The sequence below is a fragment of the Micromonospora sp. NBC_00858 genome, from assembly GCF_045207365.1.
Taxonomy (GTDB): Bacteria; Actinomycetota; Actinomycetes; order Mycobacteriales; family Micromonosporaceae; genus Micromonospora.
On record NZ_CP108828.1, the window covers coordinates 510668 to 567442 of the forward strand.

General features: G+C 73.1%; 56 protein-coding genes and 1 pseudogene (2 of these 57 only partly in view). 43 read left to right on the top strand and 14 right to left on the bottom strand.

Annotation, left to right across the window (positions count from 1 at the left end; all coding sequences use genetic code 11):
- The 11 genes from OG990_RS02415 to OG990_RS02465 all read left to right on the top strand — a co-directional run.
- Nucleotides 1-124, top strand: partial view of a YggT family protein gene (locus OG990_RS02415; RefSeq protein ID WP_030334503.1) — the end only. 182 nt of this gene lie to the left of the window's left edge; 124 of the gene's 306 nt are visible here — the last part of the coding sequence; its start codon lies off the left edge, out of view; the stop codon is at nt 122-124.
- Between the two features lie 44 nt (nt 125-168).
- Nucleotides 169-975: a DivIVA domain-containing protein gene (locus OG990_RS02420; protein ID WP_328426792.1), complete on the top strand. Its 807-nt coding sequence runs from the start codon at nt 169-171 to the stop codon at nt 973-975.
- A 79-nt stretch (nt 976-1054) separates the two neighbouring features.
- On the top strand, nt 1055-1807 hold the full coding sequence (locus OG990_RS02425; RefSeq protein ID WP_406078863.1) for a hypothetical protein: 753 nt from the start codon (nt 1055-1057) through the stop codon (nt 1805-1807).
- A gap of 11 nt (nt 1808-1818) precedes the next feature.
- Nucleotides 1819-2124, top strand: a complete 306-nt coding sequence (locus tag OG990_RS02430; protein WP_328418873.1) for a DUF167 domain-containing protein — start codon at nt 1819-1821, stop codon at nt 2122-2124.
- Between the two features lie 22 nt (nt 2125-2146).
- A complete protein-coding gene (locus OG990_RS02435) occupies nt 2147-3646 on the top strand; it encodes a potassium/proton antiporter (protein ID WP_328418872.1) in 1500 nt (499 codons plus the stop codon).
- 226 nt (nt 3647-3872) lie between these two features.
- On the top strand, nt 3873-4292 hold the full coding sequence (locus OG990_RS02440) for a TraR/DksA C4-type zinc finger protein (protein ID WP_328418871.1): 420 nt from the start codon (nt 3873-3875) through the stop codon (nt 4290-4292).
- A gap of 64 nt (nt 4293-4356) precedes the next feature.
- A complete protein-coding gene (lspA, locus tag OG990_RS02445) occupies nt 4357-4974 on the top strand; it encodes a signal peptidase II (protein WP_328418870.1) in 618 nt (205 codons plus the stop codon).
- Nucleotides 4971-5915 (top strand): RluA family pseudouridine synthase, encoded by a 945-nt coding sequence (locus OG990_RS02450; RefSeq protein ID WP_328418869.1) that lies wholly within the window; start codon nt 4971-4973, stop codon nt 5913-5915. The genes lspA and OG990_RS02450 overlap by 4 nt, the downstream gene beginning before the upstream one ends.
- A gap of 42 nt (nt 5916-5957) precedes the next feature.
- Nucleotides 5958-6977 carry a hypothetical protein gene (locus OG990_RS02455; RefSeq protein WP_386984029.1) on the top strand — a complete coding sequence of 340 codons (1020 nt, stop codon included), beginning with the start codon at nt 5958-5960 and terminating at the stop codon, nt 6975-6977.
- Between the two features lie 74 nt (nt 6978-7051).
- A complete protein-coding gene (locus OG990_RS02460; RefSeq protein ID WP_406078864.1) occupies nt 7052-8620 on the top strand; it encodes an AAA family ATPase in 1569 nt (522 codons plus the stop codon).
- Nucleotides 8621-8676: 56 nt separating this feature from the next.
- A complete protein-coding gene (locus tag OG990_RS02465) occupies nt 8677-9534 on the top strand; it encodes a DUF2567 domain-containing protein (protein WP_406078865.1) in 858 nt (285 codons plus the stop codon).
- Here OG990_RS02465 and OG990_RS02470 read toward each other — a convergent pair.
- Nucleotides 9449-10153: an LON peptidase substrate-binding domain-containing protein gene (locus tag OG990_RS02470; protein ID WP_328418865.1), complete on the bottom strand. Its 705-nt coding sequence runs from the start codon at nt 10151-10153 to the stop codon at nt 9449-9451. The two genes, OG990_RS02465 and OG990_RS02470, sit on opposite strands and share 86 nt — an antisense overlap.
- A 105-nt stretch (nt 10154-10258) precedes the next feature.
- On the opposite strand from OG990_RS02470, the gene hisD reads away from it, so the two are divergent.
- The 12 genes from hisD to hisF all read left to right on the top strand — a co-directional run bounded on the left by hisD (nt 10259) and on the right by hisF (nt 18606).
- Nucleotides 10259-11581, top strand: a complete 1323-nt coding sequence (gene hisD / locus OG990_RS02475) for a histidinol dehydrogenase (protein WP_406078866.1) — start codon at nt 10259-10261, stop codon at nt 11579-11581.
- Nucleotides 11578-12666, top strand: a complete 1089-nt coding sequence (locus OG990_RS02480) for a histidinol-phosphate transaminase (RefSeq protein ID WP_328418863.1) — start codon at nt 11578-11580, stop codon at nt 12664-12666. Before hisD ends, OG990_RS02480 begins: the two co-directional genes overlap by 4 nt.
- A 37-nt stretch (nt 12667-12703) precedes the next feature.
- Nucleotides 12704-13315: an imidazoleglycerol-phosphate dehydratase HisB gene (hisB, locus tag OG990_RS02485; protein ID WP_406078867.1), complete on the top strand. Its 612-nt coding sequence runs from the start codon at nt 12704-12706 to the stop codon at nt 13313-13315.
- A gap of 58 nt (nt 13316-13373) precedes the next feature.
- On the top strand, nt 13374-13544 hold the full coding sequence (locus tag OG990_RS02490; RefSeq protein ID WP_406078868.1) for a hypothetical protein: 171 nt from the start codon (nt 13374-13376) through the stop codon (nt 13542-13544).
- A 79-nt stretch (nt 13545-13623) separates the two neighbouring features.
- Nucleotides 13624-14256, top strand: coding sequence for an imidazole glycerol phosphate synthase subunit HisH (hisH, locus tag OG990_RS02495; RefSeq protein ID WP_406078869.1), 633 nt, complete (start codon nt 13624-13626; stop codon nt 14254-14256).
- Nucleotides 14257-14292: 36 nt separating this feature from the next.
- The gene (locus tag OG990_RS02500) at nt 14293-14616 is read left to right on the top strand and encodes a hypothetical protein (RefSeq protein ID WP_406078870.1); all 324 of its coding nucleotides are present in this window, start codon (nt 14293-14295) and stop codon (nt 14614-14616) included.
- Between the two features lie 14 nt (nt 14617-14630).
- Nucleotides 14631-15356, top strand: a complete 726-nt coding sequence (priA, locus tag OG990_RS02505) for a bifunctional 1-(5-phosphoribosyl)-5-((5-phosphoribosylamino)methylideneamino)imidazole-4-carboxamide isomerase/phosphoribosylanthranilate isomerase PriA (RefSeq protein WP_328418859.1) — start codon at nt 14631-14633, stop codon at nt 15354-15356.
- Nucleotides 15353-15742, top strand: coding sequence for a RidA family protein (locus OG990_RS02510; protein ID WP_355605071.1), 390 nt, complete (start codon nt 15353-15355; stop codon nt 15740-15742). Before priA ends, OG990_RS02510 begins: the two co-directional genes overlap by 4 nt.
- A gap of 92 nt (nt 15743-15834) precedes the next feature.
- The gene (locus OG990_RS02515) at nt 15835-16281 is read left to right on the top strand and encodes a MarR family winged helix-turn-helix transcriptional regulator (RefSeq protein WP_406078871.1); all 447 of its coding nucleotides are present in this window, start codon (nt 15835-15837) and stop codon (nt 16279-16281) included.
- A gap of 5 nt (nt 16282-16286) precedes the next feature.
- Nucleotides 16287-16718: an organic hydroperoxide resistance protein gene (locus tag OG990_RS02520; protein WP_355605148.1), complete on the top strand. Its 432-nt coding sequence runs from the start codon at nt 16287-16289 to the stop codon at nt 16716-16718.
- Between the two features lie 47 nt (nt 16719-16765).
- Nucleotides 16766-17764, top strand: a complete 999-nt coding sequence (locus OG990_RS02525) for an NADP-dependent oxidoreductase (RefSeq protein WP_355605076.1) — start codon at nt 16766-16768, stop codon at nt 17762-17764.
- A 74-nt stretch (nt 17765-17838) separates the two neighbouring features.
- The gene (gene hisF / locus OG990_RS02530; RefSeq protein ID WP_406078872.1) at nt 17839-18606 is read left to right on the top strand and encodes an imidazole glycerol phosphate synthase subunit HisF; all 768 of its coding nucleotides are present in this window, start codon (nt 17839-17841) and stop codon (nt 18604-18606) included.
- A 6-nt stretch (nt 18607-18612) separates the two neighbouring features.
- Here hisF and OG990_RS02535 read toward each other — a convergent pair whose 3' ends face one another.
- Nucleotides 18613-19074: a hypothetical protein gene (locus tag OG990_RS02535; protein WP_328418854.1), complete on the bottom strand. Its 462-nt coding sequence runs from the start codon at nt 19072-19074 to the stop codon at nt 18613-18615.
- Nucleotides 19075-19175: 101 nt separating this feature from the next.
- Nucleotides 19176-19838 (bottom strand): YitT family protein, encoded by a 663-nt coding sequence (locus tag OG990_RS02540; protein WP_386984013.1) that lies wholly within the window; start codon nt 19836-19838, stop codon nt 19176-19178.
- A 59-nt stretch (nt 19839-19897) separates the two neighbouring features.
- On the opposite strand from OG990_RS02540, the gene OG990_RS02545 reads away from it, so the two are divergent.
- Together OG990_RS02545 and OG990_RS02550 are read left to right on the top strand one after the other, a co-directional pair.
- Nucleotides 19898-21355 carry a PLP-dependent aminotransferase family protein gene (locus OG990_RS02545; protein WP_355605085.1) on the top strand — a complete coding sequence of 486 codons (1458 nt, stop codon included), beginning with the start codon at nt 19898-19900 and terminating at the stop codon, nt 21353-21355.
- Between the two features lie 126 nt (nt 21356-21481).
- Entirely contained in the window at nt 21482-22795 is a 1314-nt protein-coding gene (locus tag OG990_RS02550; protein WP_406078873.1) for a low temperature requirement protein A, read from the top strand.
- A 49-nt stretch (nt 22796-22844) separates the two neighbouring features.
- On the opposite strand, the gene OG990_RS02555 is transcribed toward OG990_RS02550, so the two are convergent.
- From OG990_RS02555 to OG990_RS02565, 3 genes are all read right to left on the bottom strand, one after another.
- Nucleotides 22845-24671, bottom strand: coding sequence for a long-chain fatty acid--CoA ligase (locus OG990_RS02555; RefSeq protein ID WP_328418851.1), 1827 nt, complete (start codon nt 24669-24671; stop codon nt 22845-22847).
- Between the two features lie 138 nt (nt 24672-24809).
- Complete coding sequence (locus OG990_RS02560; protein ID WP_406078874.1) at nt 24810-25757, bottom strand: terpene synthase; 948 nt, start codon at nt 25755-25757, stop codon at nt 24810-24812.
- A 127-nt stretch (nt 25758-25884) separates the two neighbouring features.
- Nucleotides 25885-26514 (bottom strand): TIGR03085 family metal-binding protein, encoded by a 630-nt coding sequence (locus tag OG990_RS02565; RefSeq protein WP_355605093.1) that lies wholly within the window; start codon nt 26512-26514, stop codon nt 25885-25887.
- Nucleotides 26515-26688: 174 nt separating this feature from the next.
- Here OG990_RS02565 and OG990_RS02570 point away from each other — a divergent pair, with 174 nt between their 5' ends.
- The 6 genes from OG990_RS02570 (at nt 26689) to OG990_RS02595 (ending at nt 34419) form a co-directional block, all read left to right on the top strand.
- Complete coding sequence (locus OG990_RS02570) at nt 26689-28575, top strand: ABC transporter ATP-binding protein (RefSeq protein WP_406078875.1); 1887 nt, start codon at nt 26689-26691, stop codon at nt 28573-28575.
- Nucleotides 28576-28630: 55 nt separating this feature from the next.
- A complete protein-coding gene (locus OG990_RS02575; protein ID WP_355605099.1) occupies nt 28631-30412 on the top strand; it encodes an ABC transporter ATP-binding protein in 1782 nt (593 codons plus the stop codon).
- Nucleotides 30413-30509: 97 nt separating this feature from the next.
- A complete protein-coding gene (locus OG990_RS02580; RefSeq protein ID WP_355605102.1) occupies nt 30510-31259 on the top strand; it encodes a DUF2470 domain-containing protein in 750 nt (249 codons plus the stop codon).
- Nucleotides 31260-31485: 226 nt separating this feature from the next.
- Nucleotides 31486-32148: a GNAT family N-acetyltransferase gene (locus tag OG990_RS02585; protein ID WP_328418845.1), complete on the top strand. Its 663-nt coding sequence runs from the start codon at nt 31486-31488 to the stop codon at nt 32146-32148.
- Nucleotides 32149-32181: 33 nt separating this feature from the next.
- Nucleotides 32182-33126: an RNA polymerase sigma factor SigJ gene (gene sigJ, locus OG990_RS02590; protein WP_406078876.1), complete on the top strand. Its 945-nt coding sequence runs from the start codon at nt 32182-32184 to the stop codon at nt 33124-33126.
- A gap of 96 nt (nt 33127-33222) precedes the next feature.
- The gene (locus tag OG990_RS02595) at nt 33223-34419 is read left to right on the top strand and encodes an NAD(P)/FAD-dependent oxidoreductase (protein WP_406078877.1); all 1197 of its coding nucleotides are present in this window, start codon (nt 33223-33225) and stop codon (nt 34417-34419) included.
- Here OG990_RS02595 and OG990_RS02600 read toward each other — a convergent pair.
- From OG990_RS02600 to OG990_RS02620, 5 genes are all read right to left on the bottom strand, one after another.
- The gene (locus tag OG990_RS02600) at nt 34416-35408 is read right to left on the bottom strand and encodes an IS481 family transposase (RefSeq protein ID WP_406078878.1); all 993 of its coding nucleotides are present in this window, start codon (nt 35406-35408) and stop codon (nt 34416-34418) included. The genes OG990_RS02595 and OG990_RS02600 overlap by 4 nt on opposite strands.
- Nucleotides 35409-35529: 121 nt before the next feature.
- Nucleotides 35530-36621 (bottom strand): IS630 family transposase, encoded by a 1092-nt coding sequence (locus OG990_RS02605; RefSeq protein ID WP_406078879.1) that lies wholly within the window; start codon nt 36619-36621, stop codon nt 35530-35532.
- 93 nt (nt 36622-36714) lie between these two features.
- Nucleotides 36715-37311 (bottom strand): TetR family transcriptional regulator, encoded by a 597-nt coding sequence (locus OG990_RS02610; protein ID WP_328418841.1) that lies wholly within the window; start codon nt 37309-37311, stop codon nt 36715-36717.
- Between the two features lie 70 nt (nt 37312-37381).
- On the bottom strand, nt 37382-38137 hold the full coding sequence (locus OG990_RS02615; protein WP_328418840.1) for an ABC transporter permease: 756 nt from the start codon (nt 38135-38137) through the stop codon (nt 37382-37384).
- Complete coding sequence (locus OG990_RS02620) at nt 38134-38880, bottom strand: ABC transporter ATP-binding protein (protein ID WP_328418839.1); 747 nt, start codon at nt 38878-38880, stop codon at nt 38134-38136. Before OG990_RS02620 ends, OG990_RS02615 begins: the two co-directional genes overlap by 4 nt.
- A 109-nt stretch (nt 38881-38989) precedes the next feature.
- On the opposite strand from OG990_RS02620, the gene OG990_RS02625 reads away from it, so the two are divergent.
- From OG990_RS02625 to OG990_RS02645, 5 genes and pseudogenes are all read left to right on the top strand, one after another.
- On the top strand, nt 38990-39382 hold the full coding sequence (locus OG990_RS02625) for a MerR family transcriptional regulator (protein WP_355605117.1): 393 nt from the start codon (nt 38990-38992) through the stop codon (nt 39380-39382).
- Nucleotides 39383-39814: 432 nt separating this feature from the next.
- Nucleotides 39815-40138 (top strand): annotated as a pseudogene (locus OG990_RS02630) (phosphoribosyl-AMP cyclohydrolase); the annotation flags it as partial.
- Between the two features lie 180 nt (nt 40139-40318).
- The gene (hisI, locus tag OG990_RS02635; protein ID WP_406081625.1) at nt 40319-40753 is read left to right on the top strand and encodes a phosphoribosyl-AMP cyclohydrolase; all 435 of its coding nucleotides are present in this window, start codon (nt 40319-40321) and stop codon (nt 40751-40753) included.
- Nucleotides 40750-42303 carry an anthranilate synthase component I gene (locus OG990_RS02640; protein WP_406078880.1) on the top strand — a complete coding sequence of 518 codons (1554 nt, stop codon included), beginning with the start codon at nt 40750-40752 and terminating at the stop codon, nt 42301-42303. The genes hisI and OG990_RS02640 overlap by 4 nt, the downstream gene beginning before the upstream one ends.
- Nucleotides 42300-42911, top strand: a complete 612-nt coding sequence (locus OG990_RS02645; protein ID WP_406078881.1) for a Trp biosynthesis-associated membrane protein — start codon at nt 42300-42302, stop codon at nt 42909-42911. The genes OG990_RS02640 and OG990_RS02645 overlap by 4 nt, the downstream gene beginning before the upstream one ends.
- Nucleotides 42912-42983: 72 nt before the next feature.
- Here OG990_RS02645 and OG990_RS02650 read toward each other — a convergent pair whose 3' ends face one another.
- Nucleotides 42984-43253: a hypothetical protein gene (locus OG990_RS02650; RefSeq protein ID WP_355605125.1), complete on the bottom strand. Its 270-nt coding sequence runs from the start codon at nt 43251-43253 to the stop codon at nt 42984-42986.
- Nucleotides 43254-43738: 485 nt separating this feature from the next.
- Between OG990_RS02650 and trpC the strand changes: the two genes are divergently transcribed.
- The 3 genes from trpC to trpA are packed head-to-tail and all read left to right on the top strand — an operon-like array spanning nt 43739 to nt 46622.
- Complete coding sequence (gene trpC / locus OG990_RS02655; protein WP_386984669.1) at nt 43739-44542, top strand: indole-3-glycerol phosphate synthase TrpC; 804 nt, start codon at nt 43739-43741, stop codon at nt 44540-44542.
- 36 nt (nt 44543-44578) lie between these two features.
- The gene (gene trpB / locus OG990_RS02660) at nt 44579-45817 is read left to right on the top strand and encodes a tryptophan synthase subunit beta (RefSeq protein ID WP_328418834.1); all 1239 of its coding nucleotides are present in this window, start codon (nt 44579-44581) and stop codon (nt 45815-45817) included.
- A gap of 1 nt (nt 45818) precedes the next feature.
- Entirely contained in the window at nt 45819-46622 is an 804-nt protein-coding gene (gene trpA, locus OG990_RS02665) for a tryptophan synthase subunit alpha (RefSeq protein ID WP_328418833.1), read from the top strand.
- A 240-nt stretch (nt 46623-46862) separates the two neighbouring features.
- Here the strand turns inward: trpA and OG990_RS02670 are convergent, their stop codons facing one another.
- Nucleotides 46863-47453: an NUDIX hydrolase gene (locus tag OG990_RS02670; protein ID WP_406078882.1), complete on the bottom strand. Its 591-nt coding sequence runs from the start codon at nt 47451-47453 to the stop codon at nt 46863-46865.
- 101 nt (nt 47454-47554) lie between these two features.
- On the opposite strand from OG990_RS02670, the gene lgt reads away from it, so the two are divergent.
- Together lgt and OG990_RS02680 are read left to right on the top strand one after the other, a co-directional pair.
- Nucleotides 47555-48736 (top strand): prolipoprotein diacylglyceryl transferase, encoded by a 1182-nt coding sequence (gene lgt / locus OG990_RS02675; protein WP_406078883.1) that lies wholly within the window; start codon nt 47555-47557, stop codon nt 48734-48736.
- 15 nt (nt 48737-48751) lie between these two features.
- Entirely contained in the window at nt 48752-49939 is a 1188-nt protein-coding gene (locus OG990_RS02680; RefSeq protein ID WP_328418830.1) for an NAD(P)/FAD-dependent oxidoreductase, read from the top strand.
- Nucleotides 49940-49984: 45 nt separating this feature from the next.
- Here the strand turns inward: OG990_RS02680 and OG990_RS02685 are convergent, their stop codons facing one another.
- Nucleotides 49985-50821 carry a GNAT family N-acetyltransferase gene (locus tag OG990_RS02685; protein ID WP_406081627.1) on the bottom strand — a complete coding sequence of 279 codons (837 nt, stop codon included), beginning with the start codon at nt 50819-50821 and terminating at the stop codon, nt 49985-49987.
- A gap of 153 nt (nt 50822-50974) precedes the next feature.
- On the opposite strand from OG990_RS02685, the gene gltB reads away from it, so the two are divergent.
- Nucleotides 50975-55660 carry a glutamate synthase large subunit gene (gene gltB / locus OG990_RS02690; RefSeq protein ID WP_406078884.1) on the top strand — a complete coding sequence of 1562 codons (4686 nt, stop codon included), beginning with the start codon at nt 50975-50977 and terminating at the stop codon, nt 55658-55660.
- Nucleotides 55653-56775, top strand: the 5' portion of a protein-coding gene (locus OG990_RS02695; RefSeq protein ID WP_406078885.1) for a glutamate synthase subunit beta. The gene runs 413 nt beyond the window's last position; only the first 1123 of its 1536 coding nucleotides appear in the window; it begins with the start codon at nt 55653-55655; the stop codon falls past the right edge of the window. Before gltB ends, OG990_RS02695 begins: the two co-directional genes overlap by 8 nt.

Consider the following 56775-nt stretch of genomic DNA (forward strand, 5'->3'; position numbering starts at 1 on the left):
GCGTGTGATCCCTCCGCTGCGAATTGGTACCGTGAGCATCGACCTGGCCTCCCTTGTGCTCCTGGTTATCCTGTTCGTGCTGATGGAGTTCGTGTTAGGGCCGTCGATCAGGGCATCTGCCTGATGACCGACGCGCTTTCGCGGCCGCAACTGACCCGAGGAGTTTCGATGCCGCTGACCCCGGCCGACGTCCACAACGTCGCCTTCAAAAAGCCGCCGATCGGCAAGCGGGGCTATGACGAGGAGGAGGTCGACGCCTTCCTGGACGAGGTTGAGCGCGAGCTCGCCCGTCTCATCGAGGAGAACAACGAGCTGCGCGCCCAGGTGGAGCGCGGCGGCCGTGGCGGTGCCCCCGCCGGCCCCGGCGGCGACGCCCGACTGGCGGCGGAGCTCAACGACGTCAAGGCCCAGCTGGACCGGGTGCAGCGCGACAAGGCGTCCGCCGAGCAGGCCGCCCGCGCCATGCAGGCCGAGCTGGAGCAGGTTCGCGCGACCGGCGGCCCGGCGGTCACCGGTGACGGTGAGCAGCAGGCCCTGCGCGTGCTGATGATGGCCCAGCGCACCGCCGACGACCACGTGTCCGACGCGCGCCGCGAGGCCGACCAGCTGCTGTCCGAGGCCCGCGGCAAGGCCGAGGAGGTGACCCGCGAGGCTCGCGCGAAGGCCGACGCCCTCGAGCGGGACGCCCGCCAGCGGCACCAGGAGGCCATGGGCGGCCTGGACGCCAAGCGCACGGCGCTGCAGAAGCACATCGAAGAGCTCAAGCAGTTCGAGCGCGAGTACCGCACCCGCCTCAAGGCCTACCTGGAGAGCCAGCTGCGTGACCTCGACGGTCGCGGCCAGGGCCTCGAGGCTGAGATGACCCGCTCCGAGGCAGGCCGGGTCGCCGGTGGTGGCAACGGGCTGGCCGCGGCGGGCCTCGCCGGTTCGTACGGCGGCGGCGGGCGCTCCGGCGCCCTCGAAGCCGGACGCTGAGCACCGGCCGGCGATCGCGTCCGCCGATGGTGACGGTCGCCGGCCCCGCCTGGACGGTACGACGCGGCGGGGGTGAGCCGTGATAGTCGCAAGTCTGCTGCTCATCCTCGTCGCGGTGGTGCTGCTGGTGCTCGGCCTGGCCGGTGGCTCCAGCTTTATGTTGATCATCTCCATCGCGGCCAGTCTGCTGGCCGCCGTGGCGTTGGTGGTGGGCGCCCGCCAGGCAGCCGCCAACCGCGCGACGGCGGAGCCCGGCCGGCCCGGCTGGCGGCACCCCGGAGCGCCCCGCACGGCCAACCAGGCCGGACCGGGTGTCGCGTACGGGCCACCGTTGGTCGAGCCGGAAGTCCCGGTCCAGCACGTGCCCACGACGTTCGGTACCGGCGGCACCGGGTGGCGGCAACCACCCGAGCCGCCGGCCGACCACGCGTCGCCCTTCGACGCGCCGGTGGAGCAGGGGCCGCCCTTCGCGACCCCGGCCGACCAGGCGCCCACCCCGGCCGATCAGGCGTCCACCTCCGGCGGCCAGGTGTCTCCCTTCGCGGCCCCGGTCGACGAGGCGGCACGCCTCGATGCCCCGGCGGCCGAGGCGGCAGACGACGAGCCGACCGAGCAACCGATCACCCCGGCCGAGGCGGCCCGGGTCGCCCGGTTGCCCGACCCCGTCGAGGTGGTGGACGGTCGGCCCCGGTACCACCTCGCCACCTGCTCGCACCTGGCCGACCGGGTGCCCGAGACGCTGCCGGTCGCCGAGGCCGTCGAGCTCGGCTTCACCCCGTGCGCGCACTGCGCGCCGGCCACCGCCCTGCTGGCCGACGCCCGGCCGATCTGAAACGGCGTCCGGTGACCGCCCAGGACACGCTCACCGTGGCGGTACGGGTGAAGCCCAACGCATCCCGGGACCGGGTCGGCGGCCGGTTCGACGGCCCGCACGGCCCCGCCCTGGTGATCGCGGTGCACGCCCCCGCGGTCGACGGTCGGGCCACCGAGGCCGCCCGCCGGGCGTTGGCCGGCGCGTTGGGCGTCCGGCCGGCGGCGGTGTCGCTGCGTACCGGCGCGGCCAGCCGGGACAAGCTCTTCCTCGTCGACCGTCCCGGCCCGGGGCTGTCCGAGGTGCTGTGCCGCCTGCGCGACGGATCCGCCGGGTGAGGAACGCCCGGGCCAGGCAACCGTGACGCCCGGGCTGGATATCGCGCTGCTCCTCGGCGCGGCCGTGCTGCTGGTGGCGGTCGGCGCGGTCCGGCTCTCCACCCGGCTCGGGGTGCCCAGCCTCCTGGTCTACCTGGCGCTGGGCGTGGCGATCGGCGAGTCCGGGCTGGGCATCCGCTTCGACGACGTCGACCTGACGCGGACCCTCGGCTTCTGCGCCCTGATCGTGATCATCGCGGAGGGTGGCCTGACCGCCCGGTGGAGCACCCTGCGTCCGGTGCTCGGGCTGGCCGCCGCGCTCTCCACGGTCGGCGTGGTGGTCAGCATCGGGGTGGTCGGCGTCGTACTGCACCTGCTGCTCGGGCTGGACTGGCGGCTGGCGCTGCTCTACGGCGCGGTGCTCTCCTCGACCGACGCGGCCGCTGTCTTCGCCACCCTGCGCCGGCTGCGCCTGCCACCCCGGCCGGTGGCCACGTTGGAGGCCGAGTCGGGCATGAACGACGCCCCGGTGGTGCTGCTGGTGGTGCTCCTGTCCCACGAGGGCTGGTCGCACCCGTGGTGGTACGAGGCCGGCCTGGTCGCCTACGAGTTGGGCGTCGGCGCCGCGGTGGGCGTGGGCGTCGGCCTGGGCGGCGCCTGGGCGCTGCGCCGGGCGGCACTGCCCTCCTCCGGGCTGTACCCGATCGCCGCGGTGGGGATCACCGTGCTGGCGTACGCCGCGGGGGCGGTGCTGCACGCCTCGGGGTTCCTTGCCGTCTACGTGGCCGGGGTGCTGCTGGGCAATGCCCGACTGCCGCACCGGCAGGCGATTCTCGGCTTCGCCGACGGGCTGGCCTGGCTCGCCCAGATCGGCCTGTTCGTGCTGCTCGGGCTGCTGGTCTCGCCGGTCCGGCTGGACGCGGCGGTGCTGCCGGCGGTGGTCGCCGGGCTGGCGCTGGTGCTGCTGGCCCGGCCGCTGTCGGTGTTCGTGTCGGCGCTGCCGTTCCAGGTCGGCCTGCGCGAGCAGGCGTTCCTGTCCTGGGCCGGGCTGCGGGGGGCGGTGCCGATCGTGCTGGCCACCATTCCGCTCTCCGAACGGGTGCCCGGCGCGGAACGGCTCTTCGACGCCGTCTTCGTGCTGGTGGTGATCTTCACGCTGGTGCAGACCGGGACGCTCGGGCCGTTCGCCCGCCGGCTGGGGGTGACCGCGCCGGCCGAAGCCACCGAGATCCACGTGGAGACCGCCCCGCTGGAGCGGATGCGGGCCGACCTGCTCCAGCTGGAGGTACCACCGGGGTCGCGGCTGGCCGGCGTGCACGTCGACGAGCTGCGGCTGCCGCTGGGCGCCTCGGTCACCCTGGTGCTGCGCGACGGCGTGGGCTTCGTGCCCGGCCCGGACACTCGACTGAAGACCGGCGACAGCTTGTTGATCGTGGCCACCGCCGGGGTGCGTGACGCCGCCGAGCGGCGGCTGCGGGCGGTCAGCCGGCGGGGTCGGCTGGCCCGGTGGTTTGGTGAGTACGGGGATGAGGCGCCCGGTTGATCTGCTAACGTTCCCTTTGCCCCAGTTAGGCAAGGCTCGGGGCTGTGGAGCGGTGCGACGGTGCGGCACGTTGTCGGACGCCTGTACGTTCCGTATTCTTGCCAACCTCCGGAGTGTGCGGCCTTCGTTGCCGTGCGCCCCTTTTCGTACATAGGGGACGCCCTGGTCGGCGCCCCCTGACCAGGCATCGCGGGCCACCCCGGTGCCGCGGCCGAGGGAGCGACCCATGGCGAAGCCAGCCGACACCAAGACCGCCGGCCGAAAGCCGGTGGCCAAGGCCACCCGCAGCGCGGCGGAGACCGAGAAGATCCGGGCGGCGCTGGCGGCGCGGCGGGACGAGCTTCGCGCCGAGTACGATCAGACGCTGAGTGAGATCACCGAGCTGCAGCGCGATCGGCTGACCGACTCGGCCGGGGACGACCAGGCCGACACGGGCACCAAGACGCTCGAGCGGGAGCAGGAGATCTCTCTCGCCAACAGCATCCTGGAACGGATCACGCAGGTCGAGCGCGCCCTGGAGCGCCTCGACGAGGGTGGATACGGCTGGTGCGAGCGGTGCGGCAACCCGATCCCGGTCGAGCGCCTCGCCGCCTTCCCATCCGCCACCCTGTGTGTGACGTGCAAGCAGCTGGAGGAGCGGCGCTGAGGTCCGCTCCCCGGCGGCGATGAGACGGTGAGCGATCACCGCCGAGACTGTCGATGGGGAGCGCATGACCGCAGCACCGTCCGCCGAACCCGGCCGCACCGACCCGGGCGGGGGTAAACGCCGGCCCCGGGCCATCGCGATCCTCGCCGGAGTCGCCCTGGTGGCCCTGCTGGCCGACCTGGTCACCAAGCACCTCGCGCTGGCCGCGCTGACCGACCGGGAGCCGGTCCGGTTGCTCGGCGGACTGGTCTACCTGAGCCTGACCCGCAACAGCGGTGCGGCGTGGAGCATCGGCTCGGACCACACCTGGGTCTTCCCGCTGATCACCATCGGTGTGGTCGGCTGGATCGTCTGGATGGCACTGCGGCTGCGCTCGCTGCCCTGGGCGATCTCACTCGGCCTGGTGCTCGGCGGCGCGCTGGGCAACCTCATCGACCGGATCTTCCGGGCACCCTCCCCCTTCCACGGGCACGTGGTCGACATGATCAGCCTCTTCGACCCGTACGGCCAGGTCTGGCCGGTGTTCAACCTGGCCGACAGTTCGCTGGTGTGCGGCGTGCTGCTGGCCGTGCTGCTGGAGCTGACGGGCCGTCAGCGTGACGGCCGGCGGGTCGGTCGCGACGGCAAGCCAACCGACGCGAGCGAAGCCACCCACGGCGCCGACCAGCGGGAGCGGGCGTGACCTCCGCGTTCGCCGCTGGCGGCGACCACCGTTCACTGCCCGTGCCCGACGGCCTCGAGGGGATGCGACTGGACCAGGCGGTGTCCCGGCTGTTCGGGCTCTCCCGCACCGCCGCCGCGGCCCTGGTCGATGCCGGGGACGCGCTGGTCGACGGCACGGCCCGGCCCAACTCGCACAAGGTCAAGGCCGGCTCGTGGCTGGATGTCACGCTGCCGGCGCCGGTCGCACCACCGACCATGGTGCCGCAGGCGGTGCCCGGCCTGCGGGTGGTGTACGCCGATGACGACATCGTGGTGGTGGACAAGCCGGTGGGCGTGGCCGCGCACCCGAGCCCGGGCTGGACCGGCCCGACGGTGATCGGCGCGCTGGCGGCGATCGGGCACCGCATCTCCACCAGCGGCGCGGCCGAGCGGCAGGGTGTGGTGCACCGGCTCGACGTGGGCACCACCGGGATCATGGTGGTGGCCAAGAGCGAGCAGGCGTACACCGCGTTGAAGCGGGCCTTCAAGTACCGCGAGGTGGACAAGGGCTACCACGCGGTGGTGCAGGGGCACCTGGACCCGCTGCGCGGCACCGTCGACGCGCCGATCGACCGGCACCCCACCCACGACTACCGTTGGGCCGTGGTCTCCGGCGGCAAGCCGAGCATCACCCACTACGACACGCTGGAGGCGTTCCCGGCGGCCAGCCTGGTCGACGTCCGACTGGAGACTGGCCGAACCCACCAGATCCGGGTGCACTTCTCCACTCTGCGGCACCCCTGTGTGGGCGACCTCACCTACGGTGCCGACCCCACCCTCTCGGCCCGGCTCGGGCTGGCCCGACAGTGGCTGCACGCTCGCGAATTGAGCTTCCTGCACCCCCGAACGGGGGACGAGGTCCGGTTCGTCAGCGACTACCCTGACGACCTGGAACGCGCGCTTCAGGTCCTGCGTGACTGAGCGGCGGCCACCCGACACCGATCCGACGAGGGGATCCCGCCCGTGCGCGCCGGCGACCTGCTGCGGCAGTTGGACCAACGGCTGCTGCCGCCGCTGACCCGGGCCGTGGGCCGGCTGAATGACCGGTCGGCGCGGTTCGGGGTGCTCACCTGGGCCGCTCTGCTCTCCACGGCGGCGGTGCTGGGCACCGCGGTCTGGGCCGCCGACGACACTCCGGTCGGCGACCGGACGGTGGGCGAGGTGACCCGGGTCGGAGTCGTCGACGGCGACTCCGTCCCCGGCTACCTGCGGTCCGCCGCCGCCGACCTGGCCGCGCTGCCGACGGCGGCCCCGGCCACCGGGGACGGGACCTACGCCCTGGTCACGCTTGGCGCGTACCTGCCGCCGCAGCGACTGGCGGCGGTGCTCGGCGACGTGCCGGTCTCGACGGTCTTCGGGCGGGTGCCGCTGCCTGGCCGGCAGACCGAGATCGTGAAGATTCCCGCGCTGCGGGTGCCGGACGACGTGGTCGCCGGGATGGAGCAGGTGGCCGTCCGTAAGGACACCGAGGCCGCCGACTACCGGGCCAGGGCCGCCGCGGTGAGCGGCGACGGTGCCGCCGAGCGGGAGTTGCGCGAGCGGTACGCCAGCGGCGCGGGCGTGGCGACGGCCGAGGCGGCGGCGTACCGCACGGGCTGCGCCTGCGTCTACGCGGCGGTGGTGCGGGCGACGCCGGGGGTCCTGCGCGGGGTGGCTGCCCGGCCGGACGTGCGGGCGGTCGACCCCGCCCCCGAGGTGTACCGGCTGGACCGCACCGTCTTCACGCCGCCGTTGCCCGAGCAGCACGACGTGGTCCGTCCGCCCGCCGACAGCGGGCCGACTCCGGACCCGACCTCGGACGGGCGCGGGGAGCCGGCGCCGGTGTCCCCGGCGCCGATGGGCGAATCGTCGGAACCCGCACCGGTCGTGACGATCCCGTCACCCGAGCCGTCGTCTGTGGAGCCCACCGAGCCTGCCCCGCCGACCGTCGCCACCTCCCCGGACGCCACCGGTTCCGCGCCGTTGGCACCCAGCCCGTCGTGATCCGCGCCGGGTGATGTGCACGCCGTGGTGTGGTCCGAATAGGGTTTCCTTCGTAGCCTGTCAGACGGAGATCGATGGCGCTGGGAGGGCGGGCCGTGGAGGGCAGTGAGACCGGCTGGGGCCGGCCGGCCGAACCAGCGCCGAGGTGGCGGGCATTGCTGGACCGCGCCCGGCACGGCAGCCGCGCCGCTGAGCAGGCCGAGCCCGAGCGGCCGGCCGAGGAGCCACCGCCGGCTCCCCTGCCGCGGCGCGCGAACCCCAACGGCTACTCCGGTCGGGCATCGGCCATCGGGCACCCGGCCGAGCTGTCGTACGGCGCGGAGCCCGGTTACCGGGCCGAGGCGACCTACCGGGTCGACCCCGCCTATCGTGCCGAGCCGACGTACCGGGCCGAGCCGGACTACCGGGCGGAGTCCGCGTACCGGGCCGAGCCGGACTACCGGGCGGAGCCCGCGTACCGGGCGGAGCCGGACTACCGGGCGGAGCCGGTGTACCGGGCGGAGCCGGACTATCGGGCCGAGCAGGCGTACCGGGCGGAGCCGGTGTACCGGGCCGAACCCGAACCCGAGCCGCCGCCGAGCCGGGCCGAGCCGGTCCAGTCGCGCTACGCGCTGCTGGACAACGGCTACCGCAACGGCAGCCCGCCGGTGGAGTCCCGGTACGCGCTGCTGGAGACGGGCTACCAGCCGGAGACCGTCTACCCGCCGGCCCCGCCCGCCCCGCCGGTCACGCCGACCCCGCCGGTCATCCCGCCAGCTGCCCCGGCGGTCGGCTCGGCGATCGCGGAGCGGGGCTACCCGGCCCGTATCGAGTGGCGCCCGCAGGGTGTCGATCCGGAGCTGGAGCGGGCCAGCGGCGTGCTCCGCCGGGAGCTGGGCACCCCCCGGGTGTTCGCGTTCGCCAACCCCAAGGGCGGGGTGCACAAGACCACCGCGACCGTGCTCGCCGCTGCCACGGTCGGCAGCGTACGCGGGCAGGGCGTGCTGGCCTGGGACGACAACGAGCTGCGCGGCACCCTCGGGCTGCGCGCCGGCAGTGCCCGACACGCCCGGACCATCCGCCACCTGATCACCGACCTGGCCCAGATCGAGATCCTTGAGGGCTCGACCCTGCTGGAGCGGTTGGACGACTACCTGCGGCACGCCTCCGACGGCTCGTACGACGTGCTGGCCGGAGAGGAGAGCCCACGCTTCGCCCAGCGACTGGACCAGTTCACCGTCCGGAGGGTGCTGGAGCTGCTCCGGCGTACCCACGACGTGGTCTGCGTCGACACCGGCAACAACGTGGAGAGCGCCAACTGGCGCACCGTGATGCAGGCCGCCGACCAGCTGGTGGTGACCACCGTGCCGCGTGAGGACGCCGCGTTCAGCGCCGACTGGATGCTCGATCTGCTGCACGAGGAGGGCATGGGAGAGCTGGCCGACAACGCGATCACCCTCATCTCCTGCCCGACGCCGGGCCGCCTGCCGCTGCAGGACGACCTGGAGCGGCACTTCGCCACCCGGACCCGCGGGGTGGCCGTGGTGCCGTACGACCCGGCACTGGAGACCGGCTCCTCGATCGAGTACCACCAGCTACAGCCGGAGACCCGGCAGGCGTGGCTGCACGCGGCGGCGATGATGGTGGAGCCGTTCGCCCGGTGAGCTGGTCTGCCGCCACCGGCGCCCCGGCCCCCCACCGGGCCTGAGAGGATCATCGGGTGAGCCCGGACACCCCCGACCCTGAGCGGCCCGTCGACGACACCGACCGGCCCGCGCCGCCCGGCGCGTCAGGTGCGACACCGTCGTCGTCGGCCGAGCCGACGGCCGTGCCACCGCCGGACCGACCGTTGCCGCCAGCCGGGTTCGATCCGGCCGGTTCTCCACCCTCGGCCGCGTACCAGAGCTCGCTGGAGCAGGGCGCCGACCAGCCGCCTCGCCGGATGCGGGTCGCGGCGACGGTGCTCGGGACCGCGCTCGCGCTGGCCGTGCTGGGTGCACCGCTCGGGCTGCTCTGGGCCGCCCTCGCGCCGGACACCCCGGTGCTCAAGACCGCCGAGGGGGCGATCTACGCCGAGCCGCAGCCGGAGCAGCCGATCGCCGCCGACGGCTGGTTCAGCGTGCTCGGGCTCGCCTTCGGGGTGCTCGCGGCGCTCGTCCTGTGGTTCGTGCTGCGCAGGTGGCGTGGCCCGGTCGGGCTGCTCGCCGCCGTGCTGGGCGCACTGGCTGCCGCGCCGGTGGCCTGGCAGGTGGGCCGGCGGGTCGGCCGGGCCACCTTCGACCGGCTGCTGGACACCGCCCCGCCCGGCCAGGCCTTCAGCAAACCCGCGGACCTGCGGGCCGGCGGGGTCGACTGGCTGCTCGGCGTGCTGCCGGTGCCGCACGGCAACCTGCTGCTGCCGGCGTTCGGCGCCGCGATCATGTACACCCTGCTGGCCGGCTGGTCGCGCTGGCCGTCACTGCGCCCGGAGCCGGAGCCCGACCCGACCGCGTTCAGTTGGGCGTTGGCGGGGACGCCAACTCCGCCAGCGGCACCGGAACCGCCCGCACCTGGCGCAGCAGAGCCGCCTCGCGGTTGAGCAGCCGCAACTCGGCACGGAGCCGGGCGGCGGTGTCGTCGATCGCCAGCAGCCGCTGCCGGTCGTCGACGGTCAGCGCCGCGGTGGCCGCCACCAGGTGGGAGAGCACGGTCGGGTCCTCCGGCAACTGCTCGGAGATCTCCTCCGGGTCGGACCGGATCAGGCCCAGGTACTGCCGGAACACGGCGATCACCCGGGCGGCGAGCAGGTCGGCCACCTCATCCGAGCCGGCCGGCTCGGGCAGCCACTCGACCTCGGCGGTCAGGTAGGGCGCGGAGCGGTCGTCGACGTCGGCGACCCGGAACCGGCGCCGGCCGACCGTGACGATGTCGAAGCCGCCGTCGGGCAGCTTGGTCACCTGGCGCAGCTCGGCGGTGCAGCCCACCTCGTGCAGGGTGACGTCGCCGCTGACGGGCGTCGCCCGCGTGCCTGGCCCGGTCGGCGCGACCTCCCAGCCAGCCTGGATGGCCACCACCCCGAACTCGCGCGGGGCACCCTCGGGCAGGTCGACCAGGTGCCGGACCAGAGCCCGGTAGCGCTCCTCGAAGATGTGCAGCGGTAGCACCAACCCGGGAAAGAGCACCGTTGCGAGCGGGAACACCGGCAGCCGTGCGGTCACAGGTCGAGCCTAGCCAATCCTGACCGCGTCGGCGTGGCCCGGCTCACCGTCCCGGCTGGCGGGCGGCCCGGGTGGGCTCCGGACCGGCCGCCTAGACTCGCAAGGGTGCTGAATCGGATCGACCTGCGCAATGGTCTCGGTGACCCGCGCCGCCTGCTGCCCCGTGCCCAGCTCGACGTGTCGGTGGCCGTCGAGCGGATCCGGCCACTGGTGGAGGCGGTCCGGGAGCATGGGTACCCGGCGATCCGGGAGGCCAGTGAGCGGTTCGACGGCGTCTCGCCCGAGGTGCTGCGGGTGCCGGTCGAGGCGATCGCCGAGGCCGAGGGGGTGCTCGACCCGGAGGTGCGCGCCGCGCTGCTGGAGTCGATCAGCCGCACCCGCCGTGTGCACGCCGACCAGCGGCGCACCGAGCACACCACGCAGGTGGTGCCCGGCGGCACGGTCACCGAGCGATGGCTGCCGGTCGACCGGGTGGGCCTGTACGTCCCCGGCGGACTGGCCATGTACCCGTCGACCGTCGTGATGAACGTGGTGCCGGCCCAGGCGGCCGGGGTGCGCTCGCTGGTGGTGGTCAGCCCACCACAGAAGGACAACGGTGGCCTGCCCGACCCCCGGGTCCTCGCCGCGTGCGCGTTGCTCGGCGTCGACGAGGTCTACGCCGTGGGCGGTGCCCAGGCGGTGGCGATGCTGGCGTACGGCGCCGCGGTCGACCCGGCGGGTGAGGCGCGCTGCGAGCCGGTGGACCTGGTCACCGGCCCGGGCAACATCTGGGTGACCGCCGCCAAGCGGCTGCTGCGTGGTGTGGTCGGCATCGACGCCGAGGCCGGGCCGACCGAGATCGCCATCCTGGCCGACGACACGGCCGATCCGGCCCACGTCGCCGCCGACCTGATCAGTCAGGCCGAGCACGACCCGCTCGCCGCGAGCGTGCTGGTCACCCCGTCGGTGGCGCTGGTCGAGGCGGTCGAGCGGGAGTTGGCCCGGCAGGTGCCGGCGACCAAGCACACCGAGCGGGTGACCGCCGCGCTGACCGGTGAGCAGAGCGGCGTGGTTCTGGTCGACGACCTCGAGGCCGGGCTGCGGGTGGTCGACGCGTACGCGGCCGAGCACCTGGAGATCCAGACGGTCGACGCCCGGGTGTGGGCGCTGCGGGTACGCAACGCGGGGGCGATCTTCGTGGGCGCCTGGTCGCCGGTGTCGCTCGGCGACTACTGCGCCGGCTCCAACCACGTGCTGCCCACCGGTGGCTGCGCCCGGCACTCCTCCGGGCTGTCCGTGCAGTCGTTCCTGCGCGGCGTGCACCTGATCGAATACACCGAGGACGCGCTGCGCGAGGTGGCCCCGCACGTGGTCACCCTGGCCACTGTGGAGGACCTGCCCGCGCACGGCCAGGCGGTCCGGGCCCGCTTCCCGGGAGGGTCGGCGTGAGCTCGCTCGACGACCTGCCGATCCGCGACGACCTGCGCGGGCTGTCGCCGTACGGAGCGCCGCAGCTGGACGTGCCGGTGCGGCTGAACACCAACGAGAACTCCTACCCGGTGCCCGAGCCGGTGGTCGAGGCGATCGGCAAGGCACTCACGGCCGAGCTGCGCGAGCTGAACCGCTACCCGGACCGGGACGCCGTGGCGCTCCGCGCCGACCTGGCCGGTTACCTCGGGCACGGGCTCACCGTCGAGCAGGTGTGGGCGGCCAACGGCTCCAACGAGATCCAGCAGCAGCTGCTCCAGGCGTTCGGTGGTCCGGGTCGCAGTGCGCTCGGCTTCGTCCCGGCGTACTCGATGCACCCGCTGCTGGCGCTCGGCACCGGCACCCGGTGGGTGCCGGTGCGGCGCGGCGTCGACTTCGGGCTGACCGCCGACGAGGCGGTGGCCCAGGTCCGCGAGCACCGGCCCGACGTGGTCTTCCTCTGCTCGCCGAACAACCCGACCGGCACCGCGCTGGACCCGGCGGTGGTCGCCGCGGTGCTCGACGCCGCGTCCGGCATGGTGGTGGTCGACGAGGCGTACGCCGAGTTCGCCCGGCCCGGCACGGTCAGCGCCCTCGCCGTGCTGCCCGGGCATCCGCGGCTGGTGGTCACCCGGACGATGAGCAAGGCGTTCGGCTTCGCCGGCGGGCGGCTGGGCTACCTGGCCGCCGATGCGGCGGTGGTGCAGGCCGTGCAGCTGGTCCGGCTGCCGTACCACCTCTCCGCGCTGACCCAGGCCGCCGCCCGCGCGGCGCTGGCCCACCGCGACGCCCTGCTCGGTACGGTGAGCGCGATCATGGTGCAGCGGGACCGGATCGTGGCGACGCTGCGCGGGCGCGGCCTGCGGGTGGCCGACAGCGACGCCAACTTCGTGCTCTTCGAGGTGGGCGGTGACCAGGCCACCGCCTGGCGCGTTCTGCTGGAGCAGGGTGTGCTGGTCCGCGACGTCGGCCTGCCCGGCTGGCTGCGGGTCACCGCCGGCACCCCCGCCGAAACTGACGCCTTCCTTGCCGCGATGGAGAGACTGCCATCGGAGCGCGGGGAGTGAGCGTGCGAGACCCGCAGTCGCGACCGAGAGGTGAGCAATGAGCCGGACCGCCCGGGTGGAGCGGATCACCAAGGAGACCAAGGTGCTCGTCGAGATCGACCTCGACGGCACCGGAACGGCCGAGATCAGCACCGGCGTGGGTTTCTACGACCACATGCTGCACCAGATCGCCCGGCACGGCGGCTACGACCTGACCGTGCGCACCGTGGGCGACCTGGAGATCGACGCGCACCACACCATGGAGGACACGGCGCTCGCCTTGGGCGCCGCGTTCGACCAGGCGCTGGGCGACAAGGCCGGCATCCGGCGGTACGGCTCGGCGACCGTCCCGATGGACGAGGTGCTGGTCCGGGCCGCGGTGGACCTGTCCGGCCGGCCGTACGTGGTGTACGACGAGCCGGTGCTCGCGCCGTACATCGGCCCGGTGTACCCGACCAGCATGACCCGGCACATCTGGGAGTCCTTCGGCCAGGCGGCCCGGATCACCCTGCACGTCGACGTGCTGCGGGCGGCCCGGCCGGGCGGTCACCCGGACGCGCACCACGTGGTGGAGGCGCAGTTCAAGGCGGTCTCCCGCGCGCTGCGCGAGGCCACCGCGATCGACCCGCGAGCGGCGGGCGCGATCCCGAGCACGAAGGGGGCTCTCTGATGAGCGCGAGGAGTGCAGCGCAGCGGAGCCCCGCAGTCGCGAATGGAAGGTGGCTCTAATGGGTGGCGCTTTGCCGACGTTGTTGCTGATCCTGGCCGGGGTGCTGGTGGGGGGTGCCTGGTCGCTGTACCGCCAGGGCGCGTCGAAGGCTGCCGTGGTGATCACCGCGTTGCTCGCCGTGCTCGCTACGATCGGCGGCGTGCTCTGGCTGCTCCCGGGGGACGCGTGAGCGCGAGGAGTGCGGCGCAGCGGAGCCCCGCAGTCGCGAACGAGAGGTGGCGCCGGGTGAGCGTGAGACGGTTGACGACATGAGCGACGTGGTGGTGCTCGACTACGGCTCGGGCAACCTGCGCTCGGCGGAGCGGGCGTTGGCCGCCGCCGGCGCGGCCGTGCGGGTGACCGACGACCTGGCGGCCGCGGCTGCCGCGGATGGTCTGGTGGTGCCGGGGGTGGGTGCCTTCGCCGCGTGCATGGCCGGGATCGAGGCGCTCGGCGCCGGTCCGGTGATCGCTGAGCGGGTGGCCGCCGGGCGGCCGGTGCTCGGCATCTGCGTGGGCATGCAGGTGCTCTTCGAGCACGGCGACGAGCACGGTGTGGTGACCAAGGGGCTTGGGCTGCTGCCCGGCGGGGTTACCCGGCTGGCTGCCACCCGGTTGCCGCACATGGGCTGGAACACGGTCCGGGCGCCGCGGGAGTCGGTGCTCTTCACTGGTCTGCCGGCGCAGAGCCGGTTCTACTTCGTCCACTCGTACGCGGTGGGCGACCCGTCCGCGCTGGCCGCCGCTGGCGCCGTGGTGACCACGGCCCACCACGAGGCCGATTTCGTCGCCGGGGTGGAGCTCGGTTCGCTGTCGGCGGCTCAGTTCCATCCGGAGAAGTCCGCCGACACCGGTGCCGCGCTGCTGCGCAACTGGCTCGCCACGCTGCCCAGCGGTGACTGAGCGCAAACGCCCGGCGCCCGCCCGACGGGGCTCGCGGTGAGCCGGGAACGGGCCCGTCGTCGGGCGGAGCGCGAGGCGGAGCAGGCCCGGGAGCGGGCGGCCCGGCAGCGCCGGGTGGCCCGCCGGCAGCGCCGCCGGGCGCTGGTCCGCCGGTTGACGCCGCAGGTGCGGCGGGGCCGATCCGGCCGGCTGGCTCGGCACACCCGGGGTGAGCGGGCCGCGATCGTGCTGCTCACCGCGGCGGCGGTGATCCTGCTCTGGACGTTCGTGGACGATCTGGCGTTGCGTATCGCGCTGATCGCGCTGCTGCTGCTCGTACTGCCGGCGATCGTCGTGATCGCCCTGGACCGTCGTACCTGATCGAGGAGAAGACGTTGAGCCTCACCCTGTTACCCGCCGTGGACGTCGCCGACGGCCGGGCCGTCCGGCTTGTGCAGGGCGCCGTCGGAAGCGAGAGCATCTACGGTGACCCGCTGGACGCCGCGCTGGCCTGGCAGAGCGACGGCGCCGAGTGGATCCACCTGGTCGACCTGGATGCGGCGTTCGGGCGGGGGACCAACGCGCACCTGCTCGCCGAGGTGGTGCGCCAGCTCGACGTGAAGGTGGAGCTGTCCGGTGGCATCCGCGACGACGAGTCGCTGCGCGCGGCGCTGGGCACCGGGGCGGCCCGGGTGAACATCGGCACCGCTGCCCTGGAGGACCCGGTCTGGTGCGACCGGGTGGTCGGGGAGTACGGCGACCGGGTCGCCATCGGGCTGGACGTGCGCGGCCGTACCCTCTCCGCACGCGGCTGGACCCGCGACGGCGGTGACCTGTACGAGGTGCTGGAGCGGCTGGACAAGGCGGGCGCCTGCCGGTACGTGGTCACCGACATCACCAAGGACGGCACCATGCGCGGGCCGAGCCTGGACCTGCTGCGCGAGGTGTGCGGTCGTACGGACCGGCCGGTGATCGCCTCCGGTGGTGTGTCCACGCTGGACGACCTGCGGGCGCTGTCCGCCCTGGAGCCGCTCGGGGTGGAGGGCGTGATCGCCGGTAAGGCGCTCTACGCGGGCGCCTTCACGGTGGCCGAGGCGCTGCGGACGCTGGCCGAGTCGTGACGGTCACCCGTCTCGGCTCGGGCGGGCCGTGGGAGCAGCGGTACGGCTACTCCCGGGTGGTCCGGGCCGGCAATCTGGCCTGGACGGCCGGCTGCACGGCCACGGTGGACGGCCGGGTGGTGCACGTCGGGGACCCGGCCGCGCAGACCGCACAGGCGCTGCGGATCGGGCTGGCCGCGCTCGCCGAGGTGGGCGCGGAGCCGGGCGACGTGGTCCGTACTCGGATGTACGTGACCGATCGGCTGCACGCGGACGAGGTTGGTCGGGCGCACAACGCGGTCTTCGGCGCGGTCCGGCCGGCGGCGACGCTGGTGGTGGTCGCCGGCCTGCTGGACCCGGAGCACCTGGTCGAGGTGGAGCTGGAGGCGTATCTCGCCGACCGCTGAGGCGGTGGTGGTGGTCCCGCGGTGATCGCCGTCCTGGCCGAACCTCGGCCCGATAGGTTGTGCACAACTTAATTGTGGGCTATGGTTTGCCGGTGACCGATGACCTGGTGCTGCGCCGGCAGGTGTGCTTCGCGCTCTACGCCGCGTCGCGCGCCCTGACCGACGTCTACCGGCCGATCCTCGACGGCTTCGGGCTGACCTACCCGCAGTACCTGGTGCTGCTGGTGCTCTGGGAGCGCCCCGACGACGCCCCCACGGTCTCCGAGCTCGGTGCCGAGCTGCAGCTGGACTCCGGCACGCTCTCCCCGCTGCTCAAGCGACTGGAGGGGGCGGGCCTGGTGGTGCGGCGGCGGTCGGCGCGCGACGAGCGGCGGGTCGAGGTGGGCCTCACCGAGCAGGGCCGCGCGCTGCGGCAGCAGCTCTGCGACGTCCCGCTGCGGATCGCCCAGGCCACCGGGCTGGGCATCGACGAGCTTGTCGCGTTGCATGACACCCTCACCCGGGTCACCGACACCATCCATCGACAGAAGGAGCAGTGACCATCATGCAGGTGCTCTACACCGCTTCCGCCACGGCCAGCGGCGACGGCCGGGACGGCCGCGTCGAGACCTCCGACGGCACGTTCGCCCTCGACCTTGCCGTGCCGAAGGAGATGGGTGGCGCCGGTGGTGCCGCGAACCCCGAGCAGCTCTTCGCCGCCGGCTACGCGGCCTGCTTCCACTCCGCGCTGCGGCTGGTGGGCCGCAGGGCCAAGGCCGACGTGACCGGGTCGGTCGTCGCCGCCGAGGTCGGCATCGGCCCCAACGGCAACGGCGGCTTCGGGCTCACCGTGCAGCTCGTCGTCGACCTGCCCGCCGTTCCCCGGGAGCTCGCCGAGCAGGTGGTCGAGCAGGCCCACCAGGTCTGCCCGTACTCCAACGCCACCCGCGGCAACGTCGACGTCACGCTGACCGTCCGCGAGACCCTGGCGGCGTGACGTCGCCGACCCAGGCCCCGACCGCGGACGAGAGGACGACCACCCCCGTGACCAGCAACCGTGAGATCCACCTGGCCAGCCGCCCCCAGGGCTGGCCCACCGAGGAGACCTTCCGGCTCGTCGAGACCGACGTCCCGACGCCCGGCCCGGGCCAGATCGTGGTCCGCAACCAGTACATGTCGGTTGACCCGTACATGCGCGGCCGGATGAACGACGTCAAGTCGTACGTGCCGCCGTACGCGCTCGACGCGCCACTCGACGGCGGGGCGATCGGCGAGGTGGTGGCCAGCGAGGCCGCCGACGTCGCGGTCGGCGACACGGTGCTGCACGGGCTGGGCTGGCGGGAGTACGCGCTGCTCGACGCCAGCGCCGCCCGCAAGGTCGACCCGAGCCTGGCCCCGGTCAGTGCGTACCTCAGCGTGCTGGGCATGACCGGGATGACCGCGTACGCCGGGCTGCTCGAGGTGGCCGCGATGAAGCCGGGCGAGACGGTCTTCGTCTCCGCCGCGGCCGGCTCGGTGGGCAGTCTGGTCGGCCAGATCGCCAAGCTCAAGGGCGCCGGCCGGGTCGTCGGCAGCGCCGGCTCGGCGGCCAAGGTGCAGCGGCTGCGGGCGCTGGGCTTCGACGCCGCGTTCGACTACCACGACGGGCCGGTCCGCGACTCGTTGCGGGCGGCCGCCCCGGACGGCGTCGACGTCTACTTCGACAACGTCGGCGGCGATCACCTGGAGGCGGCGATCTCGGCGATGAACCTGCACGGCCGGGCGGCCATCTGCGGGATGATCGCGCAGTACAACGACACCGAGCCGCCGGCCGCGCCGCGCAACCTGGCGCTGGTCATCGGCAAGCGGCTCACCCTGCGCGGCTTCCTGGTCCGCGACCACGGCCACGTGCGGGAGGCGTTCGTCCGGGACGTCGCCGGCTGGCTGCGCGAGGGCCAGCTCTCCTACGACGAGACGATCGTGGACGGCATCGAGAACGCCCCGGCGGCGTTCCTCGGCCTGTTGCGCGGCGAGAACCTGGGCAAGATGCTCGTCCGGGTGTGACCCAGACCTCGTTCACGGCGGTCGGCCCGAACGGGTCGGCCGCCATGCCGTGCGCGGAGGATAGGCTTCGCGGCATGACGGTGGCGGTGCGCGTGATCCCCTGTCTGGACGTGGACGCCGGGCGGGTGGTCAAGGGGGTCAACTTCCTCGACCTACGCGACGCCGGCGACCCGGTGGAGCTGGCCGCCGCCTACGACCGGGCCGGCGCGGACGAGCTGACCTTCCTCGACGTCACCGCGTCCTCCAGCGACCGGGGCACCATGCTCGACGTGGTGCGCCGCACCGCCGAGTCGGTGTTCATACCGCTGACCGTCGGCGGCGGGATCCGGCAGGTCGCTGACGTGGACACTCTGCTGCGCGCTGGCGCGGACAAGGTCGGCGTGAACACCGCAGCCATCGCCCGGCCGGAGCTGATCACCGAGATCGCCGACCGGTTCGGCCGGCAGGTGCTGGTGCTCTCCCTCGATGTGCGCCGGGCCCCGGCCGGCAGCACGCCCAGCGGCTTCGAGGTCACCACGCACGGCGGCCGGCGCGGCACCGGGATCGACGCGGTGCACTGGGCGCAGCGAGGGGCCGAGCTGGGCGCGGGGGAGATCCTGCTCAACTCGATGGACGCCGACGGCACCAAGGCGGGCTTCGACCTGGAACTGATCGCCGCGGTACGGGCGGTGGTGGACGTGCCCGTGATCGCCAGCGGCGGCGCCGGCGAGGTGGCGCACTTCCCACCGGCGATCGCCGCCGGCGCGGACGCGGTGCTCGCCGCCAGCGTGTTCCATTTCGGCGAGCTGACCGTGGCCGAGGTCAAGGACGTGCTGCGCCGCGGCGGCCACCCGGTGCGCTGAGCCCGGTCAGTACCCGCCGGACTGACCCTCCGGCGAACGCCGGGGGGTGGGGATCGAGCGGACCATGTACTCCTGGACGGCCGCCGCGTGGTCGGCCTCGTCCAGGCTCCAGTCGGCGCTGGCCGGCGCGTGCCGGCGGCTCAGCACGCCCTGCACGGTGTCCACCATGGTCGCCACCCCGGCGCGCGGCCTGGTGCGCCAGAGCTGCTCGCCGTCGGCGGTGATCCGGAACCAGCCGTCCGTGACGCTGACCAGCCCGGCGCCGACCAGCCGCTGGACCGCGGCCTCCACCTCGTGGCGCTGCGGGATCGCGTGATTGAGGTGATCGGCGGTGGAGAGCACGTCGGTCAGGCGGACGCCCTCCGGCCGGCGGCTGGTGGCCGACCGACGGTGCCGCCCCGCCCCGCTCGCGATGACCAGCGACACGAAGATCCAGGCATCGGTCCAGCGCCAACCGTTCTCCCCCATGCAGAGATGATGACGGCGAGCGTCGCGGAAGGGAACACCCACCCACCATCCGGCCCGCCGCACCACCGTGGCGTGCCGGTCCGCGAACGGTCGGTGAGGGCTCAGACGGCCGGCGCGGCCGGCGCGGCGGTCGCCGGAGCGGGTGCGGCGGTGTCCGGTTCGGGCACCGCGAACAGCGGGATGAAGAGTTGGGCCAGCGGACCGATGGCCAGCGCGTACGCGACGGTCCCCAGGCCGACCGTGCCCCCCAGCAGCCAGCCCAGCGCCAGCACGGTGACCTCGATGACCGTGCGCACCAGCCGGATCGACCAGCCGGGCCGGCGGGCCACGAAGCCGGTCATCAACCCGTCGCGCGGGCCCGGGCCCAACCGGGCGCCGAGATACATGCCGGTGGCGGCCCCGTTGGCGACGATCCCGGTAACCAGCAGCGCGATCCGCACGCCGAGCGGGCCGCCGGACGGCAGCAGGGCCAGTGTGGCGTCCACCACCAGGCCGATCACCACCACGTTGCTGACCGTGCCGAGACCGGGCCGCTGCCGTAGCGGGATCCAGAGCAGCAACACCAGCGCGCCGACGGCGATGGTGACCGTGCCGAAGGAGAGCCCGGTCAGCTCGGACAACCCCTGGTGGAACACGTCCCACGGGTCCAGGCCCAGGCCGGAGCGGATCATCAGGGCCATGCTGACCCCGTAGAGGACCAGCCCGACGTAGAGCTGGGCCAACCGTCGCGCCGGCCGGTGCCGGAGATTGCCAATCAGTGCCATGCATGCCACCCTAGGTGCCAATCCTCCCGGAGGGAGAAGCCAATATCGGAGGAGTGGCCATGGCGGGTGAGCTGAGGGGCGTCCAATTGGCCCGCCTGCTCGGGCAGTGGCACGCCCTGCCGGGTCGGCGGCGCAGCCCCGACTACGCCGCCCTGGCCAGCACGGTGCGCGGGTTGCTCGCCGACGGCCGGCTACCGCTGGGTGTCCGTCTGCCGGCCGAACGGGAGCTGGCCGAGGCGCTGCGGATCAGCCGCACCACGGTCACCGCCGCGTACCGGCAGTTGCGCGAGACCGGGCACCTGGCCAGCCGTCGGGGCGCCGGGAGCTGGACCATGCTGCCCGGCAACCACCGGGTGGCCAGCACCGGCCTCTGGACCCCGCTGGACGACCGGGAGATGATCGACCTCGGCGTCGCCGCGCTGGCCGCCCCGCCGCAACTGCTGGCGGCAGCCCGGGCCGCCGCCGAGGACCTGCCCCGCTACCTGGGCGGGGCCGGCTACCACCCGACCGGCATCATCGAGCTGCGCGAGGCCGTGGCCGACGGGTACACCGCCCGGGGCCTACCCACCTCGGCCGACCAGATCATGGTCACCAGCGGCACCCAGCACGCACTGGACCTGGTGTTGCGGCTCGCCCTGGCCCCCGGTGGCAGCGTGCTGGTCGAGTCCCCGACCTACCCCAACGCCCTCGCCGCGCTGGCCGGCCGGCGCGCCCGGATCACCACTCACGGCCTGGCCGCCGACGCCGGCGGCTGGGAGTCCGATCTGCTGCTGGGCAGCCTCCGGCAGACCCGGCCCAAGCTGGCCTACCTGATCCCGGAGTTCCAGAACCCGACCGGGCACCTGATGCCGGCGTCGCTGCGTGAGCGGGTGGTGGCCGCCGCCCACGCCGTCGGCACCGACCTGGTCATCGACGAGTCCTTCGTGGACCTGCCACTGGACGGCACGGAGCTACCCCCGCCGACGGCCACCTTCGACCGGCACTCCCGGGTGGTCACGATCGGCGGGATGAGCAAGCCGTACTGGGGCGGCCTGCGGATCGGCTGGGTACGCGCCTCCGCGCCGCAGGTGCAGCGGCTGGCCGCCGTCCGGGTCGGTGTGGACATGGCCAGCCCCGTGCTGGACCAACTGGTCGCGGTGCACCTGCTCGCCGACGCGGCGGCCATTGTCGCGGGCCGTCGTGTCCAGCTCGCCGCCCAGCGCGACGCGCTGCTCGGCGCGCTGGCGCACCGGCTGCCGGACTGGCGGGTCACCGTGCCGCGCGGCGGTGTGACGCTCTGGGCCGAGCTGGACGGCCCGGTCTCCAGCGCGCTGGCCCGGGCCGCCGAGGAGGTCGGCGTCCGGCTGGCGCCCGGTCCTCGGTTCGGCCTCGACGGCACCCTCGAGCGGTTCCTGCGGCTGCCGTTCACCCTGCCCGCCGCCGACCTGGTGGAGGCCGTGGGGCGGATCGCCGCGGTCCGCTACGACCTGGACCGCACCGGCCGGCAGCGCTGGCGGGAGCCAGCCGTCATCGCCTGAGTCCCGCCGCACACCCGCGTCCCGCTGAGCCGAGCAATCGGCAGGCCCGCCCGCAGGGCCGCCGGCCGACTGCCGAGGTCATCCAATCGGGCCTGCCGGTCCGCCCCGTGCTGACAGACTGCCGGGATGGGCGGCGGAGGCGGGGTCCGGTGGTCGCGCGGGATCCGGCCCGGCGCCCCCGGTTCCCGCACGAACCGACTGGAACTCTTCTACGACCTGGTCTTCGTTTTCGCCTTCCTCAACGTCACCACGCTGACCGCCGACAATGCGAACGCGTCCGGCTTGATCCGTTGCCTACTGGTGCTGGCCCTGCTCTGGTGGTGCTGGACCAGCTTCGCCGCCTTCGGCAACGTGGTGCGCACCGACCAGGGGATCGTCCCGTTGGTCGGCTTCGCCAGCATGGCCGCGGCGTTCGTCTTCGCGCTGAGCATGCCCCAGGCGTTCCGCGACGCGCCCGGCGGTCTGTATGGCCCGCTGGTCTTCGTGACCTGCTACTTCCTGGTCCGCGCGTTCCAGGTCGCGATCTTCGGCTGGGTGGTCCGGTACGACCCGCGGCTGCGCCGCCGCTCGTTGCTGCTCGCCGTGCCGGTGCTGATCTCCACCGCGCTCATCGTCAGCGCCCCGCTGCTGCCGCCGCGGCTGTTCGACGTGCCGATCGGGACCGGCATCCGGCTGACGCTGTGGCTGGTCGCCATCGCCGTCGAGTACGGCTTCGGCCTGCTGCTCCGCCGCACCGGATGGACGCTCGTCTCGGCTGGACACTGGGCCGAGCGACACGCGCTGATCATTCTGGTCGCACTCGGTGAGTCGATCATCTCGCTCGGGCTCGGCCCCGGGTTCATCACCGGCCTACCGCTGACCTGGCCGGTGATCATCGCGGCGGTACTGGGCATCGCCGTGGTCGCCGCGCTCTGGTGGGCGTACTTCGACACCCTCGCCCTGGCGCTGGAGCAGCGACTGCACCGGACCCGTGATCAGGACCAGCGCCGCGCGCTGGCCCGCAGCGCGTACACCTACCTGCACCTGCCGATGGTGGCCGGGACGATTCTGTTCGCGCTGGGCCTCAAGGGGCTGCTCGCCGACGCGGCAGACCCGTCCACGCCGAGCTGGGGTGTGCCGCTGCCCGGCTTCGACCTGCTGACCCTGTACGGCGGGGTGGCCCTGTACCTGCTGGCGCTGGTGGCCCTCGGGTGGCGTGGGCTCGACACCCTGCGCCGGCCGTCGGCCGTGGCGATGGGGCTGATCGTCGTGCTGATGCCGGTCGCGGCCCGACTGCCGGAGCTGCTCGCGCTGGGGCTGCTCGGTCTGGTCGTCCTGGCGGCCACCGTGGTGCAGACGGTGGTGGACGCGACGCTGCGCCGGCAGGTGCGCGAGGTGGCGCTGACCGAGCAACTGGCCGCCGAGGCCGACCAGACGCACTGGCGGGGGCGGCACCTGTGAACGCCAGCGGCCCCGCACCCGGGCGGGTGCGAGGCCACCGACGGTCGGCTCAGAGCTCGGCGAGGGTGCCGGCGTACATCTTGTCGATCTCGGCGGCGAAGTTGCTCTCCACACCGCGGCGCTTGATCTTCAACGACGGGGTGATCTCGCCGTGTTCGATGGTCAGGTCGCGCGGCAGGATCGCCACCTTCTTGATCGTCTCCCAGCGGTTGAGCTTGGCGTTGAGCTGGGCGACGTACTCCTCGACCATCGCCTGGGCCTCCGGCGAGGAGACGATGGCGGAGTAGTCGCGGCCCTCCAGGGGGCCGCCAGCGACCCAGCCCTGGATCGCATCCGGGTCCAGGGTGACCAGCATCGTGCAGAAGTTGCGGGCCTGCCCGACGACGATCGCCTGCGAGGTGTACGGGCAGATCGCCTTGAACATCCCCTCGATGTGCGAGGGCGCGATGTACTTGCCGCCCGAGGTCTTGACCAGGTCCTTCTTCCGGTCGGTGATCCGCAGGTAGCCCTGCTCGTCGAGGCTGCCGATGTCACCGGTGCGGAAGAAGCCGTCCTCGGTGAAGGCGGCGGCGGTCTCCTCCGGCAGGTTGTGGTAGCCGCGCATCACCGGCCGGCCACGGACCAGGATCTCCCCGTCGGTGTCGATCCGGCACTCCAGGTCGCCCATCGCCCGTCCCACCGTGCCGATCTGCAACCCCGAGGGCGGGTTGACGAAGTTGCCGGCGCTGGTCTCGGTCAGGCCGTAGCCCTCGGAGATCGGCAGGTTGGCGGCGGCGAAGAAGGTGGCGATCTCCGGGCTGAGCGGAGCGGCACCGGAGACCAGTACGCGCATCCGACCGCCCAGGCGGGCCTGGAGCTTGCTGAACACCAGCTTCTCGGCCACCCCGTAGCGCAGCTTCAGCCCGGCCGGCACCGGCTTGCCGGCCTGCTCCAGGGCCACCTTCGCCTTGCCGACCCGGACGCCCCAGGCGAAGATCTTCGCCTTCGCGCCGCCGCCGCCCTGCGCGGTGGTCACCGCCTTGTTGTAGACCTTCTCGAACACCCGGGGAGCGCCGCACATCAGCGTCGGTCGGATCACCGAGAGCAGGTCGACCAGCTTCTCCACCCGTCCGTCCACATAGGTGGGCAGGCCGACGTGGATGGCGCCGCAGAGCAGCGTCTTGCCGAACGAGTGGGCCAGCGGCAGCCACAGGTACTGCAGGTCGTCGTCGCGCAGCAGCCCGACCTCGGCCTGCGCCACGGCCTCCCAGCACCAGCCGCCGTGCAGCAGCTCGACGCCCTTGGGCTGACCGGTGGTGCCGGAGGTGTAGATCAGGGTGGCCAGGTGCTCCGGGCCGATGCCGGCCACCAGCATGTCGATCAGATCCGGCTCGGCGGCCAGTGCACGGGTGCCCCGCTCCTCCAGGTCGGCGAGCGTGAGCTGGGGGATCGCGGCGGCCTCGTCGGCGACGCCGTCGAGCAGCACCACGTGGGTCAGCGCGGGCAGGTCGGCGCCGGCGATCTTGGCGGCCTGGGCCGGGTTCTCCGCGAACAGCACCTTCGAACCGGAGTCGGCGATGATGTAGGTCGCGTCCGTCGGCTCGGTGGTCGGGTAGACGGTGGTGGTCGCCCCGCCGGCGCACATGATGCCGAGGTCGGCGATCACCCACTCCAGCCGGGTGTTGGCGAGGATCGCGACCGGATCCTCCTGGCCGACGCCCAGGCCGTGCAGGCCGGCGGCGACCGCCTTGGCGCGTTGGCCGACCTGGTCCCAGGTCAGCCAGACGGGACCCGAATTGTCGGGGTTGGGGGAGGCGAACGCGTGCCGGTCGGGGGTGGCCGCCACGCGCTTGAGGAACATGTCCGGGATGGAGCGGTACGGGACATCGAGAGCCATCGCTGTAGCCGCCTTCGGGGGTGGTGGCGTGACGGTCGTCACGTCAAAGTGGTTACCGAAGGGTATTGCCTGTCACCGGACATCGGCTAGCCCCGGTGATCGTCCGGGGGTGCCATCCCACCAACCGGTACGGCCAGATCAGGCGTACCGGGCGGCCACGAGTGACCAGTCGTAGGTGGCCCGGACCCAGTTGCGCCGGGCGGCGAGCGCGGGGCGCAACCCGTCGTCCCCGCCGGCCAGCAGCGCTTCCTCCACGGTCAGGTACGCCGCCAGCCCTCGGTTGAACCGGTCCGCCGCCGCCCGCAGGGCGTCCGCCTCGTCCGTGCCGCTCTCCTGGGCGATCACCGTCACCAGGTTGTGCGCGTCCGGGTCGACCTGGGTCTCCTTGCCGTAGGAGAAGAGGTCGTTGCACCAGCAGACCAGGTCGACCGCCAGCAGGTCCAGGGTGAGCAGTGCCGGATCGGCGCGTCGGGCCGACCCGGGCGGCTCCTTCGACGCGAGGTCGGTCAGGGTGAGGCAGGGGTGCACGCCGCCGATGTGTCGGCGCAGTTGGACGTACTCCGCCACCTCGGGCACCCGCCGGCGCTCCCGGTTGGCCGCCTCCCAGAGCAGCGCCAGCAGGTACTCCCTCAACTGGCTGACGAACCGCAGCAGCAGTGCCGGGTGGCCCAGCGCCCGGGCGCGGCGGCACAGGTCGTGCAGCGCGTCACCCAGCGGCCCAACGGCGGACGGCACGATGTCCGGGTCACCGCACCGGTCCAGCACGTCGAGCAGGGTGCCGATCGCCGGTGCCAGCCGGCTCGGGTCGGCGCCGAGGCCGTCCTCGTCGCAGGCGTCGTCCATCACGAAGAGCCAGGAGATCAGGTCGGTGAGCAGCCGTAACCCGTCCACCGGCCCGTCCGGGCAGGCCCGGCCGGCCAGGCCGGCGGCATCCGCCCGTTGCAGCCGGTGAACTCGGTGTCCGGAATCGACCAGCCCGAACACGCGCGCCCACTCGACGCTCTCGCTCGCCACCCGATCCGTGGCCTCATGGCGCCCCGCCGGGAAGGGGGGCTCCTCCAGCGCCGAGATTGCGAAACTCCGCATGGTCCGCCCCCACTCGTGCCGCCCCGGCGCGGAACGGCGCGGTGAAGCGTACGGGAGTAGGGATCGGTCAGGATCGTTGGGTGCGGGTCGTTCCGTACCGGGAAAGTGACCGATCAGGCACAGAAAGTTACATGCCCAGGCTGGCGTTACGCAGCTGCTGCGCGGAGGAGGCCGGGCCGTCCAACTGGACGCGGGCCACCCGTTGCCGGCCGGAGAGGAACAGGGCCAGCTCGGCCGGGGCGCCGACCACCCGCAGCGGCTCACCGCCGCGGCCGACCGAGATTTCGCCGTGCCCGGGCGCCTGCACGTACAGGTCCGCAGGGAAGCGGCGCAGCGCCAGCCGGGCCATCGGGGCGGCCCGCTTCCAGAGCGCGGCCTGCAGGCCGGGCGACAGCTCGCGCGGCAGCCATCCCGAGCCGGCCCGCCGCACGTCCTCGTGATGGATGAAGAACTCCAGCGTGTTGGCCAGTTCGTCGGTCACCGGGTTGCTGACCGGGCTCCACACCGGCGGCCGGCGCACCTGCGCCACCAGCTCGGGATAGGGCTGGGCGGCGAGCCGGAGACGGACCCGTTCGGCGTACCCACGCAGCGGCGCCAGCACGAGGCCGCTGGCCGCGTCCGGGCGGCGATCCCGCAGCACCAGGTGCGCGGCGAGGTCGCGGGTGGCCCAGCCCTCGTTGATCGTCGGAGCGTCCGGCCCGAGGGCCAGCATGAGGTCGGCCAGCGCTTGGCGCTCGGCTCGGGCATACCGCGGCATGGCCCCGATGGTAGGCCCGGGGGCCCGTGAGCGCGCGCCGGCGGATCTCGGGTCGACGTCGAGCCGGTCCCGCCGTCCGGTACGTGACGGTCGACATATCCGGTCCGAGTCGGCAGGGGTGGTCCGGACCGGTAAGGATGAGGGAGATAATTGCGGCTTACGGCGGGGGAGAGCGTGGCGAGTAAGACAAGTCGGGATGTGCTCGGCCGGGGGCTGGGGGTTCTCCGGCAGGCGATCCGGGAGCAGCCACGGATCTTCACGGTGGCGGTGGTCGGCAGCGTGCTGTTCGGCGCGATGGTCATCGTCAGCGCGTACGTGGTCGGCGGGGTCGTCGGCGACGTGGTGGTACCGGCCATCGCCCGCGGCGAGGTGGCCACCGGCACCCTGGCGCTGGCCGCGGTCGCGCTGTTCGGGATCAGCGTGCTGCGGGTGGTGGGGATCTTCGGCCGCCGACTCGGCGCCGGCTATATGCAGTACCGCCTCCAGGCGGCCTACCGCCGCCGCGTCACCCGCCGCTACCTGGACCTGCCGCTGTCCTGGCACCACCGCAACGCCACCGGCACGCTGCTCTCCAACGCCAACTCCGACGTGGAGGCTGCCTGGTACCCGATCGCGCCGCTGCCCTTCGCGGTCGGCACGCTGGTGATGCTGGTCGGCGCGATCGTCTCGCTGTTCGCCACCGACTGGGCGTTGGCCCTGGTCGGCCTCGCGGTCTTCCCCGCGCTGTTCGCGCTCAACGTGGTCTACTCCCGCCGGATGGCGCCCCGGCAGGCCCGGGCTCAGCGGCTGCGCGCCGAGGTCAGCGGGATCGCCCACGAGAGCTTCGACGGTGCCCTGGTGGTCAAGACGATGGGCCGCGAGGCGCAGGAGACCGCCCGGTTCGCCGGTCGGGCCGGTGAGCTGCGTGACGCGTTGATCGCGGTCGGCCGGCTGCGCGGCGTCTTCGACCCGCTGCTGGAGACGCTGCCCAGCCTCGGCACCCTGGCCGTGCTGGTGGTCGGGGCGTTCCGGCTGCGGCAGGGCGCGATCAGCGTCACGGAGCTGGTCAGCGTAGCCTTCCTCTTCACCGTGCTGGCCTTCCCGGTGCGGGCCATCGGCTGGGTGCTGGCCGAGCTGCCGCGCAGCGTCGCCGGCTGGGACCGGGTCCGCCGGGTCCTCGACGCGACCGGCGAGATGCCGTACGGGCGGGTGGTTCTCGACCCGGCCACCCCGGGCCCGGCCGCCCTCACCTTCACCGACGTGCACTTCTCCTACCCGCCCGCCGAGGCGCACCAGTCCGGTGCGCAGGTGCTCGGAGAGGTCGGCTTCACGGTGCCCGCCGGGCGGACGGTGGCTCTGGTCGGCCCGACCGGCGCCGGCAAGTCCACCATCGCCTCGCTGGCGGTGCGACTGGTCGACCCGGACGCCGGCACCGTCGAGCTGGACGGGGTGGACGTGCGCGAGCTGACCGCCGCGTCGCTCGCCGGCACGGTGGCCCTGGTCGCCCAGGTGCCGTTCGTCTTCGACGACACGGTCCGGGCCAACATCGCCCTCGACCGGCCGGGCATCGACGACGAGGACGTCTGGGCGGCGCTGCGGCTCGCCGAGGCGGACGGGTTCGTGGCGGCGCTGCCCGACGGGCTGGACACCATGGTCGGCGAGCGGGGCACCTCGCTCTCCGGCGGCCAGCGGCAGCGGCTCACCCTGGCCCGCGCGATGGCCGGCCGGCCGCGCCTGCTGGTGCTCGACGACGCGACCAGCGCCGTGGACCCCCGGGTGGAGGCGGCCATCCTGGCCGGGCTGCGCTCGTCGGCGTCCCAGCCGGGAGTGCCGGCCGCGTCGATCCTGGTGGTGGCGTACCGCCGGGCCACCATCGCGATGGCCGACGAGGTCATCTACGTGGAGCAGGGACGGGTGGTGGCCCGGGGTACGCACACCGAGCTGCTGGCCACCGTGCCCGGCTACGCCGACCTGGTGACCGCCTACGAGCAGGCGGAGGTCGAGCGCGCGCAGGAGCGCTCATACGAGGACGAAGAGGTCGCCCCGCTGCCGTCGGGCCTGGAGATCGAGGTGGACCGGTGAGCGCGAGGAGTGCAGCGAAGCGGAGCCCCGCAGTCGCGAACGAAAGGTTGGCCCGGTGAGCGCGCAGACTGATGAGCGGGCAGAGCGGGTGGAGACGACCTGGCAGACCCTGCGCCGGGGGTTGGCGCTCTCGCCGGAGCTGCGGACCGGGCTGGCCGGCACGCTGGCCCTGGCGCTGGTCTACATGGTCGGCCGGGTGGCCGTACCGGTCGCCGTGCAGCAGGGCATCGACCGCGGCATCGTCGGTGGCCTGAACCTGGACGTGGTCTGGTCGGTGGCGGTGATCACCGCGGCGATCCTCGCGGTCACCACGCTCTGCGGCTACCTGATGATGCGCCGGCTGTTCACCGTCAGCGAGACGGCGCTGGCCAACGTGCGGACCCGGGCGTTCCGGCACGTGCACGACCTGTCGATGCTGCACCAGCAGTCGGAGCGGCGCGGCTCGCTGGTCTCCCGGGTGACCAGCGACGTCGACCAGATCACCCAGTTCCTCCAGTGGGGTGGGGTGATCCTGCTGGTCAACCTCGGCCAGTTGGTGGTCACCACGATCGTCATGCTCGCGTACTCCTGGCAGTTGACCCTGGTGGTGCTGGTGGCGTTCCTGCCGGCGGTGTTCATCATCCGGCAGTTGCAGCGCCGCCTCGGCGCGGCGTACGCGACGGTGCGTCAGCGCACCGGCACGCTGCTCGGCGCGATCGGCGAGAGCGTGGTGGGTGCGCCGGTGATCCGGTCGTACGGCATCGCGGGCCGGACCGCGCGGCGGCTGGACGACGCCATCGACAGTCAGCGCCTGGCGCAGCAGCGGGCGATCCGGATCAGCATCGTGGGCAGCTCGGTCGGTGAGCTGGCGGCTGGGGTGGCGCTGGCCGGCGTGGTGGTGCTCGGGGTGACGCTGGGGGTGGACGGCACGTTGTCGATCGGCCAGCTGACCGCGTTCCTCTTCCTGGTGACGCTCTTCATCCAGCCGGTGCAGATCGCCACCGAGGTGCTCAACGAGGCGCAGAACGCGATCGCGGGCTGGCGTCGGGTGCTGGACGTGCTGGATGTCGCTCCGGACGTGGCTGACCCGGGGGAGCAGGGGCGGGACCTGCCGGGCGGGCCGCTGGACATCCGGTTCGCCGGGGTGCGGTTCGCCTATCCCGGTGGCCCGCCGGTGTTGCAGGACATCGACCTGGAGATCCCGGCGAAGAGTCGGGTGGCGGTGGTCGGCGAGACCGGCAGCGGCAAGACCACGTTCGCCAAGCTGCTCACCCGGCTGATGGATCCGTCGGCGGGCGCGGTGCTGCTGTCCGGGGTTCCGCTGGCGGAGGTCCGGTTCGACTCGCTGCGTTCGCGAGTGGTGATGGTGCCGCAGGACGGGTTCCTGTTCGACGCGACAGTGGGGGACAATGTCCGGTTCGCCCGGCCGGAGCTGACCGACGAGCAGCTCGGCGCCGCCTTCACCGAGCTGGGCCTGGCGGACTGGCTGGACGGCTTGCCGGCTGGCCTGAACACTCCGGTCGGCGAGCGCGGGGAGGCGCTCAGCGTGGGGGAGCGGCAGTTGGTCGCGCTGGCCCGGGCGTACGTGGCCGATCCGGACCTGCTGGTGCTGGACGAGGCGACCAGCGCGGTCGACCCGGCGACGGAGGTGCGGTTGCAACGCACCCTGGACGCGGTGACCCGGGGCCGGACCACCCTGGCGATCGCGCACCGGCTCTCCACGGCGCAGGCCGCCGACGAGGTGATCGTGGTGGACCGGGGGCGGATCGTGCAGCGCGGCCCGCACGACGAACTGGTTCGCGACCCCGATTCGATCTACGGCCTGCTGTACGCCTCGTGGCTGGAGCAGACCCGGTAACGGACCGGCGTCCACCTGCGCCGAGACGGTGGACGCCGTCGGCCGCGTGCTTTACGCTCCGGTTAGGTAAGCCTAACCTCTGAAGGAGGTCGCGCCCATGCGGCCCAGCCCCGCCGAGATCGTTCGTACCCTCGTCGCCGGCCGGCTGCCCGGTCTCGTCCATCTGGCCCATCGGCCGGGCCCGCACCACGCCCGGCACGTGACCGATCCGGACGGCCGGGTGCTGCTCCTGGTGCCGGTGGCCAGTCACCTGGCCGCCGCGCTGCGACCGGTCGCCGGGGGTGGCGATGTGGCGGTGGTCCTCGACGTGCTCGACCTGCCGCCCGCGGCCGGCGCCCCGGGCCTGGGCCGTGCGTGGGTCTCGGGCTGGGCCGCCGAGCTGCACGGCGCGGAGGCCCGCAGCGCGGCGGTCGACTTCGCCGTGGTGGACCCGACAGGCGACCTGCTCGACCTGGGCGTCCGGTTCCGGCTGTTCCGCTTCGAGGTGGTCGAGGTTCGCTGGGAGCGTGCCGGTGTCGTGCAGCGGATCGACCCGGGGGAGTACGCCGAGGCCGAGCCGGACCCGGTGCACCCGGTCGAGGCGCGGCTGCTGGCCGACCTCGCCGAGCGCGACGCTTCGCAGGTGACCGAGTACCTGCGCCGGCAGCTCGGGCTGACCGAGCAGACGCCCGACGGGCCGCCTCGGGTGGTGCGCATCGACCGCTACGGGCTGGTGGTCATCCTCGGCCGCCCCGGCGCCCGGCGGCGGGTCCGGCTGGCCTTCCCGGGCCCGGTGGCCGACCCGGACGAGCTGGCCGGCCTGCTGCCGTCGCTGCGCCTCCCGGCTGAGGCCCGCCCGCCGTACTGAGCCCGGCAGGCACTGGAAGTGGCCGGAGAGCGGCCCCGGGCGCGGGCCATCTGAGCATCACCGCGTTCACACTCGGCCTCGGCCCCTTGCCGCAATCGGCACGGCCACCGTGCCTACGGTGGCGTCTGCCACGGTTGCGTACTCAGCGACGATGACACGTGCGGGTCGATGACCGCGTCGTGGCCATCAGCGACCGGCTCGGGAAGCATCGGGAGGAGCCAACGGCATGGGCCAGACACTGGCGGAGATTCTGGACGCGGCGGCTGGCGGGCGGTTCCCACCGCCAGACGGTGGCACGACTGTGATCCCGCAACCCAACCGACGAGATGCCGGGGTGATCGCTTTCACCGCGCACTCAGTGGTGTTCACCGACGAAGATCCGCATTGGGTGCACACCATCGTGGCCGACCTCGCCTGTGACGAGCTGGCAGCCACGATGAACCCACGCTTCCTCACCGCGTTGCTCGATCGCACCGGCCGATCCACCGACACCATCGACCTGCTGACAGTGGCGACATCACTGCCTGGAGAGCCACCAGTACGGCTGCGCGAAATAGCCGACCCGGACCACCCCCGGGTGGTTAGAGCACGTCTGCGTCGGGACGACGTGCGCGTCTGGGCCGCCGACGGCGGGCTCGTCATCCTCGGTCGAGGGGTAGCGGGCCGCTGGGAGACTGCGATCGAGGTGGACCAGCAGGCACGCCACCAAGGGCTGGGCCGCGCGTTGGCCGTTGCCGCCCGCCACCTCGTACCGGCCGGAGAACCGGTCTGGTCGCAGCAGGCCGCGGGCAACGCGCGCAGCATCCGCGCGTTCCACGCTGCCGGCTTCCGACCGGTCGGCGCCGAGGCGCTGCTCCTACCCACCGTCATGCGGAAGCGGCGTGCGTAACCGTCTGCCACCGACTCGCCTAGGATCGGAGCCATGCCCATGGCCTCGGACGACGTCGACCGGTTCGTGGGCTCCCGGCATCGTCTGGAGGCCATCGCGTACCGGCTTCTCGGCTCCGCCACGGAGGCCGAGGACGCCGTGCAGGAGACGTTCCTACGCTGGCAGGCCGCCGATGTCGCACGTATCGAGGTGCCTGAAGCCTGGCTGACCAAGGTGCTCACCAACCTGTGCCTCAACCAGCTCACCTCCGCGCGGGCGCGGCGCGAGACCTATGTGGGCCAGTGGCTTCCCGAGCCGCTGCTCGCCGGGGACCCGATGCTCGGCCCGGCCGACACCGCCGAGCAGCGCGAATCGGTCTCGTACGCGGTCCTCACCCTCATGGAGCGCTTGTCCCCCAGGGAGCGGGCCGTGTACGTGCTGCGGGAAGCCTTCGACTACCCGCACCGGGAGATCGCCGAGATCCTCGACATCACCGAGACCGCCTGCCAGCAGATCCTCCATCGCGCGAAGAAGCACGTCGCGGACGGCAAGACCCGTACCGAGATTGACGGGGTTGCCGCCCGGCGGATCGTCGAGGAGTTCCTGGCTGCCGCCACCAGCGGCCAGACCGGGCCGCTCGTGCGGCTGCTCACCGCGGACGCGATCTCGATCGGCGACGGCGGCGGGAAGGTTCCGGCTCGCGCCAAGGCGTTCGAGGGAGCCCACGCGGTCGCGCGGTTCCTGTGGGGACTGTTCAAACCCGCCGCCGCCAAGCGGGCGGTGGTCGGCGGCTCGCCCGGTGTCTACGCCTGGACCGCCAACGGTGATCCCGCCGCCGTGGCCGTCGTGGACGGCCGGGTCGTCGGCGTCATGTGCCTGCAGGTCACCGCCGAGGGCGTCGCCGCCGTCCGTAGCCAGGTCAACCCCGACAAGCTGGAGCGCGCGACCGAGCGGTTCGCGGCCTCTGACCACGGACGACCGCTGTTCGAGGCGTTCTGACCCTCGTGTGAGGTGCTTCACATCACGCTCCTGCCTGTCAGTAAACGGCGGACCGCCCGGTTCAAGTGGCGAATCTCGTCAGACAGGAGCACGGACATGCAGCACCGCATCGTCGTCATCGGCGCCGGATACGCCGGGGCCATCGCCGCCGGGCGCCTCGCCAAGCGGCTCCACCGCGAGGAGGTCGCCATCACCCTCGTCAACGCCGAGCCCGACTTCGTCGAGCGCGTCCGCCTGCACCAGCTCGCCACCGGCCAGACCCTCAAGCCCCGGCCCTTCGGTGAGATGTTCGCGGGCACCGGTGTCGAATTCAGGGTGGCGAGGGTCACCGGCGTCGACGTCGATCGCAAGACCGTCGGCGTCATCGACGCGAACGGCGCCGGGCAACTCGCCTACGACACGCTCGTCTACGCCCTCGGCAGCGGCTGGAACGCTCAGGGCGTCCCCGGGACCGCCGAGCACGCGTACGAGATCGCCAGCCGCCCCGGAGCGCTCCGGCTGCGCGAGCGCCTGGCCGGCCTCGACGCCGGACAGACCGTGGTCGTCGTCGGCGGCGGACTCACCGGCTTGGAGGCCGCGACCGAGATCGCTGAGGCCCGCCCGGACCTCGACGTCGCCCTCGCCGCCCGCGGAGGCCTCGGCGACTGGCTTTCGCCCAAGGGCCGCGGTCACCTGCGGCAGGTCTTCGGCAAACTCGGGATCACCGTGCACGAACATGCCGCCGTCACCGGCGTCGAAGCCGGCCACGTCACCACCGCCGACGGAAAGGCCATCCCGGCCTCGGTCACCGTGTGGACCACCGGTTTCGCGGTCCACCCGATCGCGAAGGAGACCTCCCTGGAGGTCACCAGCACCGGTCAGATCGTGGTCGACGGGACCATGCGCTCGGTCTCGCACCCGGACGTCTACGCCATCGGTGACGCGGCCTTCGCGATCGGCGCAGGAAACAAGCCGCTCCGGATGTCGTGCGCTTCGGGCACGCCGATGGCGTGGCAGGCTGCCGACTCGATCGCGGCGCGGCTGACCGGCGGGAAGCTCCCGAACGCGCCGCTCCGCTACTTCAACCAGTGCATCTCGCTCGGCCGCAGGGAGGGCGTGATCCAGTACGTCACCGCCGACGACCGCGCCGTGTCGGCGGCCCTGACCGGACGGCTCGCCGCCGTCTACAAGGAGCTGATCTGCAAGGGCGCCGCCTGGGGTGTCGCCAACCCGGCGCTCGGGCTGCCAACCCGGCGCCGCCGGGTCACGCGGGAGCGAGTCACGGCGGGCCCGGCCGTCAAGGAGCTGGCCTAGGTGTACTGACCCGAGAGGTTGGGGACGCGGCTGGTGGGTGGTAGGCCGCCGAGTGCGGTGTGTCCGCGGTGGTGATTGTAGGTGTGCAGCCAGGCGGGCAGGGCTTCACGGCGTTCGGTTTCGGTGCGGTAGGGGCGTGCGTAGGCCCATTCGTCGAGCATGGTGCGGTTGTAGCGTTCGACTTTCCCGTTGGTCTGGGGCCGGTAGGGCCGCGTGCGTTTGTGGCTGATCCCGGCTGTGGTGAGGGTGTCGCGCCAGAGCTGGGATCGGTAACAGGAGCCGTTGTCGGTCAGCACTCGTGTGACGGTGATGCCCTGGGCGGTGAACCAGGTGTGGGGGCGTGACCAGAAGGCGGTGGCGGTTTCCTTGGTCTCGTCGGGCAGGATTTCGGTATAGGCCAGGCGGGAGTGGTCGTCCACGGCGTTGTGCAGGTAGTGGTAGCCGAGCCGGGGCTCGCCACGTCGCACGCGGGTGACGCCGGGCATGGCCGAGCGGTTGCGGGTGCCGGCATGGCGTCCGAGCACGCGGTGGCCGCCGCCGTCAGGGATGTTGCCCAGTTTCTTGATGTCGACGTGCACCAGGTCACCGGGGTGTTCGTGCTCGTAGCGGCGGATCACCCGGCCGGTGGCCCGGTCGAGGTGGGTGAGCCGGGCGAGGCGGTAGCGGGTCAGGACCCGGTGCACGGTGGCCGGGTTCAGCCCGAGCAGGAACGCGATGCGGGCCGGACCCCACCGGCGCAGGGTCCGGACCTTGACGACACGCCGTTCGGTGCGTTGCGAGGTCCGGGCCGGGCTGTGGTGCGGGCGTGAGGAACGGTCGGTCATACCCGCCGGCCCGTCGGTGCGATATCGATCGGCCCAGCGTTTCGCGGTGGTGGGTGAGACCTGGAAACGTTCCGCGGCCCGGCGTAGTGGCCACCGTTCCTCGACCACGCAGCGGGCCAGGCGCAGCCTGCCAGTCTCGGACAACGGTGCATTACGGTGGGGCATGAGGGCCTCCGCAGGTTCGGGGTAGGACGTCGCAATCCACACCGAACCCGAAGGCCCTCACCTATTTCAAGATCTACCCGTCACCAACGTCTGTGGTCAGTGCACCTAGGCTAGTGCCTCGTCATGCAGCCTTGAACGGGTAATCCGGGTGGCGGATCTTGGAGTTGGTGGCATATCCGGTTTTTGGTCGGGCGTGCTGGTTGCGCCATCGGATGTAGTCGCCGATGGCGGCGTCCTGCTCGGCGTGGGTCCGGTGGTCGGTGCCGTTGAGCGCGAAGTACCGCACGGCGGCGAACTCGGCTTCGATCCAGTTCAGCCAGGACGCGTAGGTCGGCAGGAACACCAGCTCGACCTGGTTGGCTTCGCACCAGGCGCGGACCTCGGGGTGCTTGTGCGGGGAGAAGTTGTCCAGGATGACGTGCAGCGTCTGGTCGGGCCAGCGGCGGCGCAGGGTCTTGAGGAAGCTGAGGAACTCGCGCCACCGTTTGCGGTCGCGGATGCGGTAATGCAGCCGGCCGGTGGCCAGGTCCAGGGCGGCGATCATGTGCCGGACCCCTTGGTCGCGGGTGTAGGTGGCCCGCAGCCGCACCGGCTCGCCCTGCGGTCGCCAGGCCCGGCCGGGACGGGGTTGCAGGTTCAACGGCCCGAACTCGTCGACGCAGATCACGCGCCCGTCGGCAGGTGGATGGTCGTAGAGGTCCAACACGCGGCGCATCTTCGTAGTGAAGTCGGGGTCGGTGCTGGCCTTCCACGTCTTCGTGGCCTGCCAGGACACCCCGCGCTCGTGCAGGATCCGCCGGACGGTCTCCACGCTGATCGTGCTCACGCGGCCGGTGTCGATCAGGTAGTCGCGCAGCTTGGCAAGTGACCAGCAGGAGAACGGCCGGCCGAGGAAGCGGGGGTCGCACCGGGCGATGACGCAGATCCAGTCCCGGGTCTGCTCATCGATCCGTCTCGGTGCGCCCCCGCTCCATTTTGGGTCCAGCGCGTCGAACCCCCGCTCGTTGAACGCGTGGATCACGTCCCGCACGTAGTCCTCGGTCACCTTGAGCAGGTGGGCGATGTCCGGCGCCGGCTGCCCCTGGGCGGACATCAGCACCACGATCGCCCGTCGCAGCTTCACCGGATCCTTCGCCGTCCGACCGATGCGCTGCAACCGCTGCCCCTCGGCCATCGAAACCTGCCGGACGAACACCTCCGCGCGTCTACCCACTGGCCACCACCTCCCAAGAATCGTTGGGAGACAGCCTGCCCGACACGTCCTCAGAACCGACGGATTACACGATCAACGTTCAAAGACGAGGCACTAGGTCGGCAGCGGCCCGGTCAGGTACCGCTGCAGGGTTGGGCCGATGGCCACGGCCAGCGTCTCCGGGTCGGCCGACGCCACCGGCTCCAACCGGATCACGTGCCGCATCATGGCCAACCCGATCAGCTGGGTGGCGACCAGCGAACCGCGCAGCGGCAGCTCGACCAGGTCGACGTCGAGCTGGTCGAGCACCCGGCGCAGCACCTGCGTGGTGATGAACTCGCGTAGCAGCTTCGCGGTCCACTCGTTGCTCACCGCGGAGCGCAGCAGCGCCACCCCGGCGGTGCCGGCCGGGGAGTCCCAGACGCCGAGGAAGGTGCGGACCAGCCGCTCGCCGATGCCGTCCTGGCCGCCCGCGAGCACCTTCGGCACCACCTCTCCCGGGTCGACCGGAAAGTTCATCGCCGCGAGGAAGAGCTGGTCCTTGCTGCCGAAGTAGTGGTGCACCAGCGCCGGATCCACCCCGGCGGTGCCGGCGATGGCGCGGATCGAGGCCGCGTCGAAGCCCCGCTCGGAGAACGCCGTCCGCGCCGCGTCGAGGATCGCCTCCCGGGTGTCCGGGTTGCCGGGTCGTCGGCCGGTCCGCCGCGTCATCGTCGCCCCTCGTCTCGTCCGCCTGGCGCCGCCGGGGCCCTTCGCCCCGGCGGTCGTCGGCCGCGATCGGTCAGCCGCTGCGCCGGCGTAGGGTGGCTGCCGCGAGCACCAGCGCCAGCACCACCGCGCCGAGCACCACCGCCACGTCCCGCCACATCCTGCCGGTCGGCTCGGCGTTGGCGCCGACCTCCTGCAACGCCTCGATGGCGTACGAGAGGGGGAAGGCGTCGCTGAGCGCCTGGAGCCAGCCGGCCATCTGGTCGCGGGCCACGAACAGCCCGCAGAGCAGCAGTTGGGGGACCACCACGACCGGCAGGAACTGTACGGCCTGGAACTCGGTGCGGGCGAAGGCACTGCAGAACAGCCCGAGGGCCACACCGAGCACCGCGTCGATCACCGCGATCCCGATCACCAGCCCGCTGCTGCCGGCGGTGTCCAGGTCGAAGATCCAGTACGCCACCCCGGCGGCGACCGCGGCCTGCACGGCGGCGGCCAGCCCGAACGCGATGCCGTAGCCGAAGAGCAGGTCGAGCTTGCCCAGCGGGGTGGTGAGCAGCCGCTCCAGGGTGCCCGAGGTGCGCTCGCGGAGCATGGCGATGCTGGTCACCAGGAACATGATCACGAAGGGGAAGATGCCGAGCATCACCAGTGCGATCCGGTCGAACGCCGACGGTTGGCCGGGCGGGCTCGGCTGGTCGGCGTACATGAAGTAGACCAGGGTGAGCAGCACGGACGGCACCACCACGAGCAGCGCGATGGTGCGCCGGTCGTGCCGGAGCTGACGCAGGATGCGGCCGGTCGTGGCCACCAGGATCCGCGGGTTCATGACACTCCTCCGGTTCGTGAGCCGGTAGAGCTCGTCGCCCCGGCCCGGATCAGCCGCAGGAACGCCTCGTCGAGGTCGTCCACGCCGGCGGCGGCGCGGATCGCGGCGGGGCTGTCGTCGGCGATCAGCCGCCCCTCCCGGATCAGCAGCAGCCGGTCGCAGCGGGCCGCCTCGTCCATCACGTGGCTGGACACCAGCAGGGTGGTGCCGGCCGCGGCCATCGCGTGGAACCGGGCCCACAGATCGGCCCGCAGCACCGGGTCCTGACCGACGGTCGGCTCGTCGAGGATGACCAGCTCCGGCTCACCGACCAGGGCACAGGCCAGGGAGGCCCGGCTGCGCTGGCCGCCGGAGAGGGTGCCGACCAGTTGGTTGGCCGCCTGTGCCAGCCCGACGTCGCTGATCGCCCGGTCGGCCTCGGCGCGCCCCCGCCGGTGCAGGGCCGCGAAGTACCGGGCGTTCTCCCGCACGGTCAGGTCGGCGTAGACGCTCGGCGCCTGGGTGAGGTAGCCCACCTGGTGCCGCAGTGCGGGCGAGCCGGCCGGTTGGCCCAGCACGGTGACCGTTCCGCTGGTGACCACCTGCACCCCGACCACCGCGCGCATGAACGTCGTCTTGCCGCTGCCGCTGGGGCCCAGCAGCCCGGTGACGGCACCGCGCGCGACCGCGCAGCTGATGCCGTCCAGCACCCGTCGCCCGCCCCGGTCGACCACCAGGTCGCGGACCGCTATCGCGTCGTCCATCGCGCACCTCCCGCGGAACTCATCAACTGTTGAACTCAACGCTAGATGAGATACCCGCGTTCACGCAACGGTTGACTTCGAGTGCACTCGAGCTGGAAGCCTGGGTGGCGTGGACGTCAGCACCAGAGAAATGACCCTGACCGTCGGTGAGGCCGCCGAACGGGTCGGCCTCACCACCTACACGCTGCGCTGGTACGAGCAGGAGGGGCTGGTCGCGCCGGTCGGCCGGGACGCCGCCGGGCGTCGCCGATACACCGCCGGCGATGTCAGCTGGTTGTTCCTGCTCACCCGGCTGCGCCGCACCGGGATGCCGGTGCGCGACATGCGTCGCTACGCCGAGCTGGCCCGACAGGGCGACCGCACCCTCGGTGCCCGGCGGGCGCTGTTCGAGGCGCACCGGGCCCGGGTGCTGAGCCGGATGGCCGAGCTGGAGGAGGACCTCACCGTGCTCAACCACAAGATCGACGCCTACCGTCGCGCCGAGCTGGAGAACGGGCAGTAGCCTTCGGACCGGACACCAGGTCCGGCAACGGGCATTGCGCGCCGATCGGGCGTACGGCACGATGGCGCGGTGGGTCACCCTCCGTTACCGGACAGCGGGTTTCTCGAGGACTGGGCCGCGCGGTTGCGGCAGGCCGCCGAGCGGCCGGTCGTCGGCATCCTGCTGCGCGGCAGTCACGCCCGGCGCGCCGCCACCGCGCACAGCGACGTCGACCTCGACGTCCTGGTTGGCGGCTCCCCGTACGCGGCCCGACGGGCGTACCTGGCCGAGTCCGCCGGCCGGCTCACCCACGTGTCGGTGGCCGCCCTCGACGTCCGCTCCTGGGTGCACCGGCTCGGCGAGCCGGCCGACTGGGCGTTCGGGCTGCCGGTCACCGCACCGGCGCGACTGCTCTGGGCCGACCCGCACTGGCGGCCCCGCATCGACCTGCCGGTGCTCTGCCAGCCCGCCGAACCGCCCCGGCTGGAGGAGCTGATCGCCACGCTGGGTAAGGCCGCCGCCGCCTGGGCCGCCAGCGACCGCCTCGGGGTCCGGCTCGCCGTGGCCGACCTGGCCCGGCTCTGCCCCTCGGTGCTGCGCCCGGCCAACCCGTCGGTACGGGTGTTCTCTCGCCGGGCGGCCTTCGCGGCGGCCCTGGAGCTCCCGGTCGCCCCGCCCGGCTACCGGGAGGACATGCTGCTCTGCCTCGGGCTGCGTCCGGGCGCCACCGGGCAGCTGTGGGCCGCCGCCGTCCGGCTGGTCACCGGCACGCTGCCGTTGATCCGCCCGTACGCCGAGGAGATCGCTGAGGTGGCCGGCGCGGACCTGGCCGACGCCCTGGTCGACGGCCGGCTGGACCGCTACGTGGCCCAACTGGCCCGACCCGCCGGCGATCCACCGCGACCCCACCGGGAGCCGTCGCCGGTGCCCGCGCCGCGTGCGGGACAATGGGTCACTGTGCCCGTACCTGACGCGCCGGTGACCGGCGTCCCCAGCGATCCGACCGACCCGGCCGCGCCCGTGCCGGGCCGTCCGTCCCAGCTCGACCCGGCCATCGCGGCCCAGTTGCGCCGCACCGCCGACGGTCTGGTCGCCGCCGTGGTCCGCGCGCACGACTCCGGTGAGGTGCTGATGGTCGCCTGGATGGACGACGAGGCGCTGCACCGCACCCTCACCACCGGCCGGGCCACCTACTGGTCGCGCAGCCGGCGCGAGTACTGGGTCAAGGGCGCCACCTCCGGGCACCACCAGTACGTCCGCTCGGTCGCGCTTGACTGTGATGGGGACGCGCTGCTGGTGAGCGTCGACCAGGTCGGTGCCGCCTGCCACACCGGCCACCCGACGTGCTTCTTCACCGAACTGCCGGTCACCAGCCCGGAGGCCCGACCATGACCGACGGCGCGGTGAGCCCGGACCTGGCCACCTTCACCGAGCTGGCCGCGCACTGGCGGGTGGTGCCGGTCACCCGTCGGCTGCTGGCCGACGCCGAGACCCCGGTCGGGGTCTACCGCAAGCTGGCCGGCGGGCCCGGCACGTTCCTGCTGGAGTCGGCCGAACAGGGTGTCGGCTCGGCCGGCATGGCCTGGTCGCGGTACTCGTTCATCGGGGTACGCAGCAGCGCCACCCTCGTCGAGCGGGACGGCGTGGCGACCTGGCTCGGCCAGCCGCCGGCCGGGCTGCCCACCGAGGGTGACCCGGTGCGGGTGCTGCGGGAGACCGTCGAGGCGTTGGCCGGCCCGGTCGGGGACCCTTCCAGCGGACTGCCACCGCTGACCGGGGGCATGGTCGGCTACCTCGGCTACGACCTGGTCCGTCGCTTCGAGCGGCTGCCCGACCTGACCGAGGACGACCTCGGCGTGCCGGAGCTGGGCATGATGCTCGCCACCGACCTGGTGGTGCTCGACCACTACGACGGCTCGGCGATCCTGGTCGCCAACGCGGTGCTGCCGCCGCTGGACGCCCCGGACCGCGCCGCGCAGGTCGCCGCCGCGTACCACCACGCCGTGGGCCGACTGGACGCCATGACCACCGCGCTGTCCCGGCCCATCCCGCCAATGATCTCCACGGTCGAACGCCCGCCGGCCGGTGAGGTGCTCTGTCGTACCCCCGACGGCGGCTACCCGAAGGCGGTGGAGGCGGCCAAGGAGGCGATCCGAGCCGGCGAGTGCTTCCAGATCGTGCTCTCCCAGCGCTTCGAACGGTCCACCCACGCCGACCCGCTGGACGTCTACCGGGTGCTGCGCACCAGCAACCCCAGCCCGTACATGTACCTGCTGCGCTTCGACGGGTTCGACATCGTCGGCTCGTCCCCGGAGGCGCACCTCAAGGTCACCGCCGGCGCGGACGGGGAGCGGCGGGCGTTGCTGCACCCGATCGCGGGCACCCGGCCGCGCGGCGAAACAGCGGCCGCCGACGCCGGGCTCGCCGCTGAGCTGCTCGCCGACCCGAAGGAACGGGCCGAGCACGTGATGCTGGTCGACCTGGGCCGCAACGACCTGGGCCGGGTCTGCCGGCCGGGCAGCGTGGAGGTTCCCGAGTTCGCCACCATCGAGCGGTACAGCCACGTGATGCACATCGTCTCCACCGTGACCGGCACGCTGCGTGACGACCGCAGCGCGTTCGACGCGCTCGCCGCGACCTTCCCGGCCGGCACGCTCTCCGGCGCGCCCAAGGTGCGGGCCATGGAGATCATCGAGGAGTTGGAGCCGGTTCGCCGTGGCGTCTACGGCGGCACGGTCGGCTACTTCGGCTTCGGCGGCGACCTGGACATGGCGATCGCCATCCGGACCGCGCTCATCCGCGACGGCCGCGCCTACGTGCAGGCCGGCGCGGGGGTGGTCGCCGACTCGGACCCGGCCGCCGAGGATCAGGAGACCCGCAACAAGGCCGCCGCCGTGCTGGCCGCCATCGCTGCCGCCGAGACGCTGCGGCCGGCCCGGTGAGCACGACAGCGCAACCACAGGACCAGCCGGAATCGGGCGCCCGGGCCGTGGCGGGACGGCGTCAGTTGACGTACGCCGTGCTGCTCTGCCTGGCCGGCGCGGGCCTGGCGCTCTGGGCAGCGACCCGGAACTGGTCGATCGAGTTGACGGTGCGGCCGGCGCCGCTGCCGCCGGTGCGCGACGCCCGCAGCGGAGCCGCACTGCTGCCCTGGCTGCCGGCGCTGGCCCTGGTCACGCTGGCCGGCGGCGGCGCGGTGCTGGCCACCCGGGGCCGGCTGCGACGACTGCTCGGCGTGCTGCTCGGGGTGCTCGGCCTGGCCGTGGCAACCGGTGGCGGGTACGGGCTGGTCGCTGACCTCGACGGCGTGGTGAGCCGGCAGTGGCCGGCGCTCTGCCTGGTCGGCGGCCTGCTGGCCGCGGCGGGCGGCGGGTGGACGGCGCTGCGCGGTGGTGGCTGGCCGGCGATGGGCGCCCGGTACGAGCGGCCGACACGGACCATCACGGAGAGTGCGCAGCCCGCGGACGGTCCGGCCGGCCCGATGGCCGGGCGGCGGACCACGGAGGCGTGGGACGCGCTGGACCGGGGCGAGGACCCGACCGCCGGCTGATCCGCCCGAGCGCCGGCTGGCGCGACGGGCGGCGGGCTGGGCTGCTCGTGGCCCCGACCGTCGGTACGGCTGTCAGCCGACCGGTTGACGCTCTCGCTGCTGGCGGCGGGCGGCGGCGCGGGCGGCGGTCAGCTCGGCCACCAGGCGGTTCAGTTCGGCGCGCTGGTCCGCGCGGGCCCGGTCGGCGCAGACCGCCTCCCAGGCGTTGCCGCGCGCGGTCCGCATCCGTCCCTCGCCGACCACGGCCCGCTCCAGCGTGTGCACCACCCCGACGGCGAGCGACGCGACGGTCCGCGAGATGGTGGTCAGCCCGATGCTCGGGCTCGGCTCGGTGATACTCATGGTCACCCCGCACAAGGAATTGGCGACGGTCGGGCAGGCGCGCCATCGAGTCTGCCCGAGGACGATGCTGACCCGCCGACGTTTCGCCGGGGTGACCGCCCGGTCAACTGTCCCGCCTCGGCCGCGACCAGGCACTGGCCGTTCGGCCTTGAGCTTGCTCACAGCATCGACCGACATCGCTGTCATCCGGCGTCGATCCCGTGCCGATGGCATGATCGGTGGATCGGCCCGCTTCGACGGGGTCGCCGGGCACCCGTCGCGCGACGGCGGTCGATACCGGAGGTGGCACTGCGTGACATACCGTTCACGGCAAGTCGGCCATTATGCCGCAGCCCTTTTGGTGAGCAGCGCCATACCCCCGGCGCCCGGCGTCGGCCGGCTGCCCCTAGCATCGGCCCATGACACCCGGAGAGGGGAGTCCGCTGGTGACTGCTGAGCATGCGCACGCGGAGGGGGACGAGGCCGGTCAGGCCGCGTCCGTAAGCGTGCTCGACGAGATCCTGGCCGGCGTGCGTGAGGACGTCGCCCGGCGCCAGGAACAGGTTCCGCTGGAGCGGATCCGTGAACTGGCAGCGGCGGCGCCGCCGCCGCTGGACGCGTACGCGGCGTTGCGCAAGCCCGGCGTGGCCGTGATCGCCGAGGTGAAGCGCTCCTCGCCGTCCAAGGGCCGGCTGGCCGAGATCGCCGATCCGGCCGACCTCGCCGTCGACTACGCGGCCGGCGGGGCGCGGGCGATCAGCGTGCTCACCGAGGGGCGCTGGTTCGGCGGCTCGCTGGACGACCTGGCGGCCGTCCGGGCCGCGGTCACCGTGCCGGTGCTGCGCAAGGACTTCGTGGTCTCCAGCTACCAGGTGCACGAGGCGCGTGCGCACGGCGCCGACCTGGTGCTGCTGATCGTCGCCGCGCTCGAGCAGAACGTGCTGACGGGCCTGCTGGAGCGGATCGAGTCGCTGGGCATGACCGCGCTGGTCGAGGTGCACGGCGAGGAAGAGGCCGACCGTGCCCTGGAGGCCGGCGCGCAGGTGATCGGGGTCAACGCCCGTGACCTGCGTACCCTGGAGGTCGACCGGTCCGTTTTCGAGCGGATCGCGCCCGGCTTGCCCAGCAGCGTCGTCAAGATCGCCGAGTCCGGCGTGCGTGGCCCGCACGACCTGATCCGGTACGCCTCCGCGGGCGCGGACGCGGTCCTCGTCGGCGAGGGCCTGGTCACCCAGAAGAGCCCCCGCGAGGCGGTCGCCGAGTTGGTCAACGCCGGCAACCACCCCGCAACGCCCCGGCCGGTGCGCTGACCCCGCGCCGGTGACGCCCCACTGAGAGGATCTCCGATGAGCGCCGACGCGCTGGCCCCGGTGGCCGGCTCGCAGCCCGATTCCGCCGGCCACTTCGGCCGCTTCGGCGGTCGGTTCGTGCCCGAGGCCCTGGTGGCCGCGCTGGACGAGCTCGACGGGGCGTGGCGTACGGCGATGACGGACGAGTCCTTCCGGGCCGAGTTCGGCGCGCTGCTGCGCGACTACGCCGGCACGCCGTCGCTGCTCTACGAGGCCCGGCGGTTCTCGGCGAAGGTCGGCGCGCGGGTGCTGCTCAAGCGCGAGGACCTCAACCACACCGGTGCGCACAAGGTGCGCAACGTGCTCGGCCAGGCGCTGCTCACCAAGCGGATGGGCAAGACCCGGGTGATCGCGGAGACCGGGGCTGGTCAGCACGGCGTGGCCACCGCGACCGCCGCCGCCCTGTTCGACCTGGAGTGCGTGGTCTACATGGGCCAGGTCGACACCGAGCGGCAGGCGCTCAACGTGGCCCGGATGCGGATGCTCGGCGCCACCGTCGTTCCGGTCACCACCGGCTCGCGCACCCTCAAGGACGCGATGAACGAGGCGATGCGCGACTGGGTGGCCAACGTCGACGAGACGCACTACCTGATCGGCACCGCCGCCGGGCCGCACCCGTTCCCGGCGATGGTCCGTGACTTCGTCCGGGGCATCGGTGACGAGGCCCGCCAGCAGTGCCTCGACCTGACCGGCGGGCTGCCGGACGCGGTCACCGCCTGCGTCGGCGGCGGCTCGAACGCGCTGGGCATCTTCCACGCCTTTGTGGGCGACCCGGACGTGCGGCTGTACGGCTTCGAGGCCGGCGGCGACGGGGTGACCACCAGCCGGCACGCGGCCAGCATCACCGGCGGGTCCGCCGGGGTGCTGCACGGCGCCCGCACCTACGTCCTGCAGGACGCCGACGGGCAGACGCTGGAGTCGCACTCGATCTCAGCCGGCCTCGACTACCCCGGTGTCGGGCCCGAGCACGCCTGGCTGCACGACACCGGCCGGGCCAACTACCTGCCGGTCACCGACGACGAGGCGATGGCCGCGTTCGAGCTGCTCTGCCGCACCGAGGGGATCATCCCGGCGATCGAGAGCGCGCACGCGCTCGCCGGCACCGTCGCGCTGGCCCCGAAGCTCGCCGCCGAGCTGGGCCGGGAGCCCACCATCGTGGTCAACCTCTCCGGGCGGGGCGACAAGGACGTGCACACCGCCGGTGACTACTTCGGCATCCTCGACAAGGAGCGGTGAGATGAGCCGGATCGGGGTGGCCTTCGACAAGGCGCGGGCCGACGGGCGGGCGCTGCTGGTCGGCTGCATGCCGGCCGGGTTTCCGACCGTCGACGGCAGCATCGCGGCGATGACCGCCATGGTCGATGCCGGGGTCGACGTCATCGAGGTGGAGATTCCGTACTCCGACCCGGTGATGGACGGGCCGGTCATTCAGAAGGCCAGTGACATCGCGCTGGCCGGCGGCGTGCGCACGGCGGACACGCTGCGCATCATCGAGGCGGTCGCGGCCACCGGTGCGCCGGTGGTCACCATGACCTACTGGAACCCGATCGAGCGCTACGGCGTGGACGTGTTCGCTCGCGATCTCGCCGCCGCCGGCGGGACCGGCCTGATCACCCCGGACCTCATCCCCGACGAGGCGGACGAGTGGCTGGCCGCCTCGGACGCGCACGGGCTGGACCGGACATTCCTGGTCTCGCCGTCGTCCACCGACGCCCGGCTGGCGATGACCGTGGGGCACTGCAGGGGCTTCGTCTACGCCACCGCCGTGATGGGGGTGACCGGGGCCCGAGCACGAACCTCCGACGCCGCGCCGACGCTGGTCTCCCGGGTCCGCGCGGTCACCGACCTGCCGGTCGGCGTCGGTCTTGGCGTGGGCACCGGCGCGCAGGCCGGCACCGTCGCCGGGTACGCCGACGGAGTGATCGTCGGCAGCGCGCTCGTCCGCTGCATGCTCGACGCGCCCTCCGAGGCCGAAGGGCTGGCCGCCCTGCGCACCCTCAGCGCCGAACTCGCCGAGGGCGTCCGAACCCCCACCCGCTGAGGCGGGCGCTCGGCACCCTGACCCGTTGTCTCGCGCTGTGGTCCGTGCGGCTCAGGATCAGCCGTCCGGCGTGGCGCGCACCGGGCATGTCTGTCTTTTGAGGGTGATACCTGTGAGTCATATTTATGACTCACAGGTATCACCCTCGACAGGGTGATGCCAACCGGGTCGAGGCACCCACTGGACCCGACGACCCCGCAACGGCTGCGGGGAGCTGACTCTCGGACGGTTCCGCCGTGCTCAGGGGCGTAGCGAAGGGTCCGACGCCGCTTCGCCGCGCTGCTCCGGCGGCTGCCCCGCCCCTGGCCGCCCATCGTGGCCGTCCGCCGCCTGGCCGCTGGGGCCGTCCGCCGGCTCGTCGGCGGGGTCGACGGTGCTGGGCGCCCACCGGGCGTCACGCAGCACGCCGGAGCGGCCGGCCAGCGCGTCGGTGACGGCCACCCGGGTGAGCGGGGTGACCGCCTCGGGCAGCGCGGCGGGAAGGTGCCAGGACAGCAGGCAACCCGGCGGTGGGTCGGCGGTCGGTCGGACCTCGGCCGCGCGGGCTCGGAACACGTGCACCAGGACGTCCGGCAGCGGGCCGGCACGCCCAGCCGCCGTGCTCGCTGGAGGGCTCGCCACGTGGTAGATGCCGACCAGGTCGACCAGCTCGATCTCCCAGCCGGTCTCGGCTCGGATGTCCCGCAGCGCCGCCCGGACGGGACTCTCCGCCGGGCGCAGCCGCCCGCCGGGTAACGCGTACCGGCGCTCGCCCCGGCCCTGCCGGCAGAGCAGCACCCGGCCGGTGTCGTCGGTGACGACCGCGGCGACCGCCCCGATGAGCGCGCTCATGGACAAAGAGCGTACGGCGGCGCAAACCAGAAGTCACCGACATGAGCGGGAAGCGGCCCGGGGTGCCGCTTCGGGGGTGTACAGCGGTAGCGTGTGCACCCGTGAACCTCGCCCCGCTGTCCCCCCAGGCGGCCCTGCCCAGTCCCAGCACCGCGGTCTGGCAGCTCGGACCGGTGCCGATCCGGGCGTACGCGCTGTGCATCATCATCGGCATCGTGCTCGCCTGCTGGGTGACCGAGCGCCGGCTGCGCCAGCGCGGCGTCGCGCCCGGCGCGGTGCTCGACATCGCCGTCTGGGCGGTGCCCGCCGGCATCATCGGCGCCCGGATCTACCACGTGATCACCTCCCCCGAGAAGTACTTCGGCGCTGGCGGTGACCCGATGAAGGCGTTCGCCATCTGGGAGGGCGGCCTCGGCATCTGGGGTGCGGTCGCGGGTGGCGCGGTCGGCGCCTTGATTGCGGCCCGGCAGTTGGGCATCCCGTTCGGCGTGGTGGCCGACGCGGTGGCCCCCGGGTTGGCGTTGGCCCAGGCGGTCGGCCGGTTCGGCAACTGGTTCAACAACGAGCTGTTCGGCGGCCGGACCACCCTGCCGTGGGGTCTGGAGATCCACCGGATGGATCCGGACAACCCGGGCCACGCGCTGCGCGACGACGCCGGCCAACCGATCCTCGAACCGGGCCTCTACCAGCCGACTTTCCTCTACGAGGCGCTGTGGAATCTCGGCGTGGTCGCGCTGGTCCTCATCCTCGACCGGCGGCTGCGGCTCGGCCGGGGCCGGGCGTTCGCGCTCTACGTGATGGGCTACACCGCTGGCCGGTTCTGGATCGAGCTGATGCGCACCGACGAGGCGAACCAGATCCTCGGCGTCCGGCTCAACGTCTGGACCGCCGCCCTGGTCTTCCTCGGCGCGTTGATCTACTTCGTGCGGGTCCGTGGTCCCCGGGATTACCTGATCCCGCTCGGCGCGGCGGCGACGCCGACCCCACCCACCACGTCCGACCTGTCCCAGGTCGACCTCTCCGAGCGGGAGGCGGGCGCGAAGGCCGCCGCGCCGGAGGGCTACCGCGTGGTCAGCGAGGAGCAGTACCAGGCCTGGCGGGACAGTGGCGTGCTGCCGCCCGAGCCGGCCGACGACGCCCGGCCGGATGACGGTGAGCCGCTCGACGGGCGGGCACCCGGCGACGACCCGTCGACCGACGACCCGGCCGCGGACGGTACGCCGGAGCCCCGCGATGACCGGGCCGACGCCGCAGGCGCCCGCCCCACCGACCGGGACAGCTGAGCGGGGGCGGCACCGATGCGAAGCGCGGTGGTGGTCGGCGCCGGGGTCGGTGGCCTCGCGATGGCCGGCGCGCTGGCCCGCTCCGGTTGGCAGGTCACCGTGCTGGAACGCGCCGAGCGGGTCCGCCCTGAGCCGACCGCCATGGTGCTCTGGCCCAACGGTGTCCGCGCGTTGCAGGCCCTCGGCCTCGGCGATGGCCTGACCGCGATCGCCACCCCGTTGCCCGACGGCGGGGTCCGCCGCCCGGACGGGCACTGGCTGGTGCAGCCCCGACCCACCCCGGCCGACCGGATGCCGGTGGTGGTGCACCGCGAGGACCTGCACGACGCGCTGATCGCCGGGCTCGGCGACCGGGTCGATCTGCGGACCGGGGTGACCGTGCGCCACGTCCGGGTCGACCCGGGCCAGCGCCCGGCGGTCGGCGACGGACGGCACACCATCGAAGCCGACCTGGTGGTCGCCGCCGACGGCACGGACAGCGGCATTCGCCGCCAGCTCGCCCCGGAATCCCGCGTGGTCAGCTCCGGCTGCGCCGCATGGCGGGCCGTCATTCCCTGGTACCGGGCGCCCCGGCTGCCCGCCGACCAGCCGGTCGCCGGGGAGGTCCTCGGCGCGGGCTACCGGTTCGTGGCCGCCTCGCTGGGCGAGCGCGGCTCCTCGGGCGGCTCCACCCGAGGCGGCATCTACTGGGTGGCCACCGCCGCCGGCGCGCCTCGCCCGGAGCCGCCGGAGATCCAACTCGCCCTGCTGCGCCGCTGGTACGCCGGCTGGCCGGACCCGATCGGTGCGCTCCTCGACGCCACCGACCCGACCGACCTGGTCCAGCAGGAGGTCCGCGAACTGCGCCCGCTGCCCCGCACGTACGGCTTCCCGGTCGGCCCGGGTGGGGTGGTGCTGCTCGGCGACGCCGCGCACGCCATGCCGCCGCACCTCGGCCAGGGCGCCTGCCTCGCCTTCGAGGACGCCGCCACGCTCGCCTCCCTGCTGCGCGAGTCCCGGTTGCCCGACGCTGTGCAGGCGTACGACCGGGTGCGCCGCCCGCGGGCGGCGACCGTGGTCCGGCAGACCCGGCGGATGTCGGCGGTGCTCCAGACCCGGGGCCGGCTGGCGTTGCGTGCCCGGGACGCCGCACTCGGCACGATCAACTCGCGGCTGCTGTCCAGCGCCGCCGCGTCGGCCGCCCAGTGGCGCCCGCCAACCTGACCCGATACGGGCGCGCGCCGATCCGGCGGGTGACCGGGGGACGGGTCAGGGGATGAGGGCGGCGGGTTCGGCGATGCACGCGGTGCCGATGCGGCGGAAGCCGACCCGCAGGTAGACCCGGGCGATCTCCGTACTGCCCGCGGAGAGGAAGACCAGGTCGGTGCCGGCGGCGAGCAGCTCCCGGGCCAGGGTGGCGGTCAGCGCGGCGCCCAGTCCGCGCCGCCGGGCGGCCGGCAGGGTGGCCACCCCGGCGATCTCGGCGACGTCGCCCACCCGCATCGCCATGCCGCTGGCCAGCGCACCCTCGGTCGGCGTGCCGGCCAGGACGGAGAGCCGCCGGCCGTCGGCGATCCGGGTTCGCTCCTCGTCCAGCGCGGCCTGCTCCAGCTCGGTGACCGCGGCGTCCCGCTCGGCCGGGCCGGCGTCGCCGCGTTCGGTACCGGCGGCAGCGAACGACACGGCCGCCACCGCCCGCCGACCGGCCACGTCGGCGGCGAACCCAGGTGAGTCCGCCGCCAGCACCCGCACCGGTACGTCGGACAGCGTCGCCGGGTCGGGCAGCGCGGCCGGGTCGAGCACCATCAGCGGCGCCTCCAGCACGTTCAGCCCCGCCGAGCGGGCCACCGCCAGCAGCTCCGGGTTGGTCTCGTGCACCCACTCGAAGGCCTCCGGCAGGCCCAGCTCCCGCTGCCGCTCGCGGACCGAGGTCACGTCGGCCAGTGACGGCGGCTCGGTGGCGTCGATGCGGGGCCGGGCGTAGAACGGCCAGCCGGCACCATCGCGGACGAACAGCACCAGACCGCCATGCTCTTCGACACCGGCGACGTCGCGGGGCACCGCGTCGTAGAAACGTTCCAACCGGTCGAAGATGTCCTTGTTCAGCGGATCCACCGCGCGAGACTACACGTCCCAGACTCTGGACGGTGTGATCAATCTTGAGTGGCCTTGCGCCCGTCGCCCTAACGTAGACTCAATAGACCCACGGGCCGACGTCGTCCCCACCATGATCCAACCTGAGTGACGACAGGAGGCCCGGTGGCCTTTCCGTACCCGCACAGCCCGCAGGCGTCCCCGATGCCCGGCCCCCGGCCACCCGCCCAGGGCCTCTACGACCCGGAGCAGGAGCACGACGCCTGCGGGGTTGCCTTCGTGGCGGACCTGTACGGCCGGCGTTCGCACTCGGTCGTCGCCAACGGGCTCGGCGCGCTCTGCCGGCTGGACCATCGCGGTGCTCGTGGCGCGGAGCCCAACACCGGCGACGGCGCGGGCATCATGATCCAGGTCCCGGACGCGTTCCTGCGTGCGGTGGCCGGCGTCGCGCTGCCCCCGGCCGGCGAGTACGCCACCGGCCTGGTCTTCCTGCCCGACGACGACGGCGCCGAGGCCCGCGCCCGTCGGGTGGTCGAGAAGTACGCGCTGGTCGAAGGGGCCGACCTGCTCGGCTGGCGGGACGTGCCGATCGATCCGACCGGGCTCGGCGAGACCGCCCTGGCGGCGATGCCCCGGGTGCGGCAGATCTTCCTGGCCGCGCACCGGCTCACCGACTCGCCTGCCGGGCCGGCCGGTTCCGCGCTGCGCGGCGTCGAGCTGGACCGGGTGGCCTTCTGCCTGCGCAAGCAGGCCGAGCGGGAGACCGCCGAGCGGGGCGTGCCGGCGTACTTCCCGTCGCTGTCCAGCCGGACCATGGTCTACAAGGGCATGCTCACTCCCGACCAGCTGCCGGCGTTCTACCCGGACCTGCGTGACGAGCGGGTGGACAGCGCGATCGCGCTGGTGCACTCGCGGTTCTCCACCAACACGTTCCCGTCCTGGCCGTTGGCGCACCCGTACCGGTTCATCGCCCACAACGGCGAGATCAACACGATCCGCGGCAACCGCAACTGGATGCAGGCCCGCGAAGCGCTGCTGCGCTCGCCGAACGTGCCGGGCAACCTCCGGCGGGTCTTCCCGGTCTGCACCCCCGGCGCCTCCGACTCGGCGAACTTCGACGAGGTCCTGGAGCTGCTGCACCTGGCCGGGCGGAGTCTGCCGCACGCGGTGCTCATGATGATCCCCGAGGCGTGGGAGAACGATCCCGGCATGCAGCCGGACAAGCGGGCCTTCTACCGCTTCCACGCCAGCCTCATGGAGCCCTGGGACGGGCCGGCATCGGTGGCCTTCACCGACGGCGAGATCGTCGGCGCGGTGCTGGACCGCAACGGGCTGCGCCCGGGGCGCTGGTGGCAGACCGACGACGGGCTTGTGGTGCTCGGCTCCGAGGCGGGCGTGCTCGACCTCGACCCGGCCCGGGTGGTCGCCAAGGGGCGGCTCCAGCCGGGGAAGATGTTCCTGGTCGACACCGTCGCCGGCCGGATCGTGCACGACGAGGAGATCAAGTCCGAGTTGGCCGCCGCGCAGCCGTACGGCGAGTGGCTGCACGCCGGGCTGATCGAGCTGGACGACCTGCCTGCCCGCAAGCACATCGTCTACACGCACGACTCGGTCCGCCGCCGTCAGCAGACCTTCGGCTACAGCGAGGAGGAGCTGAAGATCCTGCTCGCGCCGATGGCCCGCACCGGCGCCGAGCCGCTCGGCTCGATGGGCACGGACACCCCGATCTCGCCGCTGTCCACCCGGCCACGGCTGCTCTACGACTACTTCCACCAGCTCTTCGCCCAGGTCACCAACCCACCGCTGGACGCCATCAGGGAGGAGCTGGTCACCAGCCTGGCGTCGACCATCGGGCCGGAGGGCAACCTGCTCGACCCGGGCGCGGCGAGCTGCCGGCAGATCGTGCTGCCGCACCCGGTGATCGACAACGACGAGCTGGCGAAGATCCTCTCCATCGACGAGGACGGCGACCTGCCGGGCTTCAAGGCGGTCCGGGTCTCCGGGCTGTACCGCATCCGGGATGGCGCTGCCGGCATCAAGGCGCGGCTGACCGAGATCTGCCGGCACGTCTCCGAGGCCATCGAGGACGGCGTCCGCATCCTGGTGCTCTCCGACCGGGACTCCAACGCCGACCTGGCGCCGATCCCGTCGTTGCTGCTCACCGCCGCCGTGCACCAGCACCTGGTCCGCGAGCAGACCCGCACGCAGGCGGCGCTGATCGTGGAGTCGGGCGACTGCCGCGAGGTGCACCACGCGGCGGTGCTGATCGGCTACGGCGCGGCGGCGGTCAACCCGTACCTGGCCTTCGAGTCGGTGGAGGACATGATCTCCACGGGCACGCTGGTCGGCGTCGAACCCGCCGCGGCGGTGCGTAACTTCGCCAAGGCGCTCGGCAAGGGCGTCCTGAAGATCATGTCGAAGATGGGCATCTCGACGGTCTCGTCGTACTGCGGTGCGCAGGTCTTCGAGGCGGTCGGGCTGGACAAGCGGCTGGTCGAGCGCTACTTCCGGGGCACCCCCAGCCGGATCGGCGGGGTGGGGCTTGCCGGCGTCCACACCGAGGTGGCCGCCCGGCACGCGCTGGCCTGGCCGCCGGCCGGCACCCCGACCTCCGACCGGCTGGAGGTCGGCGGCGAGTACCAATGGCGCCGCGAGGGTGAGCTGCACCTTTTCAACCCGGAGACGGTCTTCCTGCTCCAGCACGCCACCCGCAGCCGGCAGTACGACGTCTTCCGGCAGTACACGGCGAAGGTCGACGCGCTCGCCGCGCAGGCCGGCTCGCTGCGCGGGCTGTTCACCCTGCGCACCGGGGTCCGCCCGGCGGTGCCGATCGAGGAGGTCGAGCCGGCCACCGAGATCGTCAAGAGGTTCGCCACCGGCGCCATGTCGTACGGGTCGATCTCCGCCGAGGCGCACGAGACGCTCGCCATCGCCATGAACCGGCTCGGCGGCAAGTCCAACACCGGTGAGGGCGGCGAGGACGTCGATCGGCTGCACGACCCGGCCCGCCGCTCCGCGGTCAAGCAGATCGCCAGCGGCCGGTTCGGCGTCACCAGCGAATACCTGGTCAACGCCGACGACATCCAGATCAAGATGGCCCAGGGCGCCAAGCCAGGTGAGGGCGGTCAGCTCCCCGGCAACAAGGTCTGGCCGTGGATCGCCCGGACCCGGCACGCCACCCCGGGCGTCGGCCTGATCTCCCCGCCGCCGCACCACGACATCTACTCCATCGAGGACCTCGCCCAGCTGGTGCACGATCTGAAGTGCGTCAACCCGGCCGCCCGGGTGCACGTCAAGCTGGTCAGCGAGGTCGGCGTGGGCACCGTCGCTGCCGGTGTCGCCAAGCTCAAGGCCGACGTCATCCTGATCTCCGGCCACGACGGCGGCACGGGCGCGTCACCGCTGAACTCGCTCAAGCACGCCGGCACCCCGTGGGAGCTGGGCCTGGCCGAGGCGCAGCAGACGCTGCTGCTCAACAAGTTGCGCGACCGGGTCACCGTGCAGGTCGACGGCCAGCTCAAGACCGGCCGGGACGTGCTGATCGCGGCGCTGCTCGGCGCGGAGGAGTTCGGCTTCGCCACCGCGCCGCTGATCGTCGCCGGCTGCGTGATGATGCGGGTCTGCCACCTGGACACCTGTCCGGTCGGCATCGCCACCCAGAACCCGGTGCTGCGGGAGCGGTTCACCGGTACTCCCGAGTTCGTGGAGAACTTCTTCCTGTTCCTCGCCGAGGAGGTCCGCGGGTACCTGGCCGAGCTGGGCTTCCGGTCGATCGAGGAGGCGATCGGGCAGACAGAGCTGCTCGACGTGGCCTCGGCGGTGACGCACTGGAAGGCGCACGGGCTGGACCTGGCGCCCGTCCTGCACCTGCCGGAGCTGCCCGCCGGCGCCGCCCGGCGTGGCGTGCGCGCTCAGGACCACGGCCTGGAGCACGCCCTGGACAACGAGCTGATCGCGCTCGCCCGTCCGGCGCTGTCCGATGGCGCGCCGGTGCGGGTCGAGGTGGCGGTGCGCAACGAGCACCGCAGCGTCGGCGCGATGCTCGGCGGCGAGGTGACCCGCCGCTACGGCGGCGCCGGCCTGCCCGACGACACCATCGAGTTCGTGCTGCACGGCACCGCCGGGCAGTCGTTCGGCGCGTTCCTGCCGCGCGGGGTGACCCTGCGGCTGCACGGCGACGCCAACGACTACGTGGGCAAGGGCCTCTCCGGCGGGCGGATCATCGTCCGTCCGGACGCGGCCGCCCCGTTCCTCGACAACGACGCCGAGCCGGGCCATCGGGCCGAGGACCAGATCATCGCCGGCAACACCATCCTGTACGGCGCCACCGGGGGTGAGGTTTTCCTGCGCGGCCGGGTGGGGGAGCGGTTCGCGGTGCGCAACTCGGGCGCGGTCGCTGTGGTCGAGGGTGTCGGCGACCACGGCTGCGAGTACATGACCGGCGGAACGGTGGTGGTGCTCGGCGCGACCGGCCGCAACTTCGCCGCCGGGATGTCCGGTGGCACGGCGTTCGTGCACCAGCTGGACCGGGCCCGGGTCAACGCGGAGCTGGTCGACCTGGCGCCGCTGGGTGAGCAGGAGCAGACGCTGCTGCACGAGCTGGTCCAGCGACACGTGGCCGAGACCGGGTCGGCGGTCGCCGAGGAGTTGCTCAAGCGCTGGCCGGAGGCGGTGGCCGAGTTCACCGCGGTGGTGCCCCGCGACTACCGCCGGGTGCTGGAGATCATGCGGGCCGCCGAAGCCGCCGGCCGCGATGTCGACGACGCGGTGATGAGTGCACTGAGTGTGCCCTCGGCCGCGCCGGTGCCGTCCGCCCCGCGGGCGGCTGCCCAGGAGGTGGCACGTGCCTGACCCGAACGGTTTCCTGCGCTACGACCGGCGACTGCCGGCCCGCCGCCCGGTGCCGGTGCGGATCAGCGACTGGCGTGAGGTGTACCCGCCCGCCGGCGAGGAACTGGTCCGCGAGCAGGCCACCCGGTGCATGGACTGCGGCATCCCGTTCTGCCACGACGGCTGCCCACTGGGCAACCGGATCCCGGACTGGAACGACCTGGTCCGTACCGGCAACTGGGACGCCGCGGTGGAGTCGCTGCACGCCACCAACAACTTCCCGGAGTTCACCGGCCGGCTCTGCCCGGCGCCCTGCGAAGCGGCCTGCGTGCTGGGCATCGCCGGCGGCCAGCCGGTGACCATCAAGCAGGTCGAGGTGGAGATCGCCGACGCCGCGGCGGCGCGCGGGTTCACACCCCGCCCGTTGCCGGCGCCGTCCGGACGGTCGGTCGCCGTGGTCGGTTCCGGGCCCGCCGGCCTGGCCGCCGCCCAGCAGTTGGCCCGCGCCGGTCACGCGGTGACGGTGTACGAGCGCGACGACGCGATCGGTGGTCTGCTCCGGTACGGCATCCCCGACTTCAAGCTGGAGAAGCGGCACATCGACGCCAGGCTGGCCCAGCTGACCGCCGAGGGGGTGCGCTTCCGCACCGGGGTGAACGTCGGGGTGGACGTCACCGCCGAGCAGTTGCGCGCCGACCATGACGCGGTGCTGCTGGCCTGTGGTGCGTTGCAGGGCCGGGACACCCCGGAGACCCCGGGCCGGGCGCTGCGGGGCGTACACCAGGCCATGTCGCACCTGGTCGCCGCGAACCGTGCGGTCGCCGCCGCGGCCGCCGGTCAGCCCGGCGTCGCCGCCACCGGCGAGAGCCGGCCGTCCGTCGCGGTGCTGCCCGACGGCAGCTCGATCGACGCGGCCGGTAAGCACGTGGTGATCATCGGCGGTGGTGACACCGCGGCCGACTGCCTCGGCGTTGCGCACCGGCAGGGCGCCGCTGGCGTGTACCAGCTCGACCTGTACCCGCAGCCGCCGCAGGAGCGCGACGAGGCGCGGGACCCGTGGCCGACGTGGCCGTGGGTTCTGCGCAGCTACCCGGCGCACGAGGAGGGCGGCGAGCGGGTCTTCGCCGTGGCGGTGC

Bases quoted from the DNA above. Each gene is read 5' to 3' on its own strand.
- OG990_RS02550 (WP_406078873.1), top strand. From the start codon at position 21,482: ATGGGCGGCGGAGGCGGGGTCCGGTGGTCGCGCGGGATCCGGCCCGGC.
- OG990_RS02650 (WP_355605125.1), bottom strand. From the start codon at position 43,253: ATGAGTATCACCGAGCCGAGCCCGAGCATCGGGCTGACCACCATCTCG.
- OG990_RS02600 (WP_406078878.1), bottom strand. From the start codon at position 35,408: ATGCCCCACCGTAATGCACCGTTGTCCGAGACTGGCAGGCTGCGCCTG.
- OG990_RS02420 (WP_328426792.1), top strand. From the start codon at position 169: ATGCCGCTGACCCCGGCCGACGTCCACAACGTCGCCTTCAAAAAGCCG.
- OG990_RS02560 (WP_406078874.1), bottom strand. From the start codon at position 25,757: ATGCGGAGTTTCGCAATCTCGGCGCTGGAGGAGCCCCCCTTCCCGGCG.
- OG990_RS02535 (WP_328418854.1), bottom strand. From the start codon at position 19,074: ATGGGGGAGAACGGTTGGCGCTGGACCGATGCCTGGATCTTCGTGTCG.
- OG990_RS02540 (WP_386984013.1), bottom strand. From the start codon at position 19,838: ATGGCACTGATTGGCAATCTCCGGCACCGGCCGGCGCGACGGTTGGCC.
- hisH (WP_406078869.1), top strand. From the start codon at position 13,624: ATGAGCGACGTGGTGGTGCTCGACTACGGCTCGGGCAACCTGCGCTCG.
- lspA (WP_328418870.1), top strand. From the start codon at position 4,357: ATGACCGCAGCACCGTCCGCCGAACCCGGCCGCACCGACCCGGGCGGG.
- OG990_RS02615 (WP_328418840.1), bottom strand. From the start codon at position 38,137: ATGAACCCGCGGATCCTGGTGGCCACGACCGGCCGCATCCTGCGTCAG.
- OG990_RS02490 (WP_406078868.1), top strand. From the start codon at position 13,374: ATGGGTGGCGCTTTGCCGACGTTGTTGCTGATCCTGGCCGGGGTGCTG.
- OG990_RS02440 (WP_328418871.1), top strand. From the start codon at position 3,873: ATGGCGAAGCCAGCCGACACCAAGACCGCCGGCCGAAAGCCGGTGGCC.
- hisF (WP_406078872.1), top strand. From the start codon at position 17,839: ATGACGGTGGCGGTGCGCGTGATCCCCTGTCTGGACGTGGACGCCGGG.
- trpB (WP_328418834.1), top strand. From the start codon at position 44,579: ATGAGCGCCGACGCGCTGGCCCCGGTGGCCGGCTCGCAGCCCGATTCC.
- OG990_RS02640 (WP_406078880.1), top strand. From the start codon at position 40,750: ATGACCGACGGCGCGGTGAGCCCGGACCTGGCCACCTTCACCGAGCTG.
- OG990_RS02580 (WP_355605102.1), top strand. From the start codon at position 30,510: ATGCGGCCCAGCCCCGCCGAGATCGTTCGTACCCTCGTCGCCGGCCGG.
- OG990_RS02670 (WP_406078882.1), bottom strand. From the start codon at position 47,453: ATGAGCGCGCTCATCGGGGCGGTCGCCGCGGTCGTCACCGACGACACC.
- OG990_RS02555 (WP_328418851.1), bottom strand. From the start codon at position 24,671: ATGGCTCTCGATGTCCCGTACCGCTCCATCCCGGACATGTTCCTCAAG.
- OG990_RS02610 (WP_328418841.1), bottom strand. From the start codon at position 37,311: ATGACGCGGCGGACCGGCCGACGACCCGGCAACCCGGACACCCGGGAG.
- hisB (WP_406078867.1), top strand. From the start codon at position 12,704: ATGAGCCGGACCGCCCGGGTGGAGCGGATCACCAAGGAGACCAAGGTG.
- OG990_RS02520 (WP_355605148.1), top strand. From the start codon at position 16,287: ATGCAGGTGCTCTACACCGCTTCCGCCACGGCCAGCGGCGACGGCCGG.
- OG990_RS02545 (WP_355605085.1), top strand. From the start codon at position 19,898: ATGGCGGGTGAGCTGAGGGGCGTCCAATTGGCCCGCCTGCTCGGGCAG.
- OG990_RS02595 (WP_406078877.1), top strand. From the start codon at position 33,223: ATGCAGCACCGCATCGTCGTCATCGGCGCCGGATACGCCGGGGCCATC.
- sigJ (WP_406078876.1), top strand. From the start codon at position 32,182: ATGCCCATGGCCTCGGACGACGTCGACCGGTTCGTGGGCTCCCGGCAT.
- OG990_RS02585 (WP_328418845.1), top strand. From the start codon at position 31,486: ATGGGCCAGACACTGGCGGAGATTCTGGACGCGGCGGCTGGCGGGCGG.
- OG990_RS02460 (WP_406078864.1), top strand. From the start codon at position 7,052: ATGGCGCTGGGAGGGCGGGCCGTGGAGGGCAGTGAGACCGGCTGGGGC.
- OG990_RS02680 (WP_328418830.1), top strand. From the start codon at position 48,752: ATGCGAAGCGCGGTGGTGGTCGGCGCCGGGGTCGGTGGCCTCGCGATG.
- OG990_RS02565 (WP_355605093.1), bottom strand. From the start codon at position 26,514: ATGCCGCGGTATGCCCGAGCCGAGCGCCAAGCGCTGGCCGACCTCATG.
- OG990_RS02620 (WP_328418839.1), bottom strand. From the start codon at position 38,880: ATGGACGACGCGATAGCGGTCCGCGACCTGGTGGTCGACCGGGGCGGG.
- trpA (WP_328418833.1), top strand. From the start codon at position 45,819: ATGAGCCGGATCGGGGTGGCCTTCGACAAGGCGCGGGCCGACGGGCGG.